The sequence below is a fragment of the Massilia mucilaginosa genome (assembly GCF_011682145.1).
Taxonomy (GTDB): domain Bacteria; phylum Pseudomonadota; class Gammaproteobacteria; order Burkholderiales; family Burkholderiaceae_D; genus Telluria_A; species Telluria_A mucilaginosa.
Genome location: NZ_WHJH01000009.1, coordinates 1 through 57178, shown reverse-complemented (window position 1 = coordinate 57178; position 57178 = coordinate 1). Strand labels below are relative to the sequence as shown.

Sequence of the window (57178 nt, the reverse complement as noted above, 5' to 3'; positions counted from 1 at the left end):
CACGCTCACCGCGCTTGCCGAGGGCAGGGCAAAGCCGATATCGATCTCGGTCGCAGGTTCCGGAATCGGCGTGATGGTGATGTCGGCCTGCGCCAGCAGCTCGGCGCCGGCCATGGCGGCTGCGGCGACCAGCAGCGCCCTGAGGGCCATGGTTCGGGTTCGCTCTTGCATGCATTCTCCTGCGCCGCCGGGGCGCTGACAGTCGATAGGGGCCGGCAGCCGGCAAGGCGCACAGCATGCCACAACAGCCGCCGCGGCGCTACGCGAGTGGACACGGGGAGCGGCCCGGATGGCGACTGCGATTATAATGGCCGCAGTTTTGGTGCCCGCCCGCGTCTTCACGCCGGCAGTTAAACGGGAAACACAGGATTCGATCCAGGTGTGCTGCCCCCGCAACGGTACTGCAAGCGCCTCACGGCCTTGCCAGCCCGGATACCGGCCAAAACAGGTGGACACGATGCCGCGCAGCGCGCACCGGTCCGTGCAATCCGGCTTGCGGGGACGCAGGCCAGGACTCATTTTCTGAAGACGACATCATGATTTTTGCAGTATCGCCGCGCCGCGCGCTCTCCGCCAGGCCGCTCGCGCTGGTTTCCGCCCTGTCCCTGTGTTTCGCCTCAGGTTTCGCGTCAAGCGCCGAGCTGGCGGCCCAGGCCCTTCCTGAAGTGACCATCACCGGCGCGCGTTTCGCCAGCGACCCGGCGCTCGCTCCGATCGGCGCCACCGTCATCAGCGCCGACGAGATCCGCCGCGCCGGCGCGGCCGACGTCAACCAGGCGATCCGCAAGGTCGGCGGCGTGTACGGCCGCCAGAGCCTGGACGGCTCGCCCGATTTCAGCCTCGACATGCGCGGCTTCGGCACCAACAGCAGCCAGAACATGGTTGTCACGCTCGACGGCGTGCGCATTTCCGAGAGTGAATTGAGCAATGCGGCGCTGTCGTCGATTCCAATCGAGACGGTCGAACGCATCGAGATCATTCGCGGCGGCGCCAGCGTGCTGTATGGCGAAGGCGCCACCGGCGGCGTGATCCACATCGTCACCAAACGTCCGCAAGCGAACGGCCGGCGCGGCATGCTGCGCGCCGAAGCCGGCCAGTTCGGCCTGCGCGACCTGCGCGCCGCGCTGGCGCAGTCGTGGAACGGCTTCGCACTCGACGCTTCGGTCGGCAGCGCGCGCACCGACAACTACCGCGACCACAACGCTTTCGAACTCGATACCTTCAGCGGCGGCGCCCAGTGGGCTTACCAGGGCGGCCGCATCGGCGTGCGTTACGACCGTGCGCGCCAGGAGTCCGAGCTGCCGGGCGCCCTGAGCGCCTGGCAGTTCCGCCACACTCCGCGCGATGAAAGCACCTCGGAAGATGTCGGCGCGCTCGACTCGGAGCGCGTGACCGCGTTTGCCGAGCAGCGCATCGGTGCGGTCGACCTGGCCGCCGAGCTGTCGCGCCGCGAGCGCAGCGCCCGGTCGACCTATGTCTACTACACGCCCGACATGGGGCGCGTGGTATCGAAGTCCAGCTACGAGAGCGTGCAGACGCAGTTTTCTCCGCGTGTGCGCTATCTGGCGCCGATGGGCGGCATGCTCAACGAACTGGTGGCCGGCGTCGACCTGGTCAAATGGACGCGCGTGACCGATTCGGATTACTCGAACGCCGATGCGGCGCAAAAATCGAAAGCGCTGTACCTGCGCGACGAACTCACCTTCGGCGGCGCCAACAAGGCGCGCGTGGCGGTCGGTGCGCGCCGCGAGCGCTTCGAGAAAGACGCGACCGATACGCTCGCCTTCGCCGCGCCCTACGACAGCAAGCAGACCCTCAACGCATGGGAAGTGCAGGGCAGTGTCGATGTCATGCCGGGCGTGAACCTGTACGCCAAGGCCGGACGCAGCTACCGCGTGGCCAACGTCGACGAAAACGGCTACCGTTCCTCGCCCGGCCTGCTGGCGCCGCAAACCTCGCGCGACCTGGAGCTGGGCCTGGTCTACGGCACCCCGAGCCTGGGCGCGACCGCGCGCATGTTCCGCCACCAGCTGCGCAACGAGATCTTCTACGATCCGGGCGCGAACGGCGGTTACGGCGCCAACACCAACCTCGATCCGACCCAGCGCAAGGGCGTGGAAGTCGACCTGCATGCCAGCATCGCGCGCGACTGGCGTGTGAGCGGCAACTGGCAGTACGTGCGGGCGCGCTTTACCGAAGGGCGCAACGCCGGCAGCGAGATGGTGCTGGTGCCGAAGAACGTGGTCTCGGCGCGCCTGGCCTGGGTGCCGGGCAATGGCCACAGCGCCGACATTGGCGCCCAGTGGGCCGGCAAGCAGCGCTTCGGCGCCGATTTCGCCAACACCTGCGGCGTGCGCATCTCGTCGGCCACCACCTTCGATGCGCGTTATGCGCGCCAGATGGGTGCCTGGGAATTCGCGGTGGCCGGCCTGAACCTGGCCGACAAGCGCTACACCAGCAACGCTTTCGGCTGCAACAGCGGTATCTATCCGGCCGACGGACGCCAGGTGAAGGTCTCGGCGCGCTACGACTTCTGATGCGCCAGCGCCTGTTACTGGCCTCGCTGGCCGCGCTGGCCCTGTGGGCCGGCCTTGCCGGCGCCGCCCCGGTGATGGTGGTCGACGACGCCGGGCGCCGCGTGGCGCTCGCGGCGCCGGCCAGGCGCATCGTCTCGATGGCGCCGCACGTCACCGAGCTGCTGTTCGCGGCCGGGGGCGGTGCGCGCATCGTCGGGGCGATGAGCTACAGCGATTATCCGCCTGCCGCCAAGACGATTCCTCTGGTCGGCGACAACAGCCAGATCGATATCGAACGCCTGCTGGCGCTGAAACCCGACCTGCTGGTGGTCTGGCAGAGCGGGAACACGGCGCGCCAGCTGGAGCAGTTGCGCCAGCTCGGCATCCCGATGTTCTACAGCGAACCGGCGCGCATGGACCAGGTGGCCGACAGCCTGCTGCGTTTCGGCCAGCTGCTCGGCACCGAGGCGCAAGCGCGGGCGGCGGCGGCCGCGTTCCGGGCCGATATCGCGGCGCTGGGCGCGCGCTACGGCAAGCGCTCCCCGGTCAAGGTGTTCTATCAGGTCTGGGACAAGCCGCTGTACACGCTCAACGGCCAGCAGGTGGCGAGCGACGCGATCCGCCTGTGCGGCGGCGAGAATATTTTCGCCGCGCTGGCGGTCAAGGCGCCCTCGGTCGGCATCGAGGCGGTGTTGCAGGCCAATCCGGAAGCGATCGTCGGGAGCGTGCCGTACGACCCGTCGGACGCCGGGCTGGCGATGTGGGCGTCGTACAAGACCCTGTTGGCGGTGCGCAATGGCAATTTGTTCACGCTCGATGGCGAATTGCTGACCCGGCCCGGGCCACGCCTGGCGCAGGGCGCCGCCATCCTGTGCGAAAAACTCGAGCTGGCGCGTCAACGCCGCAGGTAGGCGCGCGTTTACGGGGGTATGAGCTGTGTCGGCGGCATGGCTAACCCGGACGGCATTTGCAACGCAATGTAAAATGCTGGACCTTGGCCCGGGACCTGCCGCAAAAAGTGGTAATCTCGCGAACGTCGTCTCAACTTAAACATGAAGGATATTTATGCGTTTCCTGCGTATTGCTCTCGCTGTCGCCAGCCTGGTCGCCACCACGGCGTTCGCGTCGCCCGCCGATCCTAAAGATGGCGCCGAATATGTCACGCTGGCGAGCCCGCAGCCGACCAAAACCGTCGGTAAAAAAGTGGAAGTCATCGAATTTTTCATGTATCACTGCCCGGCCTGCAACGCGCTCGAGCCGCACCTGGCCGACTGGGTGAAAAAGCAGGGCGACAACATCGTGTTCCGCCGCGTGCACTTCCCGGTCTCCGGTCCGAGCGATCCCGAGGCGCACCTGCACCTGACGCTCGAAGCGATGGGCAAGTCCGAAGAAATGAATCCGAAAGTGTTCCGTGCCTTCCACGTCGAGCGCCTGCGCCTGAACAAGGATGACGCCATTCTCGAGTGGGTGCCGAAGCAGGGCATCGACAAGGCCAAGTTCATGGAATACTGGAACTCGTTCGGGGTGCTGACCAAACTCAAAGGCGCCGAGCAGGTCATGCGCAACTACAAGATCGACGGCGCCCCTTCGCTGGTGATCGACGGTCGTTTCCTGACTTCGCCATCGGCCATCGGCGGCGCCAATCCTGGCCTGAACAATGCGACGGTATACCCGGCGGTCCAGCAAACGCTTGACGCGCTGGTGGCCAAGGCGCAAAAAGACAAGGCTGGCGCCGCTGCGCCCGCTCCCGCAAAACCCGTTGCCAAACCTGCCGGCAAATGAGCGATCCTGAAGAAAAACTCATCAAAATCTACGACGGCTCGCGCCCGGTAGAGGAGGATTTGTTCGAGCGCAGCTGGATCAACCAGCTGGCATGGAGCCTGGTCGTGGTGCTGTGCAGCGTGGTGGTGTGGTTCGCCATCGCCATCGTCAATGCCGAAAACCAGCGCCACGCCCTGATGACCAAGCAGTGCGCCGATCCGGTGTTCAAGGGCGAGATCGACATGCGCTGCCTGCAGGTGGTCAGCTCGCGCGAGCATTGGTGGCAGCATCTCTGGTATGGGATCACCCATCTGAGGCCGGAGCAGAAGTAATCCCGCGCCGCCGGGTCCGTCATTGACGGTGCCGGCGGCGTCGACGTTTGGAGCGTAGAGCCTACCGAGATAGGCTCTTAGACCGGCAAGGCGATCACAAAGCGCGCGCCACCCATCTCCGACTGCTCCACCGCAATGGTGCCGCCATGCAGCGCCACGGCCTTCTGCGCAATCGACAAGCCCAGTCCGAAGCCGCCCGTGCTGCGGTCGCGGCTGCGGTCGATCCGGTAGAACGGCTCGAACACCTTGCCGCGTTCCCCCTCGGGAATGCCGGGCCCGTCGTCTTCCACCACGATTTCCACCCCGTCCGTGCGGCGCGCCGACAGCGCGATGCGGCCGTTGCCGTACTTTTGCGCATTCCTGAGCAGGTTGCCGACCGCCCGCACCAGCAGGCGCCGGTCGCCGCTCATGCTGCCCAGCGCGCCGTCGAGCCGCACCTGCGGCTGGGCCGCGAGCGGGTCGAGCGCGTCCACGCAGCCCAGCAGCGCGGGCGCCAGTTCAAAGTCGGCCTGTTGCAGCGCCTGGCGGCTGTCGAGCCGGATCATGCTGAGCAGTTCATTGACCAGGCCGTTCAGCTCGGCCACGTCGCCTTCCATCGCCGCGATGCGCGTTTCCAGCGCCGGATCGCCCGCTGCCGAGCGCAGCAGTTCGAGCGCGAATTCCAGCCGCGCAATCGGCGTGCGCAGTTCGTGCGAGACGGAATGGAGCAGGTTTTTCTGGGCGTCGAGCAAGTCTTCGATGCGCCCGGCCATGTGGTTGAAGCGCTCGGCCAGCGGATAGATGCTGGCGCGCGGCTTGAAGACGGCGCGCGCCGCCAGCTGGCCGGCGCCGACCTCGTCGGCCACGCGCGAGAGCGCCTGCAGCCCCAGCCAGTGCGAGCGCGACCACAGCGCGGCCGGCACCAGCAGGAACAGCGCCACGATCACGTAGCGCACCGCTTCCATCTCCAGCGCCAGGCCGATGTCGATCGGCAATTCCTGCGCGTGGATGACTTCTTCGGCGCTGCCGATATAGCTTTCGCCATGCAGGTCGACCCGGCGGTAGAAGGCTTTGTGGGCGGTGTCGAGCACCAGTTCGCCACGGTCGAGCGCGGCGTGCTGCTTGGCCGGCAGCGCGGCACGGGCGCTGGCCAGCGGCACCAGGTCGAGCTTGACGTCGGACACTTCGCGCACCTTGTTCAGGCGCACCAGCCACTCGTCGGCCGGGGCTTTGTCGATATATTGTTCTAGCAGGAAAATCTGGGCCGCCGCCTGGCGCCGCGCGATATCGTCCAGCGGGTCGCCAAACAGGCGGCTGATGGCGACATAGATGAAGAAGGTCGCGACCGTGATCGACAGCATCACCAGCACGAAGAAGCGGAAAAAGATGCGGTTCACGCGCGCGTCCCGCCACGATGAAGGGCAACGCTCGCCAGCGTGATCGACGGCATTGCCGGCACGAAGAAGCAGCGGTTCATGCGCGTTTCCCGCAATGATGGAGGGCAACGTTCGCCATTGTGATCGACGGCAGTGCCGGTACGAAGAAGCAGCGGTTCATGGGCGTCTCCCGCCACAACGGTGTTCAAGAACTGTTGCCATAGCTATCGCTTCTCCTTGCGCAGCATTGTATAAGAGCGGCGCGGATCGCGGTATTACAAAAAAGTGACAAATGGGGGACAGATGTTGGCGGAATTGTGGCGCGCTTGTCGCTATTATGTGCTTACTCGTATTCGGTCTGCCCGTCGTGTTCGACCTGGCGGGTCTCGCAAACTTCTTCGAAAGGATTCGCCATGTCTGTTTTGATTCGCGTTTTATCCTGTCTCCCGCTGGCCGGCGCCATGGCGCTCGGTGGCTGCGGCGGCGGTGGCGACAGCACGCCCACCCCACCGCAAACCCAGCCGGATATCGTCGTGACCCCGACGCCGACGCCGACGCCGACGCCAACGCCAACGCCAACGCCGACGCCAACGCCAACGCCGACGCCAACGCCAACGCCGACGCCGACGCCGGAACCGGTGCCCGGGATAGCGCAGTTCATCAAGCGCGCCCAGACCGCCACGTGCGCCAACGTGTCCAATCAGCTCTTCCTGATCGACAAGAAGAATGTGTTGTCGTACCAGTGGGGCGATTGCCCGGACAATACTTGCCGCATGGAACTGTCCAGCCTGGCTTCCAACACGAAACTTTGCAGCATGACGTCGACCATTGCCGGCCCCAAGACGGAATGCGCGGACCCGGCCATGCTGCCCTTGTTCCAACAGATGGTCGGCAAGGCCGATAACAGGCAACTTGCCGGTGGCCTCGGCCCCGACCATGTGGCTGAAGAAATTCAATTCCTCCCAGCGAATGGAAATGCCGTGGATTTCAAGACCATCGCCAGCGACCGCTTCTCCGGCATCGCCACTGCGCGCAACGTGGTCGTGCGCGACCAGGCCGCGTTCGATGCCCTGTGGGCCGAGCACAGCGCGATCCGTATTCCGGCCCCAGCCGCTCCCAAGGTCGACTTCACGACCGAGATGGTGATCGCTTTGTTCGGCGGCAATGACTCGGCCTGCGCCAGCTTCGGCGTGCGCAGCGCCACCGCCGTCAACGACCGCCTGGTGATCGCTTACGAGCGCAAGGACCCTGATCCGGCCATGCCGTGCATCGCCGTCGTCGCCAACCCGATGCAGATGATTGTGGTGCCGCGCGTCGATAACCCGGTCGACTTCATCAAGATCACGACCCAGGAAGTGCCGTTTACCGAGGTCTACGTGACGGACTATTCCAACTCCGTGGCTCTGCGCAACGTCGTGATCAAGGATGCCGCCACCCTGGCCAGTGTATGGAAGACAGCGAATGGACCTGAAGCACCGCCGGCGATCGATTTCAACAAGGACATGGTGGTCGCCGTCTTCGGCAGGGGTGGCTACAACGGCTGCCACTACGCCAGGATCGAGAGCGTCTACCGCGCGGGCGGCAAGCTGCATGTGGCCAGCGTGAACTGGTCGCCGGGGCCGACATTCGCGGCCGCGTGTTCGCAGGCGTTTACCCATCCCGCGCACCTGGTCAAGCTGGCGCGTACCGATGACACGGTCGAGTTTTCGTCCCAATCCAAGTACCTGGAAAAGTAAGGCGGTTTCCGCACCCTGGCGGCGCGCGCAAGCGTGCCGCCGGCATCGGGCCATGTATGAAAATCCTGTTGACCATCCTGCTCGGCGCCGCTTGCGCGCCCGTCCATGCCCGCACCCCGGCAGTCAATCCGATGCCGGACGGCAGCCGCGACATGTACGTCGGGCTCGGCTTCGTCTCGGCCCCGGCCTACGACGGCGCGCGCCGCCCGCGCCGCATGGCGGTGCCGGTGCTGCAGGGCGAGTGGAGCAATGGTGTCTTTGTTTCTGGCATGAATGCCGGAATTCATCTGTCGGACCAGCCCTCGCTCGAATTCGGGCCGCTGCTGGCGGTCCAGGCCCGGCGCAGCGAATCGGGCAATGGCGCGTCGCTGGGCGGCGCATCGCTCAATTCGATGATCGTGAACACCTCGTCGCTGTCGCCGGAGGGCGGCGAGCCGCTGAACCAGCCCGGCAAGAACACGCGTAGCGCCGGTCCCAACCGCCTGTCCGGCATGGATGTGATCGACACGCGCCTGCAGATGGGCGCTTTCGTCAATGTCTATCTCAGTCCGAATGTGCGACTGACCAACAACGTGCTTGCCGGGGCCGGCAAGGGCTCCGACGGCGTCATCTGGAACCTGGGCATCCAGCGCGTGATGGAGCAGTCGTCGCCGCATCACCGGGTGGCGCTGGCGGCCGGCGTGAGCGTGGTCAACCGCAGCTACAACAGCAGTTTTTTCGGCGTCACGCAAGACGAGTCGGTGCGTAGCGGCAACCGCGCGTATGCGCCCGGTGCCGGCCTGAACGGCGCCAGCGCCGGGGTGCGCTGGCACTGGTCACTGACGCCGTCCTGGCTGCTGATCAATAACGTGCAAGCAACCCGCGTGCTTGGCGACGCGCGCAAAAGCCCGCTGGTGGAGCGTCCCACCGGTTTTCTCGTGTCCACCGCGCTCGCTTACCGGTTCTGATGATGAACGCGCCACGCCACCTCGCCTTGCTGCTCGCGCTGCTGTCCGCGGCCGGTAGCGCCAGCACGCGCGCCGCCGGCACGGAATGGCTCAGTTACCGCGATGCCTACCGGGCCATGATCGTCTTCGAAAAATATGGCCGTCCGAAAAACTATTTGCAGAACCAGATCCAGTTGGTGCCGGCGCGCAAGGGCGCGCTGCCCGACACGATACAGCTGAGCTTGCAGCTCAAGGGGAGCACCGTGCGCCTGCCGCTCGATGCCATCGGGCGCGCGGTGTTTCCGGTGCTCAAGGCCGCCTTCGACGAGAACGCGCCGCTGCTGATCGATGGCGGAGCCGGGCCGGTCAGTTTCCGCGCGCGCGTCTCGATTGTGCCGCACACCGATGGCGTGTACGACAGCGCCGAGCTGCGCGCCGCCTGCGCCCAGGCGCTCGACTACCAGCGCTACATCGGCACCAGCGCGCGCGGCAGCGCCTGTGTCGGCGTGCGCTTCGTGTATCCGGCCGAGGGGCCGGCGCCTCAGTTGCGCGTGCGCGGCAACGGGCAGCCGGCGCTGTTGCCGGTGGCGCTGGGCGCGGCCTTTCCCGGCGACGAGCATGGCGCTTACCGCGTCGTCAATTATCGCTTCGACGACCACGCCAGCGCCGGCCAGCTGCTCGCGGCCAGCTCGCCGCTGGCGATCGCGCCGCTCATCGAGTAGCGGGCCGGACGGCGCGGCCGGATGGCGCGACGATGTCGAATACACATTTACGACAATTGCCAGACATGTCGAGGCGGAAAGGGAAACCGTTAGCATCTAAGCTATGCGCATCGGGTTTTCCGTTCGCCCTCGATGCTCCGGTGTCGTGGGCTTTTTTTATTCCCAGAGTCTGTCTCAGTAGATCGGGGGAAGCTGATGGTGATGCATGGCAAGCGCGGGCAAGGCGTGCGGAGGCCGCATGGCTCCCCATGCAACGACGAACAACGCCGCCCCCGCTTTCCAGGCGCGCCAGCAGCGACTCCGATCTGCTGAGACAGGCTCTTAGTACCAGCATGATGGCGATGCAGCGGGCCGCGCGAAGGCGCCCGCCATCGGCGCATCGTGGGATGCCGCCACGCGCACGCAGGCGCGTGCGGCCTTGACGAAAACTCAGCAATTTCGGCGATGTTGGCGGCAGGCCGTAAAATGGCGGCTGATCATCTTTTCGGCGATATTCATGAGAACCCTTTTTGCCCTTGCCCTGGCCGGCGCAGTTCCCGCCGCCTGGGCCCAGACTCCCGCCAGCAATCCGATGCCGGATGGCAGCAGCGACATGTATGTCGGGCTCGGCGCCGTCTCGGCCCCGCGCTACCAGGGGTCGGGCGAGCACCGGGTCACCGCCTTGCCGCTGGTGCAAGTTCAGTGGAGCAACGGGGTATTCATCTCGGGCATGAGTGCGGGACTGCATCTGTCGTCCAATCCCGTGCTCGAATACGGTCCGATGCTGGCCGTGCTGGCGCGCCGCAGCCATGAGGGCAGCTACGACGCGATAGGCGTGCCGCTCGGCAGCCTGGACCTGTCGGGTACGCAGAACAAGCCGGCCACCCCGGCCGGTGGCACGCCGACCCGTCCGAGCGTGGCGCCGCCCGCGGTCGATGAGAAGGCGCCGCTGGCCGGGCAGCGCAGCGGCAACCGCCTGGCCGGCACCGAAGCCATCGGTGCGCGCCTGCAGGGTGGGGTGTTTTTCAACTATTATCTGACGCCGACTTTGCGTGTGACCAACAACTTGCTGGCAGGCTCGGGGCGCGACCGCCATGGCGCCAGCTGGACCGTGGGCTTGCAGCATGTGACCCGCTCGCTCGCGCCGCACCATAGTGTGTCGCTGGCGGCCGACTTGACCATGGTCAACCGCAGCTACAACCAAAGTTATTTCGGGGTAAGCTTGCGTGACACCATGAACAGCGGCAACATGCCGTACGCACCCGGCGGCGGGCTGCGCGACGTGGCCGTCAGCGCGCGCTGGAACTGGGCGCTGTCGCCGGGATGGATGATCAGCAGCGGCGCGCGCGCGGCGCGCCTGCAGGGCGACGCGCGGCGCAGCCCGCTGGTCGAGCGCGCCAACAATATCACTGTGTCCACCGGACTTGCTTACCGATTCTGATCATGCCATTCGTTCGCCACGTTTCCGCTCTGCTTGCCTTGCTGTTGACGGCAGGCGGCGCCACGGCCGATGATGCGGCCGGGGAGTGGCTCAGCTATCGCGATGCCTACCGCGCGATGGTGGTGTTCGAAAAATACGGCAGGCCCAAGAATTTCTTGCAGAACCATCTACAGGTGATGTTGAAAGAGAAGGGCGTGCTGGGCACCGGGCTGCAACTGAGCTTGCTCAGCAAGGCCAGCAGCCTGAGCCTGCCGCTGGACCCGACCGGGCGCGCCGTCTTTCCCCTGCTCAAAGCCGCCTACGACGATAACGCCACCCTGACCTTGACCAGCAACGTGAGCCAGTACGTGTTCCGCGCGCGCGTCTCGATCGTGGTGCGCTCGGACGGCGTGTACGAAACGAGCGACCTGCGCGCCGCCTGCGAGCAGGCGCTGATTTACCTGCGCCACGTCGATTCCTCGGCGCGCACCAAGCGCTGCAGCGGCGTGCGCCTGAGCTACCAGCGCAAGGGCACCGATCCGGTGGTCAGGCTGCGCAACGGCAGCGGCGACGTGGCCCTGCTGGCGGTGGCCGACGGCGCCACCTTCGGCGACGACAACAATGACGGCTTCCGGGTCGTCAACTATCGCTTCGGCGACCACGCCGACAAGGGTCAGCTGGTGACGCAGAGCGCGCCGCTGGTGATCGCGCCGCTGCTCGAGTAAGGCCCACGCGACGCGCCCGCGCCTTGCTACATCTGGAGACAATTTCCCCACAGGCCGGGCACACATGGTCCATTGTGGAAGGGTTACTATTAATTTAGGCAACATTTTAAATTAATCAATCTTTCCATCATGGGGCGTTCGACGCGCCCGCTATCTTGAGACAATTCCATGACCCAAGCAAACTACCTGCGTTTCGCCGTCCCTCTGGCCAGTGCCATGCTGCTCGCCGCCTGCGGCGGCGGCAGCGATCCGGCACCGGCCGCCACGCCGGCGCCGCCGCCAGTCGAGGCCCCGCTGCCGCAGCCCGGCAACCCGGCCCCGCTGCCGCCGGTCATGTCGCAGCCGGTCGAGATAGTCATTTCGCCGCCGATGCCCGACATCGTGATATCGCTGCCTGGCGAGGCACTCAAGCCCGAACGCGTGGTGGCGGGGATCACCGTCGAGCCTTTCGTGCAGCGCGCCCGTCAAAGCGCGTGCGGCCAGTATGCGAACCGCCTGTTTGTGGCCGACAAAAAATACGTGTTCTCGGCGGCGGAAGGGGATTGCGCCAGCACCACCGAGCAATACGTCCTGTATGGCGCAACGGCCGATGTGAAGCTGTGTTCGCTTACCATGGACGACATGCGCAGCCACATCAAGCGCGGCTGTACCGATCCGGCCTTGCAGCCGCTGGTGGAAAAAATGGTGTACATGCAGCGGCGCGGCACAGTCGCGTATGAAGGCACGCTACTGGAGGAAATCCGTTTCCTGCCGAAGGAGGGCAGCCGCCTGCCGTTCTACTCGCTGGCGCAGAACCCCAACTCCGGGGTCCAGGGCGCGCGCCAGCAAGTGATCCGCGACGCCACGACGCTGGCCTCGGTCTGGACCGGGCCGGTCGGCATGGACAGCAGTCCGGTCAATTTCGAGACCGAGATGGTCATCGCCGTGTTCGGCGGCGGCACCAGCGCCTGCGGCCAGTTCGGCATCCGCGCCGTGCGCAGCGCCGGCGCCGGGCTGGTGGTCGAATATGGACAAGACACTGTCCCGGCCGGCACTGCCTGCACCCTCGCCATCAATACCCCGATGCAGCTGGTCGTGGTCGACCGCATCGACGTGCCGGTGACGTTCACCCAGGTCGCGCCGCAAGCCGTGGCGTTCCGCACGCTGGAGCAGGACGACGCCCAGACCTACGGGAACCGGCAGCGGCTGGTGATCAAGGATGCGCAAGCCTGGGCGGCCTTGTGGAAGCAGCACATCCAGGCCGCCGCCCTGCCGGAGATCGACTTCAGCAAGCAGATGGTGGTGGCCGCTTTTGCAGGCGGCAAGCCGTCCGGCGGCTACGGCCTGGAGATCGGCGGCGTCGACAGCGTCGGCGGCAAGCTGCGCGTGACCGTGATCGAATCCGCCCCGGGCCGGTATAGCCGCGGCATCACGACGGCCAGCCTGACCAACCCGGTGCGCTTCGTGGTGCTTGCGCGCAGCGACGAGCCGGTCGAGTTTGTCGAACAGATGTCGCTGTACCGCTGACATGGCAGGCCGGGGCGCGCGGGCGTGGACGGCTGCAGGGTAAGCGTTTACTATTCGCGTACGCAATATTTGTTTTAGATTAATGTTTCCATGTGAGGGCTTGCGGCTCGCGCGTGTTCTTGAGAGATTGTCCATGACCCGAGCTAAACGCTTGCACCTTGTTCTTCCGATGGCCGGTTTGCTGTTGCTGGGCGCCTGCGGTGGCGGCAGCGATTCGGCGCCAACCCCGACCCCGACCCCGACCCCGACCCCGACCCCGACCCCGACGCCGACGCCAACCCCGACCCCGACGCCAACCCCGACGCCGACGCCGACACCGCCAGACTTCGGCATCGAGATGACCCCGTTCGTCCAGCGGGCGCGTGAAGTTGATTGCGGGCAGTATTTCAACCGTCTGCTGGTGCTCGATCGGAAGTATGTGTTCTCGGCCGTCAGCGGCACCTGCGCCAAACTCGGGCCATACCCGGTGTATGGCAACAATCCCGAACAATACACGCTGTATGGCGCCAGGCCCGATATCGTCCTGTGCTCAGGCACGCGGGTGACCGATCAGGTGGAGTGCACGGATCCTGCGCTGTACCCGCTGTACAGAAGAATGCTCACGGCTCAACAGTTTGTACCCGGTTCCGTCGACGCCATGAGCCTGCGGGAAGTCCTGTTCCCGCCCAGGGACGGCAGTCGCATGCCCCTTAATCCGCTCGAGAAGGAAAGCGCCTCGGGCATCCAGGCGCCGCGCCAGCTCGTGATCCGCGACGCCGCCACGTTTGCCGCCGTATGGGCCGAACATCAGGCTGGCAGGGCCACGCCGGCCCCGCTGCCCAAAGTCGTCTTCAAAAACGAAATGGTGATTGCCTTGTTCGGCGGCGCGGGCGGTTCCTGCCACCGGGTCGGCCTGCACTCGGTGATGGTCAGCGGCGACAAGCTGGTGGCCGCGTACGAGCAAGGCACTGCGACCACGCCCGGTGCGGTGTGCGGCGGCCTGCCTGCGACGCCGATGGAAATGGTGGTGATCGACCGCAGCGATGCCCCGGTCGAGTTCCAGGCCGTTTCGCCCGACCGTGTGGTGTTTCGCGCGATCGAGATGTCGCCGATGTCGGCAATTGCCGAAGCGCGCCACGTGGTCATCAAGGATGCCGCCACCCTGGCGGCGCTGTGGAAAGAGCATGGCCAGTCGGACCTGCCGAGCGTTGACTTCAGCAAGCAGATGGTCGTGGCCGCATTCCTCGGCCGTCGCAGCGTTGGCGCGCACTGGCTCCACATCGGCGCTATCGAGCGGGTTGGCGGCAAGTTGCGCGTCATCACGGTCGAGAACGCCCTGGGGCGCTACAGCCTGGGTATTCCGGTCGCCGCTGGCGTGTCGCCGGCGGCGATGGCGGTACTGGACAAGTCCGACGCACCGGTCGAGTTCGTTGCTCAGCTAGTGTATCAGCGCTGATCCGCGGCTTGCGCGTCGCGGCGCGCAAGCGCAAGCCGTCAAGCCCAGGCCGAGGGCGAAAACAGGTAGCCTTCGCCCCACACGGTCTTGATCTTTTCGGAGTCGACGTCGTCGAACTTGCGGCGCAGCTTGGAGATGCAGTTGTCGATGCTTCGGTCGAGCCCGTCGAATTCGATGCCGCGCATTTTTTTCAGCAGGGCGTCGCGCGAGAGCACGCGCCCGGCCGATTCGGCCAGCACCAGCAGCAGCTTGTATTCGGTATTGCTGAGCAGGCAATGCTCGCCGCGCCACGTCACCACGCGGTCGCTGGCGATGATCGACAGGGCGCCGAATTCGAGCGCCGCCGGATCGGCGTTGCCGACCTTGCCCTGGGCCCGCCGCAGCAGGGCGCGCAGGCGCGCCAGCAGCACGCGCGGCTGGACCGGCTTGTTGACGAAATCGTCCGCGCCCTGTTCCAGCACCGACACTTCGTCGTAGGAATCTTCGCGCGCGGTGAGGATCAGGATCGGGGTTTCGCTCAGTTCGCGGATCTGGCGGCACACCACCATGCCGTCGAGGCCCGGCAGCATCAGGTCGAGAATGACCACATCCGGCGTGAGCGCCTTGAAACGTTCGAGCGCGGCATCGCCACGCGTGACCAGGTCGACCGTAAATTCGTACCCGGCCAGGTACTCCATGACCAATTGCGCCAGGCGCGCATCGTCCTCCACCAGCATGACTCGAAACATGAATTTTCTCCTAGCCGCCCATTGTATAAGAGCTACTACGAAAAATGGCAGTTGCAGGCCGCTGCGGACAATTTGCTACACTTTGACGACACTTGGCTGGCTTACTGCTGGGGAACGCAGACTTCCAGTACCTTTTCGATGCGTTCGTTGAGGATCGTGCGCGCGGCCGGCGCATCCAGCACTTTATTGGTCACCAGTTTTTCACCCGCCGAACTGGTGCGGAACTGTTCGTAGTCCACCATTTCATCTTCGGTAAAGCGCGGCAGCGCTTCCGGCAGCGGCTCGCCGGCGGCGGCGAACACGCCCAGATAACCGTGCTTGGCGAATTTCTTGCCGACCGACTTGGCCATGAAGGATTGGGTGCGCATCAATTCCTTGCTGTCGAGATTCGACACCAGCAATTGTTTGAATACCTCGTCAAAACTGGCCGGATCGAGTCCCTGCACGCATTTCAACTGTTCCGGCGTGACTTTGCCCTGTTTGGCGCCGGCCTTGATCGACAATTGCAAGCCGATCATGGCCGGTTTCGAGAAGACGGCGGCAGTCGCCGCATTGACCGCCTGGGCCTGCACCGCGCCGCTCAGCATCAAGGCGGCGGGGAAGGCCAGCATGGCCATGGAACGTCCGGACAATGCAGGAAAACCCGGGCGTGAACGACGCGTGCGCAACAAGCAGGCTTTGTGTGGGGTATTCATGTCACCGTCCATTCTTCTCAAGTCACTTTCCTATCAAAAGCGCGGGTACGCCGTCATCGTTCGGAAGGGCTAAGTCAGCCGTGTTGCCGAACATTATGACTGATCTACGGACATTTGTGTGCATGAAAAGCAACACTGGTAAACAGGGGTAACATTCGTCATTTTAAGAAAAATGCCTTGGATGATGCGGTCAAATTCAATGATCGCCTGACGAAAGCCTGGTGAAGTGTCCTAAATGCAATCAGTCATTAAATTCCGCGCGGACACTATTTAATCGAACTGTTGCTTCTTGGAGAGTTTCATCATGGTCCATCACCGCCGTGGTGAATCCGCGGTCCATTCTGGTGCGTTCGAGTATGCCGGATCGTTCGATGCGCACCAAAACGCGGCACACGCAGCGCATTAACTGTTCAACATAGGCGTTGGCCTCGTCGATATCAATATCGTCATCGGTCAGATAATCGCTGATCGCCTCGCGGTACGTATCCCAGCCCGGATCCCAGTGCGGCTGCTCCTGGTTGAAATCCTGGTATTTCCAGTCGCCGAAATTGGTTTTCAATTCCGCCAGCTGGGCCGCGCTGTACTGGAAGCGCTCGATATATTCCCTGGCGGTGCCGGCAAAGGCAGCCTCGCTGTTAAAGCACAGCAGGAACATGCCCATGTCGGCCATGCAGTCGATGCCGAAGCCATAGAAACTCTCGTCCTGGTGTTCCGCGGCGAATTGGCGGATCGATTCCACCGACAGGGCAAACAGCTGGTCTTCGATGGGGAGCAAGTCGGGTGCCTGCATGGAAAGTCCTTGTGATCGTTGGCATAAAAAAAGAAGCCTGTGCTGGCGCAGAGGCTTCTTTTCGGAAGGGGCGGCAGGCGCGCGCTGGGCGCGCCTGCCTTCAATCAGGCCGCGTTTTGCGCGACGAAGTCCCAGTTGACCAGGCCCCAGAAGGACTCGACATACTTGGCGCGGGCGTTGCGGTAGTCGATGTAGTAGGCGTGCTCCCAGACGTCGCAGGTCAGCAGCGGCTTGTCGCCGGTGCACAACGGGCAGGCGGCGTTCGAGGTGTTGACGATGTCGACGCCGCCGTCGGCTTTTTGCACCAGCCAGGTCCAGCCCGAACCGAAGTTGCCGAGGCAGGACTTGGTGAATTCTTCCTTGAATTTGTCGAACGAACCCCATTTGGCGTCGATCGCGTCGGCCACTTTGCCGCTTGGCGCGCCGCCACCGTTCGGCTTCATGCCGTTCCAGTAGAAGGTGTGGTTCCACACCTGGGCTGCGTTGTTGAACACGCCGCCGGAGGACGTCTTGATGATCTCTTCGAGCGACAGGTTCTCGAACTCGGTACCCTTGATCAGGTTGTTCAGGTTGGTCACATAGGTCTGATGATGCTTGCCGTAGTGGTATTCCAGCGTTTCTTTCGAAATGTGGGGAGCCAGGGCGTCCATTTCATACGGCAGAGGCGGCAGTGTGTGTTCCATGATGTGTCCTTTTTGTTTGGAAAAGCGTCAATGATTCTGAACCGGTGCTTATTGTAATTCGGATGCGCGTTCGTTGCTTATTTGCTTCGCGCCGGCAAGCCGGCTTGCCCTGCGGACCGCGCGGCCTGTGGTGTTCACTCCAGCCGGGGCTGGACGCTGGCCACGCCGAGCTCGGCGCTGCCCTCGGCCAGGCGCACCGTGAGCGGCTGGCCCGGCTTGATTTGCGCCGGCGAACGCAGCACCGCGCCCTTGGCGTCGCGCACGATGGCGTAGCCGCGTTCGAGCGTGCGCTGCGGGTTCAATAGTTCGAGTTGAAACGCCAGCGCGCCGAGCGCATCGCGTTTCTGGCCGAGCTGGTTGGCCAGGGCGCTGGCGTACCGGCGCTGCTGCGAGGAAATCTCGCTGCGCAGGGCGCGCACATCGGGCCGATGGCTGGCCCAGCGCGCGCGCAACTGCGCCAGCAAATAGCCCTGGCGCTGCACCGGGGCGCGCAGCGCGTGCGTCATCGCGGTCGACAGCGCCACCAGTGCGAGGCGCTGATGGCCGATGCGCGCCGACGGGCTGAGCAGGCGGCGCTGCCAGTTGTCCAGGCTCTGGTGCGCTTCGTTCAGGGTGTGGCGCATGGCGCGCCGCAGGTCGCCGGCATCGGCCGACAGCGAGGCGAGCCAGTCCGCGCGCGGGGTGGCCGCCAGTTCGGCGGCGGCGGTCGGGGTGGCCGCGCGCAGGTCGGCGGCAAAGTCGGCAATGGTGAAATCGGTCTCGTGGCCGACCCCGGCGATGACCGGCATGCCGCAGTTGGCGATCGCGTGCGCCACCACTTCTTCGTTAAAACTCCACAAGTCTTCGATCGAGCCGCCGCCCCGGCATACCAGCAGCACATCGACCTCGGCGCGGCGCGAAGCTGTCTGAATCGCACCGGCAATCCGTTCGGCCGCGCCCTGGCCCTGCACCGGAGCCGGGTAGAGCACGATGCGCACATGCGGTGCGCGGCGCTTGAGCGCCGACAGGATATCGCGCAGCGCCGCCGCCTGCGGGCTGGTGACGATACCGACGCTGCGCGTGAACAAGGGCAGGGGACGCTTGCGCTCCTGGTCGAACAGGCCCTGCGCGCCGAGCTTGTCTTTCAGGCGCAGGAAAGCTTCGTACAGCGCCCCCACGCCGGCGCGCCGGATCGCCTCGACATTGATCTGGTAGTCGCCGCGCGCGCCGTACAGGGTCACCAGGGCGCGCACCTCGACCTTGTCGCCTTCGCGCGGGATGAAGCCGGCGTACTGGGCGCGGCCGCGGAACATCACCGCGCGCACCTGGGCCGCGTCGTCCTTGAGCGTGAAATACCAGTGGCCGGAACTGGCCTTGGTGAAATTGGACACTTCACCGCTGATCCAGGTCAGCGGAAAGGAGCGCTCCAGCAGGCGCGCCACCTGGGCATTGAGCGCGGTGACGGTCAGCACCGGCGGCGCCTGCGGCGGCGCAAAAAACGGCGGATCTTGGTCGAAATCGTTTTGCATGGGAAGAGTTCCGGAATAACTGTCCACAGAAGGTTGAGGCGGTCATGCTTATGTCACATTTCGCCAAAAACAACAAGAGTTTTTTCTAAGTCGATGATTTTAAAAGAAAAAGCCGAGCTGCCGGTTTTCAGTGCAATGCCCGAAAAGCCTGTTAAATCAAGCACTTTGACGATCCCGGCGGGAGTTGCTCACAAAGTTATCCACAGAAATTGTGTGGAAGTTTTGCCGTACCGACAGAAAGCGGCCTGCCTCAAACTTGCGCACCGGGTTGTAATCCTTTTGTAATCAAGTACTTGCGCGCTTGCAAACGACATTGCACACAATCTTGTCCACAGAAGCTGTGCAGAACTGCCGGGTTTGTCCGGCGCGCAGCCTCCGCGCCGACCCTGCCTGCAATTTAAGCACGACCGTTTTACTATTTGAAATCAATGACTTAATGCCGAGTTAAGCGGCTTGCTCACAATGTTGTCCACAAAAGGTGTGCAGAACGCCTGGACTTGTCCACCGCATCCCGCAAACCCGAAAATGGGCACCCGCAAGCCCGTTTTGGGCGCCCGCAACGGGCTTTATCCCCGCTTGCATCATTATTGTGCACAGTCATTTTCTTCAATGAAAGCAAAGAGTTAGTGCGAAAACGGCGGCTTTGCTCACAATCTTATCCACAAAAGATGTGCAGAAGATTGTAGTCCCAGCCTGCCTTGTTTTTACGCTTGAATCTTTTTCCCTTTCGAATCAGGCACTTGACTACCCACCCCCGGTATTGCTAACAATCTTATCCACAGTTTTTGTTCAGAACATCGATGCAATTTTTAATTTTCCACATGCTTAGTTTTTACGCATGGCAAACTTTACCTTTAAAATCAAGGACATCAGGACGCTTGGGCCTGCTTGCGCACAATCTTATCCACAGAAGGTGTGCAGAAGTGGACTTGCCGAGTGACGGGCAACACGTTACATTGCCGGGGTTCGTTCTTATCAAGAATTATCATTCACTCAGGAGTTTGTTTTGCTGCCCATTCTTCAAGCTGCAGGTTTGCCTGTCATACCATTGCTGATCGCCTCCCTGGTGGCCTTGGCCTTGATCGTCGAGCGCATTATTTATCTGCGCCGCGCCAAAATCCTGCCACCGCAATTGCTCGATGAAGTGGTGCGCGTCTATCACAACGGCAAAATCACCAAGGACGTGGTCGACTCGCTGGAAAAGAACTCCCCGCTCGGCGTCGTGCTTGCCGCCGCCCTGCGCAATGTCGATGCGCCGCGCGAGGTGATGAAAGAATCGATCGAAGAAGCCGGCCGCGGCGTGGCCCACGTGCTGGAACGCTTCCTGACCACGCTTGGTACCATCGCTTCGCTGGCCCCGCTGATGGGTCTGTTCGGCACGGTGATCGGCATGATCGAGATTTTCGGCTCGACCAACTCGACCGGCGCCAATCCGGCCCAGCTGGCTCACGGTATTTCGGTCGCGCTCTACAACACCGCCTTCGGTATCGCCATTGCCATGCCGGCCCTGATTGCCTATCGCCACTTCCGCGCCCTGGTCGACAGCTTCATCATCGACATGGAAATGCAGGCAGTCAAATTCGTCGACATCGTGCACGGTGCCCGCAAATGATGAATTTTCGCCGCGGCCAGAAACGTGAAGATCCAGAGATCAACCTGATCCCCTTCATCGATGTGCTGCTGGTGGTGCTGATTTTCCTGATGGTCACGACCACCTACAGCAAGTTTACCGAGTTGAAGATTACCTTGCCGACCGCCGACGCCGAAAAGGCGCTGGAAAAGCCGTTCGAACTGAACGTCACGGTCGATGCCAAGGGTAACTACACGATCAACAACCAGCCGGTCTCGTTTTCCAACGTGGCCAACCTGGCGTCCGACCTGAAAGCGGCTGCCACAGCCGGCCAGGCGGCGGCCAGCGGCGACAAGAGCCCGGTCGTGGTCATCAACGCCGACCAGTTCGCGATGCACCAGATGGTCATCAACGTGATGGAAGCGGCGCGCATGGCAGGCTACGACAAGCTGACCTTCGCCGCCCAGACCGGCGAGAAGAAGTAAGCTCACACAGCGCAGGCGAAGCGATTCGCCTGCCGCCCCCTGCCTGCCACCTCGTGTCCTCCTCCTCCTCCCTCGAAACGACCCTCACGCGCGCCTGGCTGCGGCGCGGCGCGCTTGCGTGCGCGCTGTGGCCGCTCTCCCTGCTGTTTCGCGCCCTCAGCGGCCTGCGTGCGCTGCTGTTCCGGGCCGGGCTTCTGAAGTCGACCCGGCTGCCGGTGCCGGTTATCGTGGTCGGCAATATTTTTATCGGCGGCACCGGCAAGACGCCGCTCACGATCTGGCTGGCCGAGGCTTTGCGCGCGGCCGGTTTCAATCCCGGCATCATCTCGCGCGGGCACGGCGGCAGCGACAGCGCTGCGCGCCAGGTCACGCCCGACGCCCCCGCGCGCGAGGTCGGCGACGAGCCGCTGCTGATCGCGCGCCGCACCGGCTGCCCGGTGGTGGTGGGGCGCGACCGTGGCGCCGCCGGACGCGCCTTGCTGGCCGCTCACCCGCAGGTCGACGTGATCCTCACCGACGACGGCTTGCAGCACTACGCCTTGCAGCGAGATATCGAAATCATGCTGTTCGACGGACGCGGTGCCGGCAACGGCTGGCTGCTGCCGGCCGGCCCCCTGCGCGAAGCGCCCTCGCGCCGGCGCGACTTCACCATCGTCAACGCGCCCGAACTGACGCCGGCCTTGCGCCAGGCGGTCGGCGGCGCGCCGTTCCGCATGCAGCTGGCCGGCGAGTTCGCCGAACCGCTGGCGCGTCCGGGCGAGCGCGTGCCGCTCTCAAGCCTGCGCGGCCGGCGCATCGTCGCCGCCTGCGGCATCGGCAATCCGCAGCGCTTCTTCACCTTGTTGCGCGGCGCCGGCCTGGAGCTCGTCGAACTGCCGCTTCCGGACCATCACGATTTCCTCGACCTGCCTTTTGCCGCTGTCGACGCGGACATCATCCTGATCACCGAGAAGGATGCAGTAAAATGTGCGCAAATTGAAAATCTCAAAAACGACCCGAGACTGTGGGTCGTACCGGTGACGGCGCAGCTTGATAGCGTGCTGGCCCAACAAATTGTGGAGAAATGTCGTGGATGCTCGACTGCTTGATATCCTGGTCTGCCCCGTATGCAAGGGCCCGCTCGAACTGGACAAAAAGGCCCAGGAACTGATCTGCCGCGGCGACCGCCTGGCGTTTCCGATCCGCGACGGCATTCCGATCATGTGGGCCGACCAGGCGCGCAAGATCGAAGCGCTGTAAGCGATGGGTTTCATCGTCATCATCCCGGCGCGCATGGCGTCGACCCGGCTGCCGGACAAACCGCTGGCCGACCTGGGCGGCAAACCGATGGTGGTGCGCGTGGCCGAACGCGCGGCCGCCTCGGGTGCCGCGCGCATTATCGTGGCCACCGACCATGAGGCCATCGCCGCCGCCTGCCGCGCGCACGGGGTGGAGGTGTGCATGACCTCAGCCGACCATCCGTCCGGCACCGACCGCATCGCCGAAGTGGCGCGCACCCTGAACCTGGCGCCGGACGCGGTGGTGGTCAACCTGCAGGGCGACGAGCCGCTGATCGACCCGGCCCTGCTGGCCGCCAGCGCGGCCCTGGTCGGGCCTGAGGTGCCGATGGCCACCTGCGCCCATCCGCTGCACGAGGCCGCCGACGCCTTCAATCCGAACGTGGTCAAGGTGGTGCTCGACAAGCTTGGCCGCGCCATGTATTTTTCGCGTGCCACCATTCCGTGGCACCGCGACGGCTTTGCGCAGTCGAAGGACAGTCTGCCGGCGGCCTATGTTGCGCTGCGCCATATCGGCCTGTACGCGTACACGAATGCCTTCCTGCAAACCTATCCGACCCTGGAACCGGCGCCGCTCGAAGCGGTCGAAGCACTTGAGCAGTTGCGCGTGCTGTGGCACGGTTTCCCCATCGCCGTGCATGTCACAAGCAGCGCACCGGCGGCCGGCGTCGACACCCCCGATGATCTTGAACGGGTGCGCCGGCATTATGCGAGTTAGCTTTGCTACGGCGCAGCATGCATGCCGGTTCTCATCCGTAACCGACGCATAGCTTGCGCCAGATCAAGCAAAAAAATGGCGAATACGCCCTCTGATTGGCGTTTTCCGCGACTTTTGTGGTAAGTTTCGTACCAAGGTAGTCAAGTATGCATCGCCACCAATTTTAAAATCTGTTTTAGGAATGTTCATGCGTCTGATTCTGTTAGGAGCTCCTGGAGCCGGCAAAGGCACCCAAGCTAACTTCATCAAGGAAAAATACAATATTCCGCAAATCTCGACCGGCGACATGCTGCGCGCCGCGATCAAGGCCGGCACCGAGCTGGGCATTGCGGCGAAAAAAGTGATGGATGCGGGCGGTTTGGTGTCGGATGACATCATGATCGGCCTGGTCAAGAATCGCCTCAAGGAATCCGACTGCCAGAACGGTTACCTGTTCGACGGCTTCCCGCGCACCATCGCGCAGGCCGACGCCATGAAGGACGCCGGCATCAATGTCGATTACGTACTCGAAATTAACGTGCCAGACGAATTCATCGTCGAGCGCATGAGCGGGCGCCGTTCCCATCCGGGTTCGGGGCGCGTGTACCACATCACGAACAATCCGCCAAAAGTGGACAACGTGGACGATCTCACCGGCGAGCCGCTGATCCAGCGCGACGACGACAAGGAAGAAATCGTCAAGCAGCGCCTGTCGGTCTACCATAACCAGACCGAAGTGCTGCTGGGCTACTACAACCAGTGGGCGCAATCGGGCTTGCCCGGCGCGCCGAAGTACCGCCGCATCTCCGGCATCGGCCCAGTCGAGCAAATCCGCGAGGCGGCGTTCGCGGCACTGTCGGAATAAATGTAGCGAGAACACAAGAGCGGACTTCGGTCCGCTTTTTTGATGGCCGCGCCCTGCGGCCGTCGAAGCACCCATGGTTTGTCCTGCCTGGCCGCGCTCCGCGGCCGGCGTTCCCGGATTTTTTTGTACTCAAGGTTTTGCAGTACGCAGTAAGGTTGGCCCATCTCTTTCACACATGTGGTTGGAGCGGTCTTTCGAATGTGTTGTTGTGTTACTTGATAAAAAAGCGAGGGGACGATATGACAGCAAGATTTCTTGTCTTTGCAGTTGTGTGCGGCGTCATTGCCGTGGTTTACGGATTGGTCACGCGCAGCTGGATTCTGCGCCAGGACCCGGGCAACGCCCGCATGCAGGGCATCGCCCAGGCCATCCAGGAAGGCGCCGCCGCCTATCTCGGGCGCCAGTACCGCACCATCGCCATGGTCGGCGTGGTGCTGCTCATCGCCATCGGCGTCCTGCTCGACCTCAACACCGCGCTCGGCTTCCTGATCGGCGCGGTGCTCTCCGGCGCGTGCGGCTTCATCGGCATGAACGTCTCGGTGCGCGCCAATGTGCGCACCGCGCAGGCCGCCACAAAAGGCATGAACGAAGCGCTCGACGTCGCCTTCAAGGGCGGCGCGATCACCGGCATGCTGGTGGTTGGCCTCGGCCTGCTCGGCGTGACCCTGTTCTACTGGATGCTCACTGCCCAGGCGGCCGGTGGCAGCGCCACCCAGCATGACGTCATCAAGCCGCTCATCGGGCTGGCCTTCGGCGCTTCGCTCATTTCCATTTTCGCGCGCCTCGGCGGCGGCATCTTCACCAAGGGCGCCGACGTCGGCGCCGACCTGGTCGGCAAGGTCGAAGCCGGCATTCCCGAAGACGATCCGCGCAACCCGGCCGTGATCGCCGATAACGTCGGCGACAACGTCGGCGACTGCGCCGGCATGGCCGCCGACCTGTTCGAAACCTACGTCGTCACCCTGATCGCCACCATGCTGCTGGGCGCGCTCATGATGGCCACCCCGGGCGGCGAAGCGGTGATCTATCCGCTGCTGCTGGGGGCGGTGTCGATCATTGGCTCGATTGTCGGCTGCTCGCTGGTCAAGGCCAAGCCGGGCAAGAAAATCATGTCGGCACTGTACACCGGCCTGTGGTGGGCCGCCGGCCTGTCGCTGATCGGCTTCGCCGGCGTGACCTGGATGGTCTGGGGCGACGACGCCATGCGCATGAAGATGATGGGCTGCGCCCTGGTCGGCATCGTCCTCACCGGCCTGATGGTCTACATCACCGAGTACTACACCGGCACCGACTTCAAGCCGGTCAAGCACATCGCCGAAGCCTCCACCACCGGGCACGGCACCAACATCATCGCCGGCCTCGGGGTGTCGATGAAATCGACCGCCTACCCGGTGCTGGCCGTGTGCGCGGCAATCCTGGCCTCCTACCAGATGGGGCAGCTGTACGGCATCGCGATTGCCGCCACCTCCATGCTGTCGATGGCCGGCATCATCGTCGCGCTCGACGCCTACGGGCCGATTACCGATAACGCCGGCGGCATCGCCGAAATGTCGGGCATGCCCGAATCGGTGCGCGCCATTACCGACCCGCTGGACGCGGTCGGCAACACCACCAAGGCCGTCACCAAGGGTTACGCCATCGGTTCGGCCGGGCTGGCCGCGCTGGTGCTGTTCGCCGACTACACCCACGCCCTCGAATCGGTCGGCAAGCAGGTCTCGTTCGACCTGTCGAACCCGATGGTGATCGTCGGCCTGTTCATCGGCGGCCTGATTCCCTACCTGTTCGGGGCCATGGCGATGGAAGCGGTGGGGCGCGCCGCCGGCGCCGTGGTGGTCGAGGTGCGGCGCCAGTTCCGCGACATCAAGGGCATCATGGACGGCACCGGCAAGCCGGAATACGACAAGGCGGTCGACATGCTGACCGCCTCGGCCATCCGCGAAATGATCCTGCCCTCGCTGCTGCCGGTGGTGGTGCCGGTGGTGGTCGGCATGCTGCTGGGGCCGGCCGCGCTGGGCGGGCTGCTGATGGGCACCATCGTCACCGGCCTGTTCGTCGCCATTTCCATGACCACCGGCGGCGGCGCCTGGGACAACGCCAAGAAATACATCGAAGACGGCCACTTCGGCGGCAAGGGGTCGGAAGCGCACAAGGCCGCCGTCACCGGCGACACCGTGGGCGACCCGTACAAGGACACCGCCGGTCCCGCCGTCAATCCTTTGATCAAGATCATCAACATCGTCGCGCTGCTGCTGGTGCCGCTGCTGCCGGTGACCGGCTGGATCGCGGTGACGGTGCCGCCGGCCCATCCGCCCGTCAATACGGTGGTGCCGGGTCCGGTGGTTCAGGCCATGCCGGCCACCCTGCTTGCGGCACCCGCCCGCTGAGCGCTTGGCATGTGTTCACATGTAATTTTTCTGTGACAATTGATTACTGGTTTCAAATTTGTAAACATCGTAATGTTCCTTCTTTACCAATATTTCCAAGTCTGAAGGAACGAAGCGATGAAAAATTTGACAACCCGTTTCATCCGCGGCGGCGCCCTTGCCAGCGGCTTGCTTTGCCTGGCTGGCATCAGCGCCTGCGGCGGCGGCGACGACAGCACGACGCCGGTCAAGCAGCCCGACCCGATGCTCGCGTCACTGCCGGCGACGGCGGCGGCGATCAGTGTCCAGCCGAAGACGCAATCGGTGCAGGCCGGCGAGCCAGCCACCTTTTCGGTGGCGGCCAGCGGCTCGGGCACGCTGAGTTACCAATGGTGGCGCAACGGCGTCGAGATTGCGGGCGCCACCAGCGCCACCTACACCACGACGGCGGCCACCCTGGCCGACAGCGGCGACGTGTTCAGCGTCGCCGTGCGTAACCAGGCCGCCACCGTCACCAGCGATGCCGTGGCCCTGCAGGTCGAAGGCATCGGCGCGCGCGTGCTGGCCGGCGGCGCGATTGTCCCGGGCCGCGCCCAGCTTGATGGCGTCGGCAAGCAAGCTTACTTTCTCTCGGCTGGTGCGATTGCCGGCGATGGCGCTGGCAACCTGCTGCTGGTCGATACCCAGAACAAGTCGGTGCGCAAGATCACGCCTGCCGGCGTGGTCAGCACCCCGATCGCCGGCCCGAAAACCACCCCGGCGCTGCAGTTCCCGCGCGACATCGCGGCCGGCCCGAACGGCATTACCTACGTCACCGACAGTGACACCGAGGCGGCCTCCATCTTCGTGCTGAAGATTGCTGCCGATAACGTGATCAGTCCGCTTGTGCTCGGGGCCACGCGGGGCGACCCGGAAGGTCCTGGCATCGCGCCGCCGGTATATACCGCCATGACCAGCGACGCTGGCGGCAACCTGTACGTCGCCAGCGAAGTGACGCGTCCCGGCGAGCCGGAGTGCAGCTCCTGTTTCAAACGCGCCATCGTGCGTAAAATTGCTCCGGATGGCAAGGTGACGATCGTGTTTGAAAGTACGGGCGGCCACTCCGTCAGCCCCGCCATCACCGGCATCGCGGTCGACAAGAATGGCAATCTGTACGTGCTGGACCGGGGCATCCGCAAGGTCGATGCCAACGGCGTCGCCACCACCCTGGTGGGTACCGACCAGGCCTTCATCAAAGCCATCGCGCTCGACGCCGGCGGCAATCTGTATTTCGCCACCGAGCCGTTCAGCGGCCGCCCGAGCACCTGGCCTGTCCATGCCATCGGCAAGATCGCGCCGGACGGCAAGGTCACCGTCGCGGCCGATCCGAACGGCAGCGATGCCCGCTTCAAGAGCGCCGCCTGGGTCACCCAGCCGGCCGGCCTGGCGACGGACGCCGCCGGCGCGCTGTACGTGAGCGGCAACGGCCGCGTGCTCAAGCTGGTGCTGCAATAACACGGCCAGGCCGTCCGCTCGCCCGAGTGGACGGCCTGGCTGTCGTGGTGGCGCAAAGCCGACGCTTTAGCGCCACGCTTGCAAAAAATCATCGGCAAAACGATGTTTGTTTTGCAAGCTCAACGTACTATTTCTGTTCGTCGTCCTTGACGCTCATTCATTCCTTTTCCGCCAGGACGATGCGTCCCGGCCAGTTGTCAGGCCGCTTCCCACTGACCCGAAGGATGAACGATGAACATGACGACACGGCTGCTCATGCTGGCAGCGCTTGCTCTTTCCGCCGTTTCCGCCAGTGCGCAAACCCCGGCGCGCATCGATACCGCCGCCTTTTCCATAGTGAACCAATGGGGCGATGCGGCCGATATGCTGCTGTCGGACGCCAATGGCGTTACCCGCATCGGCCTCGTTGCCGCCGCCAGCGACCTGTTCGTCACCACCTCGCGCTATTCGGAAGGAAATTTCTACGGCGGCCTGTTCGAAGTCACCGTGCACAGCGGCTACCGGGTCACCGGATTGTCGTTTTCCGGCACCTTCGAAGGCACGCTCAAGGTAGCGCCCAACCCGGATGGCACGCCCGGCAATGGCTTCGCCTACAACTCCGGCAATATCGAGTTCAGCGCCGGTTCGCGCCCGTACGGCATTCTGTATGGCGAGCATACCCAGCGCGTCGACATGCTCGACGGCGCCGTCCCGCTCACCATGTCGAGCGAAGGCTTGTCCCTGACCACCGATTTCAACCTGTCGCTGCAAGGCATGGTCCTGGTCTCGGCCTACCCGTCAGAGACGCCGCAGGATCCGTCCGGCATCGATTCCTTCGCCAGCCTGCGCGTCGTCAACCCGGTGTTCACGATCTACACCATGGCGGTGCCCGAAGCGGAGGCGTGGGCCATGCTGGTGGCGGGGCTAGGTGTGGTGGGATCGGTCGCGCTGCGCAAAAGCTTGGGCAATATGCAAGATTGCCAGTATGATAGGCCTTGTCAATACGTTAATGTAGCGCTCACCGAAAGAACCTGATGACTTTTTACTTGCCCCATGCCGCACTGTTCGCACTCGCGCTTGCCAGCGCTCCCGTACTTGCCCAAGGGCCGATCAAGCTCGACGCTTCCCGTTTTTCGATACAAAATGAATGGGCCTACGCGTCCGATGTCATCGCATCGGACGTCAACGGCGTTACCCGGATCAGCCTGACCGATGCCGCAACAACGCTCAAGACCTCCAGCACCTTCGGCGATAACGGCGATGGCTACGGCGGCAATTTTACCGTCACCTTGCGTCCCGGCTACCGGATGACCGGGTTTTCGGTGTCCGGCACCGCTTTCGGCGATCTCGGCGCGATCACCGAGCCGGGTGGCCAGCCTGCCGACGGCCATACCGAGAACGCGATGGAAGTGGACCTGATCGCCTACACGCCGGCCACCGGCACGGTCGCCAGCACGCACGTCAAGTACGACATGCTCCACGGCAAGATCCCGTTTGTGCTGGCCAGCACGCCGCTGTCGCTGACGGGCGAGGTCAGTTTGTCGATGTGGAATATGGTGACCGTTTCTGCCTGGCCCTACTACCTGCCCGGGCATCCGGATGGCGGTATGGGCGCGCAAATCAACCCCCTGGCCACGATGCAATTTCTGAACCCGACCCTGACCATCTATACCTCGGCCGTGCCGGAGCCGGAAACCTACGCCATGCTGCTGGCCGGCCTGGCGGTCATCGGCCTGGCGCGCCGCCGCCGCCGGCCTGCCTGAGCCGGCCGGTCCCTTACAGCACGCACATCCGGTCCGCTTCCTCGCGCAGCGACGCGCGGAAGTCCGGATGGGCGATCGCGATCAGCGCCTGCGCGCGCTGCTTGGCCGACTTGCCGCGCAACTGCGCCACGCCATACTCGGTCACCACATAATTGATGTCGTTCTTGCTGGTGGTGGCGTGCGTGCCCGGCGTGAGCGTGGACACGATGCGCGAGATGGTGTTGTCCTTGGCCGTCGACGGCAGCACGATGAACGACTTGCCGCCGCGCGAACGGTTCCCGGCGCGCACGAAGTCGACCTGGCCGCCGGTGCCGGAATAGGGCAGGTGGGCGATGCTCTCCGAGCCGCACTGGCCCAGCAGGTCGATCTGCAAGGTCGCGTTGATCGTCATCAGCTTGTCGTTTTGCGCCGCCAGGTAAGGGTCGTTGGTGAAGTTCGACGGATGCATCTCGATCATCGGATTGTGGTGCAGGAACTTGTACAGTTTTTGCGAGCCGAGCGCGAAGGTCGCCACCATCTTGCCCGGCATGAAGGTCTTCTTGCGGTTGGTGACCGCGCCCGCCTCGATCAGGGTCAGGATGCCGTCGCCGATCATCTCCGTGTGGATGCCCAGGTCGTGCTTGGAGGTCAGCTGCATCACCACCGCGTCCGGAATGCCGCCGTAGCCGATCTGCAGGGTCGAACCGTCGTCGATCATGTCGGCCACGTACTTGCCGATCGCTTCCTGCACCGCGCCAATCTTCGGCAGGCCCACTTCCAGGATCGGATCGAAGCTTTCGACCAGCGCCGTCACCTGCGACACATGCACGTGGCACTGGCCGTGCGCGAACGGCACGTTGGGATTGACTTCGAGGACCACCGCGCGCGCCTTGGCGATGGCCGCCATGGTGTAGTCGACCGCCAGGCTCAGTGAAAAGAAGCCATGTTCATTCATCGGCGAGGCCATGGCGAAGACCACGTCGGCGGGCGTGAGGCCCTGTTCGAACAGGCCCGGGAGCTCGGAAAAGTAGTTCGGGATGAAGTCGCACCAGCCGCCCTGGCCGGACGCACGCGAGGCGCCGCCGAAAAACAGCGAGGCATGGCGCACGTGATGCGCCGTGTCCTGGTCGAAGTAGCCGAATTTGCGCATGGCCAGGATCTGCGCCACTTTCACGTCGTGGAATTGCTGGCGCTGGTCTGACAGAGCGGTCAGCAGGGCGGGTGGCTCGCCCACGCCGGTCGGCACGACGATCATGTCGCCGTCGCGCACGAGGCGCAGGGCATCAAAGGGCGTGGTGAGTTTTTGCTGGTAAAGCTGGTGCGGGGTTTGCATGGCTGTCTCCTTTTTATGCGTGAATAGTACCGCAGGAAACTGACCAAGCGCTTACTCCAGGCGCGCGCGCCAGCGCTCGGCCTCGCCGTCGCGGCCGAGCGCGAGCAGGGCGTCGACCACACGTCCGATATAGCCGGCCGGGCGGTGATCGGGCGAGGGATGGCTGCCGGCGAAGTCCCACAGGCGCTGCGCCGCGTCGACGATGCCGGCGCTGTCGGCGGCGTCGAGACGGTATTGCAGCAGGCCCTCGTGCTGCTCCCCGAACGGGATCACCGCCAGTCCTTTTTCGTGCAGCACCGGGATGCGCGCATCAAACGGGTCGAGCGCCCGGTAACGGTTCGCCAGCTTGCAGCACAGGATGGCGTACAGACGGATGTGCGCATCGCGGAACATGCCGCTGCCGGTCTCGAAGAAGCGCTCGAACAGCACCAGCGCCTGTTCGTCGTAGCGCGTGGCCAGCGCCGCGACGGCGTCGCCCGGCCAGCTCTCGTGCTCAGGCAACTGCTGCCGCGTCGCTTCCATCAGCGCCATGGCGATGCCGTAGCACCAGGCGGCGCTGGGCGAGTCGATGAAGGGCATGGCCAGCGCCTGCGCCACGCCGTGCACGCGCATGCGGCACAGCCAGAGCTTCGGCACCACATCCGAATTGGCCAGCGCCGGGTCGCGCACCGCCGCTTCCAGCAAGGGCAGGGCGCGCGCGGTATCCTGCTGCGACAACAGCCGCAGGCCTTGCGCCGCGTCGATGGCGCGGTGGCCGGGAGCGCGTTCGCGCGCCAGTTGCAGGTACCCGTCCTGCGTGTCGGGGCCGGCGGCATAGGCCAGCGTCAGCGGCCAGTACGGGTTGCGCGAGCTGCCGAGATCAAGCTGCTCCCGCGCCAGCGCACAGGCGCGCCCGGACGAGACAGGGCGTTCGTTGAAGGCCGACTCGAACGCCAGCGCCGCCGCGTCGTCGGTAAGACCGGCTTCCATCAGCCAGTCGAGCAGCACGGCGCTGGCATTGTCGTCGCTGTCGGTATAGGTGCCGTAGCGGCCTTCGCGTGCCCGGGCGATGGCAAGATCGAGCCGGCCGAGCCGGAACTGCGCGTTCGCTTCGAGCCGCGCGATGCGGATCTCGAGATCGCGCCGGTTGGCCGGCGCCATGCCGGCCGGCCGCAGCGCGCGGATATGCGCGGCCACGAAGCCCATGCGCTCCGGTACCAGGCGCGCCAGGTCGCGCGCCAGCGCCAGGCAGTCGTTGAAGGATAGCGTGCCGCCGTCATCGAGCATCCGGTGCAGCGCCGTGGTCCCCTCGGCATGCGCCTGCCCGCTGTCGCCCTCGCGCAGATGGCTGCGCCCGCGCAGGATGGCCAGTTGCGCCTGGTCCCAGGCGCGATAGCCGGCGCGCTCCGGGTCGGCCAGGCGCAGCGCGTACTGCGCGTCCAGGCAGCGGCGCTGCAGCGCAAACGCGCCGGCGTCGCCGCTTCGGTCGATCAACTGCTGCCAGCGCGCGTCCACGCCGGGCTGCCGGGGCGTGCGCGTGAGCGCATCGACGGCTGCTTCGAGCGCGGCGTCGGTCTGGTCGAGGAAAGCGTCAGGCTGGCTGGCGCTGCTCGCATCGGGATGACTGGTCATGGTGTCGGAATCAGCTTGGATGATAAAAGGTGCGGTTCGCCACGCTAAAGTCGTCTTGCGCATAGAAGTCGTCGCACTCGTACTGGCCGCCCATGGCGCGGGCTTCGCCGAACAACTGGCGTGCGCGCGGAATGTCCTGGGCGACGCCTGGCGCACCGGTGGCGTACAGGGACGCCAGGTTGTGCGCCGCGCAGGCGTCGCCGAGGGATTTGGCTTTTTCCAGCAAGGCTGCCGCCTCAAGGCCGCTGTGCGCTACGCCGTCACCCACGTAATGCAGCGCGCCCAGCAGCCCCAAGGCGGCGGGGCTGTTCGCCGCAACCAGCGGCGCCAGCATCGCCAGCGCTTCGTCAGTGGCCCAATTGGTGATCAGGCCAATGAGGGCAGCAAGCGCGGCGTGATCGGGATCCTGGCGCCTGGCGTGCAACATCGCGTGAAGCCGGCCCGTGAAAAGATCGTGCATACATAGTTCAGCCCATACGACATTACCCTCGGCATCGTGGAACAAACCTGCGTAGGAGCGCCTTCCGGCACGCACCCCACCGCTGCCGATCGAGAAGCCGCAAAACTCGATCGGGCTGTTCCAGCATGCCTCGTGCACAATGGACGTTTCGCGCTGCCCGGCGTCGATCGCGGTAAAGCGGGTGCTGGCGCACACCAGGCATTTGGGGGGCGCCTTGCGATGCCGCAGATGGTCGTACAGCCAGCGAAAATCGGCCTCCTCGATCTCCAGCAGGTCGTCAACGATGCCCTCGCAGGCGATGCGTCCGGGCATGCGCCGTAAGCCGGCGGCCGTATCGAACTCGCGAACGCCGGGAATGCGCTCGACCCATGACGCACCCTCGCATGCATGGCACCACACCGGCAGCAGCAGCATCTGGCTGAAATGAGCGCCGCCGCATCCGCCCGCATCCGGCAAATCGGTGTACGAGCGCGCTATCGCCGGAAACGCAAACTCCTGCGCGCAGCCGGTGCATTTCATCGGGTTGTAACGGATGTTCATGGCGTGGCCGGCGCCGCGAACAATACCTGGCCGTGCCACGCCATGCTGCGCCACGGGTGGCCGCGGGTGCCCAGCCACTGCGCGAGCCTGGCCTCGTCGAAAGCCACGCCAAGGCTGTCGGCGCGCGCGCCGGCGATCCATTGCTGGCGCCCGCGCGCGAGCGCCGCGCCGAACTCGCGCCAACTGCCGAAGCAATCGCTGGCGCGCTGCGCGTTCTGGTACAGCACCTCCCATTGCAGCGCTGGATCGAGCCAGCCGAGCAAGGTCGCGCTGCGCACCGCAAAGGCCACCCGCGCCGAGGCGAACGCCATCGCCGCGCGCGCATCGTCCTCGGGGCGCAGGCGCTCAAGGTCGATGCGGAACCACTGCCGCCGCAACAGGTCGGGCAGTGCGGCGCGGATGGCGTCGTCGTCGATGTTGGCGCGCAGGCCGAGGATATGCAGCAGGCTGGCGCGCAGGGCTTGCGCCTGTTGCGGCGTGAGCCCCGGCGCTTTGGGATTGGCGAAGGCGGCCAAGTCGCGTGCCTGCGCAACCGGGTGTGCCAGCGCCAGCGCGCGGTTCTGGCGCGCGTCGAACTTGTAGCGCAGCTTGGCGCTGCCGGGTTTTTTGGGCGGACGGCTTTTGAGCAGACGTTCGACTCCGGCGTAGATCATCCACCCGAACACGCCGATGATGGCCAGCGTGATCATTGCGCGCTCCTTACCGCGTGCGCCACACCCGGATCCAGCGCGAGACCCTGCAACTGCTCGGGCGCGCGCGCGGCGGCGATCCACTGGGCCAGCACCGACGGCGCTTGCAGGCGCGCGAACAGGGCGGGGAAGTGCCGGGCCACGAACAGCTGGTCGGCCTCCCCGCTGGCATCGTCCACCATGGCCCAGCCCGAGGGCAGGCGCACCATGCCCATCGCGAGCGCGTCCGGCGGCGTGTGGACGTCGCTGTCGACACTGCGCAAAAACGCCAGCAGCTCACTGTGAAAACGCTCCACCGGCGGACGATTGAGCTTGCCCTTGATCTGGTCGAAGCGCAGGCGGCCGTCGTCGGCCACGTGGGCGCTGATGGTGATATGCGCATGGCCGTTGCCGCCGCGGTAGCTGAACAGGCGCATCCGGCCCGCTTCGCAGGCCGCCGCGTAATGCTCGCCGTAGCCGCCGCTCAGGGCGCGCCGGTCGCTGAACTGGCCCAGGCAATGGCGCATCGCCTGGCTTTCGAACGCCATCTCCGCGCGTAGCAGCGGGCTTGATGGCAGCAGTTCGAGCACGCTGCCGGCCTCGCCCTGCCAGCGCGTGGCGACCGCCCCCGGCTGATGTTCGCGCCAGCCGGCCGCGCTCTTCGCTTCGAACGCGGCGTGTTCGGCGCTCCACAGCGCCAGCGCCTGGCGGCAGTTGATGCGCTGTAGCTTGCCGTCGAGCGCGGTGCCCTGGCGCGCACCCAAGAATTCGACCAGCTTCGCTTCCGTCGCGAGCAGTTCGGGGCCGGCGGGCGCGACCCACCACATGGCCCCGCCCGCGTCCTTGCCCAGGCGCGCTGTCACCCATGGCGGCACGGCGGCGGGTGCGAACAGGGCGCGCGCCTGCTCGCTCGACGCAATGCGCACCAGCGCCGGTTCGGGCGCGTCCAGGTTGCCGACCGCGTAGCGGAAGAAGTGGTTGGCCAGCCACTCGGCCACGTCGGGCGCGTCGCCGCGCTGCGCGCTGCGGCGGACGATGGCGTCCTTGAGCGCCGGGGCATTGACCACGTCGCGCGCGCCGTAAGCGCTTTTGCCGGACTGGATTGCCGCCATTGTCAGCGCTTCCGCCACAGCGGGGCCACGTCCCGCAGGCGCTGGCATTCTTCCAGGCCCTCGCGGATCGCCTTGTGCTGCAACGCATGCCAGGGCTGGCCCGGCTTGACGTAACGCAGTCCATCCTCGTACATCGCTTGCGCGCGTTCGACCTGGCCTGCGCTGAGCAAGGTGCCGGCGGCCATGCGGCGCGACAGGCGGCGTACGCCCTCCATGGTGTCGGCATGGAAGTGCTGGCTTTCCAGCGACGTTTTCAGGGAGGCGGCGATCAGCTCCCTGTCGATGCCGGCCTCGATCCGCTGCTGGAAGGCGGCTTCGGCCTGGTCGAGCCAGGCGTCGAGCCGGCTGCCGCTGACGATAACGGGTGCGCTATTCATGCTACCAGAGCTTCCACCACGGCTTGGCCTCGCGCTGCAGGCGCTTGCAATCCTCGAGGTTCGCGAGGATCGCCGTGCGCTGCGACTCATGCCAGGCGTCGCCCGACTCGATATAGCGCAGGCCATCCCGGTACATCGCTTGCGCGCGTTCGAACTGGCCCAGTTTGCACAGCGCGTCGGCCGCGATGCGGCTGGTATAGGGAGAACCGGCCTCCGGCACCGACGGCAGCACGCTTTCCAGGCGCAGGCTGGCGTCGTCCGGCTGCGTCTGCGCCATGTAGTACAGCACCGATACCAGCGCGCGCGTGTAGCGGCTCCGGTACTGCGCGCGCTCGCCGTCGTCGACGCTGGTCCACCAGTCGTCCAGGCGCTGCAGCCAGATGGCGATGTCGGTGTCGCGTCCGAGGCGGTGCAGGGCGGCGGCGGTATCGTCGATGTAGTTGGCCGGATCGTGCCGGCTGTAGCCGTGGTCCGCCGAGAAGTGCCACAGCTGCTCGGCGCTGTCGACCACGGCGCTGTCGTTGCCTAGCTTCCGGTGGCAATTCAGCACGCCCTGATAGTGTTCCGAGAACGGGCTCGAGACGATGCCTTTGTGGTGCAGGGCCAGCGCGGCGGCGGCATCGGATTTGTCGTAGCGGTAGTAGATGGCCAGGTTATTGCACAGCATCGAGTAGGAGTGTGCGTCGCCGTCGCCCGGATGGCCCCTGCCGCTGGCGACAAACGCTTCGAAGCAGGCCAGGCCGGTCTCGTAGTAGCGCGCGGAGAGCGCCTTGACCGGTTCTTCCGGCGCCGCCATGTCCTTGGGCAGCACTTCGTCGAGTTGGGATGCGAGCCGCACGGCGACGTTGTAGCAGGACAGGCCGTTCGACGCCGGCATGAATGGCATGGCCAGCGCCGCCTCGGGGCCGTGCACGCGCATGCGCGCCACGATCAGCTTGAAGACGACTTGCGATTGCATCAGCGACGGGTCGCGCGCCGCGGATTCCAGCAATGGCAAGGCGCGCTGGTAGTCTTGCGCCGATGCGATCAGCCACAGTGCTTCGACCGCGTCGGCGGCCGGGTGCGCGCCGCCCTGGGCGCGCGCCAGCGCCAGATGGCGGCCGATGAAGCTGGCCTCGTCTTCGTTGCCGCGCACCTCGGCGGTGGCGTCGGCCATGGCGGCGCAGGCCAGCGCCAGATGCCAGTATGGCTGGTGCGTCGTGCCGTCGGCGGCGGCGCGCATCGCCGCGCCGGCCGCATGCGGCGCCGACACCTGGCGTTCGTGCAAGACCGATTCGAAGGCCAGGCGCGCCGCCGCGTCGTGCCGTCCCGCTTCCAGCAGCCAGTCGAGCATTTGCACGCCGACGTGGTCGCCGTCGTCGGCGAGCAGGGCGACACGGCCCAGGGCCAGTTTTTCCAGCGCCTGGTCGAGCGCGCCTTGCTGGTGCAGGGCGCGTGCCTCGAGGCGGGCGATGCGCACATCGATATCGCGGCGCGCGAAAAACACGGTGGTCGCCGGGATGTGCGCGCGCACCTGCGCCGCGATGCCGTCGATCGCGTCGGGCATGACCCACGCCAGCGCATGGCCGGCGCGCAGCCAGTCGTTGTGGTCGAGATCCTGGTCCGCCGCCGCCCCGGCCAGGATGCCGATGGCGCGTTCGCCCGCCTGTCGCGCCAGCGCCGCGTCGCCCTCCATCGCGAAGCTTTGCGCCTGGCGGATCGCCAGATGCGCATCGTCCCAGGCGCGGTACGCTGCGCGCTCAGGGTCGGCGCGCTGCAAGGCGTTGCGCGCTTCGGCGCAGCGGCGCGTGGCGCCGTGCGCCGCGTTCAGCGCGCTCTCTTCGTCCAGATACGCCCAGGCCCGGTTGTAAGCGAGGCAGTCCGGTAACGACACCAGCAGCGCCAGCGCGGCGTCGAAGGCGGCCTGCATGGCGCCGGCATCGCCCTGCGCGATGCGCGCTTCTACGCGCCAGAGGGCCACGCTGACCTCCCATGCATCCCGTTCGGCATCCGGCAGAGCGGCCAGCGCCGCGCGGCCGTCGCCGTCGAGCAGGCGTAGCGCGGCCGCCGGGTCGACCGCGTTCATCCACAGGCGGAACAGGCGGTGCACGCCGTTCATGGTGTCGGCATGGAAGTGCTGGCTTTCCAGCGCGGTTTTCAGGCCGGCCCCGATCAATTCGGGGTCGAGCTCGGCCTCGATCTGCTGTTCGAGGGCGGCTTCGGTCTGGTCGAGGTAGGCGTCGAGCTGGCTGGCGCTTAAAATATTCATGGGTGGGATGCTGGTTGTGCGCTCAAAAATGAACTGTCAATTATCGTCTTAATAACACTTTTGAGCAATAGGAAAGATTGCTTTGATGTACATAGGCGCTGTTTTTCCGGGCGCGCCGGCGTGCCGCCATGACCAGATTTTCCACCAGGGCTTGACTGCGCGCCGCAGGTCCTCGCATTCGCCGATGCGTTCCAGGATCGCCGCGCGCTGCGCGCCAGCGGACGCCGCTGTCGATCAGGGCCGGGTAGTCGCGGCTGTCGCGGTGGCAGTTCACCACGCCCTGATAATGCTCGGTGAATGCGCTGGCGGCGAGGCCCTTGCGATGCAGCGACAAGATGGTTGCAGGGTCGGCCTTGATCTGGCGGTAGTGGATGGCCAGGCCGTTGCACAGGTGCGAAGTTGCCTTTAGTCTACAATTAAACTTGTATATATGTAAATAGATGATTCTATTTCATCCAGATCGGTAGGTCCCGCTGGCGGCATGATCCTGTCAAAAATGGTAGGCTGGCCGTATCAATCAACCTCATGCGAGGTGACATCATGATCATGCTGAAAATTGCCGTGTTGCTGGCGGCGTCCCTGGCCGCAGGCGACGCGGTGGCGCACAAGGATGGTGTGCCGGCCGCGCCTGACGCGCCAGCCAAACATGCCCGGGCCAGGCCCGAACCGGCCAAGCCCGTGCCGCCCAAAAAACCGCCGCCCAAACGCCGCGCCGTGCAGCAGATCGTCGACGGCATGCCCGCCTACGGCCCGCGCCTGAGCGCGCAGCCGGCGCTGCCGGTGAGCCCGCAGCCGGCGCCATCCATGGCCGTCCCGGCGCCGATCGCGCCGCCGCCGGCCGTGATCAGCCGCTGCGACGCCGGCGGCTGCACCGACGTCAACGGCACCCGCTACAACGGCGCGGCCGGCAACAGTGTGATCGGCCCGCAAGGGCGCTCATGCACCAACAACGGCGGTGTAATTCAGTGCTTTTAATGCGGCGCGACTGGTGTTTTCCTGGAAAAGTTCGCTACAATCCGGTTAATTGACGTTTACGTAAACGTCAAAAGAACCGATAAGAGAAAGAGGACACCATGCAAATTCAGGACAATGTATTCATCATCACGGGCGGCGCATCGGGCTTGGGCGCGGCGACGGCGCGCATGATCACCGAAGCGGGCGGCAAAGTGGTGCTGGCCGACGTGCAGGTCGAGGCGGGCGAAGCGCTGGCTGCTGAACTGAAGGGCAAGTTCGTCAAGTGCGACGTCACTTCCGAGGCCGACGGCCAGGCCGTCGTCGCCGCCGCGCTCGCCATGGGCACCCTGCGTGGCCTGGTCAACTGCGCCGGCGTCGCGCCCGCGGTCAAGACCGTGGGCAAGGACGGCCCGCATCCGCTGGAAGTGTTCCAGCGCACCGTCAACATCAACCTGGTCGGCACCTTCAATATGGCGCGCCTGGCCGCTGACGCCATGGGCAAGACCGAAGCGATGGATTCGGGCGAACGCGGCATCATCATCAATACCGCCTCGGTCGCGGCCTTCGACGGCCAGATCGGCCAGGCGGCGTACGGCTCGTCCAAGGCGGCGGTGGCCGGCATGACCCTGCCGATGGCGCGCGACCTGGCCCGCAGCGGCGTGCGCGTGATGACCATCGCCCCGGGCATTTTCGAAACCCCGATGCTGATGGGGATGCCGGAAGAAGTGCGCGGCGCCCTCGGCAACATGGTACCTTTCCCGCAGCGTCTCGGCCGTCCCGCCGAATACGCGCACCTGGCCCGTGCGATCATCGAAAACACCATGCTCAATGGCGAAACCATCCGTCTTGACGGGGCGATCCGCATGCAACCCAAGTAAGTCATTTACTGTACGATAGCGGGATCGGACGCGCGGCTCCAGTGCAGGAGTCGCGCGTTTCTCATTGGAGAATCCATGCTCAGGTTGAAGTGCCTTCCTTTCGCGCTGCTCGTGTTCAGCGCCCCCGTGTTCGCCCAGGATGCCGCCGTGCGCCCGGCCGACGCCCCCGAAATCCACACCGGCTACGCCGACAAATCCGGCTGGGCCGCCAAGAAATTCATGGTCGCCGCCGCCAATCCGCTGGCGGTGGACGCCGGCTACCAGATTTTGCGCAAGGGCGGCAGCGCGATCGACGCGGCGATCGCCACCCAGTTGATGCTGACCCTGGTCGAGCCGCAATCGTCCGGCATTGGCGGCGGCGCCTTTTTGATGCATTACGACGGCAAGAACGTGCAAGCCTTCGATGGCCGCGAAACCGCGCCCGCCGCCGCCGACGAGCACCTGTTCCAGAACAAGGACGGCACGCCGGTCTCGCGCAGCGCCGGCGTGGTGGGCGGCCGCTCGGTCGGCGCGCCGGGCGTGCTGCGCATGCTCGAAATGGCGCACCGCCAGCACGGCAAGCTGCCCTGGAAGGCCCTGTTCGCGCCGGCCATTGCCATGGCCGACCAGGGTTTCGCGGTCAGCCAGCGCCTGAACGGCATGCTGATGTTCGACCAGCACCTGCGCAAGGACCCGGTGGCCGCCGCCTACTTCTATGACAAGGATGGCAAGCCCTGGCCGATCGGCCATGTGCTGCGCAACCCGGCGCTGGCGAGCACCCTGCGCGCCATCGCCGCCGGCGGCGCCGACGCCTTCTACAAGGGCCGCATCGCCAGGGACATCGCGGCCAAGGTGGCGGGCCATCCGACCAATCCGGGCCTGTTGACGGCGGCGGACATCGCCGGCTACCAGCCCAAGGTGCGCGTGCCGGTCTGCAGCGACTACCGCGCCTACACGGTGTGCGGCATGCCGCCGCCATCGTCGGGCGGGATCGCCGTGGCGCAGATGCTCGGCATGCTCGAAACGAAGGACATGCGCGCCTACGCGCCGGTGAACGGCGTGCTGGGGCTTGAAGCGGTGCACCTGTTTACCGAAGCGGGCCGCCTGGCCTACGCCGACCGTAACCGCTACGCGGCCGACACCGATTTCGTGCCGCTGCCGGGGCGCGGCATTCCGAGCCTGATCGACAAGACCTATCTGCGCCAGCGCGCCGCCCTGATCGGCGACAAGTCGATGGGCACGGCCAAAGCCGGCACGCCGCCGGGCATGGAAGTGGCATGGGGGCTGGACAACGCCATCGAAACCGCGTCCACCTCGCACTTCGTGGTGGTTGACGGCAAGGGCGCCGGCCTGTCCATGACGACCACGGTGGAAGACGCGTTCGGGTCGCGCCAGATGGTGGGCGGCTTCATCCTCAACAACCAGCTCACCGATTTCTCCTTCGATTCGGCCGATGCCAGCGGCCCGGTGGCGAACCGGGTGCAGGCCGGCAAACGCCCGCGCAGCGCCATGTCGCCGACGGTGGTGTTCGACCGCCAGAGCGGCAAACTGGTGCTGGCGGTCGGTTCGCCCGGCGGGCCGGCCATCATCAACTACGTGGCCAAGACCCTGGTCGGCACGCTCGACTGGGGCCTGAACGTGCAGCAGGCCATCAGCCTGCCCAACTTCGGCAGCCGCAATGGCCCGACCGAACTGGAAGCCGGGCGTTTCAGCCCGGCCGTGCAAGAGGAACTCAAGGCGCGCGGCCACACCCTGCGCAGCTACGAGATGACCTCCGGCCTGCATGGCGTGCAGCGCATCCTGATCCACGGCGAGCCGTGGTGGTTCGGCGGGGCCGATCCGCGCCGCGAAGGCGTGGCCAAGGGCGACTGAGAGGGAAAGTCAAGCTATTGTAAAAAGTGTACAGGCCTTAAGTTTCTCCCGCAAGGCGGGCAGACCCTGATACGCTTGGCGGATGGAAACGGAACCAAAAACGGGCTTGATCCTCACCGGCGGTGGCGCGCGCGCCGCCTATCAGGTGGGGGTGCTGCAGGCGATCTCGCAAATATTGTGGGAGGCCGGCTGGCGCCCTGCGCGCAATCCCTTCGATATCATCTGCGGCACCTCGGCCGGCGCGATCAACGCCGTGGCCCTGGCCTGCCGCGCCGATAACTTCGGCGAGGGCGTGCAAAAGCTGCTCGACGTGTGGGAGAACTTCCGCGTCGAACAGGTCTACCGGGCCGATTCGCTGGGCGTGCTGCGCTCGGGCGCGCGCTGGCTCTCGCTGCTCTCGTTCGGCTGGCTGCTGCGCAAATGGCGCGCCGCGCCGCCGGCCTCGCTGCTCGACAACACCCCGCTGGTAGGGCTCTTGCACCGCATGCTGGACCTGCCGCGCTTGGACGCGGCCATGTCCGACGGCCTGCTGCATGCGCTGGCGGTGACCGCCTCGTCCTACACCGCCGGCAACCACATCACCTTTTACCAGACCGCCGCCGACATCGCGCCGTGGGTGCGCATGCAGCGCATCGCCCTGCAGGACCAGATCGGGGTCGAACATTTGCTGGCCTCGTCGGCGATCCCCTTCATCTTCCCGGCCGTGCCGCTGTACCTGGGCAGTCACCGCGAGTTTTGCGGCGACGGCTCGATGCGCCAGCTGGCGCCGATCTCGCCGGCGATCCACCTGGGGGCCTCGAAGGTGCTGGTGGTGGGCGCCGGGCGCCTGACCGAGCCGACCCGCGACACGCCCGGCCAGGCGCGCTATCCGAGCCTGGCGCAGATCGCCGGCCACGCCATGTCCTCGATTTTTCTCGACAGCCTGGCGGTCGACATCGAGCGCCTGAACCGCATCAACCTGACCCTGTCGCTGCTGCCGGAGGAGTACCGCAGCAAGATGCCTTTGAAGCCGGTGGAACTGCTGGTGATCGCGCCCTCCGAACGGCTCGACGTGATCGCCAGCCGCCACACGGCCAGCCTGCCGGCTCCGATCCGCACCATGCTCTCGGGGATCGGCGCGACCGAAGCGCGCGGCTCGGCGCTGGCCTCGTACCTGCTGTTCGAATCGAGCTACACCTGCGAACTGATCCAGCTCGGCCAGCGCGACACGCACGCGCGCCGCGCCGACGTACTGGCCTTTTTTGGCTCCTGAGCCTTGTCGATGCAGCCCACCGCCATGGAGAACCTCATGAAAGCACTGATTGTCGACGACGACGTCGTCTCGCGCATAGCGCTGATGGACCTGCTGTCGGTGTACGGCATTTTCGACCTGGTCGAAGCCGAAGACGGCGCCGCCGCCTGGGACCTGCTGGCAGCGGGCCTGCATCCGGTGATCGTGTTTTGCGACGTGCGCATGCCGAAAATGTCGGGCATCGCGCTGCTCGAACGCATGAAGGCCGAGCCGGCGCTGGCCCAGGTGCCGTTCGTGCTGGTGTCGTCGGCCTCCGACCGCGACACCGTGCTGCAGGCGGTGACCCTGGGCGCGGTCGGCTACATCCTCAAACCGCTGCACGCGGCCGAAGCGCGCGCGCACCTGGAGAAAATCTTCCGCATCACGCTCGACAAGCTGGCCGAAGACCCGGCCACCACCATGCGCCGCCTGAACATCGGGCCGGACCGGCTGGCCGCCTACCTGGCCGCGTTTGGCGAGCAGTTGCTGGCCGGACGGCCCGCCATCGTCGCGCTGCTCGACGCCGGGGAGGGCGCCGACGCCCGCCTGCGCATCGATTCGGTGCACACCGGCTGCATGACGCTGGGCCTGTGGCACGTGGCCTCGCAGCTCGATAGCGCGCGCCGCGGCCTGCCCGACGCGCGCACCGTGGCCATGGTGCTCGGCGAAGTGAGCGAGTCGGTGCGGCGCCAGCTGAACCGCCTGCGCGCCGGCATGCCCGACGAAGGAGCGCTTGCCTGAACCCGATCCGCCGCCTGCGCGCGCTGTGCGCGGTGCTTCTCGTGCTGTGCTGCCTGCCGTTCGCGGGCAGCCAGGCCGCGCCCGCGCGCACCCTGCGTTTCGAGCACCTGAGCGTGGAACAGGGCCTGGCCCAGGAATCGGTGCTGGCGGTGGCGCAGGACGCCGACGGCTTCATGTGGTTCGGCAGCCAGGCCGGCCTGTCGCGCTTCGACGGCTACCGCGTCACCACCTACCGCAATGTGGTCAGCAATCCGCGCAGCCTGGTCAACAACTGGGTGCGCGTGCTGCACGTGGACCAGAGCGGGCGCCTGTGGATCGGCACCGACGGCGGGCTTGACCGCTTCGACCCGGCCACCCAGACCTTCATCCATTACGCGCCGGACGAACCGGTCAAGCGCGGCAACGGCAACCGGCACGTGCGCGCCATCGCCGGCGACGGCCGCCAGGGCCTGTGGGTGGGCACCAGCGACGGCCTGCAGCATGTCGACATGGTCAGCGGCCGCTTCAAGGTCTGGCACCACGTGCCCGGCGACGAGGGCAGCCTGGCCGACGACCAGGTCAACGCGCTGGCGGTCGACAAGGGCGGGCGCGTGTGGGTCGGCACTTCGTCCGGGGTGGACAGCCTGGCGGTAGGCGCGCGCGCCTTCGAGCACCATCCGGCCCCTGGCCTGGACCACAAGAACAATATGGTGCAGGCCTTGCTGGTCGACGCCGGCCAGACCCTGTGGATCGGCAGCCTGGGTGGGCTGGAAAGCTGGAAGATCGGCAGTCCCGCCGCGCAACGGCGCCGCCTGGGCGCGCCGGACGGCCTGCGCTCGGGCTACATCACCACCCTGTATCAGGACCAGGACCGCAACCTGTGGGTCGGCAGCCATACCGACGGCCTGTATCGCTGGCAGCCGGACACGCGCCGCTTCGCCAACTACCGCCATCTGCCGGGCGACAAGCACAGTGTGGCCGACAACCAGATTTCGGCCATGTACCGCGACCGCGTCGGCACCTTCTGGGTCGGCACCTGGTACGCCGGCGTGAGCCGGGTCGACTTGAACAGCGGCGGCTTCGCGCGCATTGCGCGGCATGCCGAAATTCCCGATACCCTGTCCGACAACAAGGTGCGCGCGATCGCCGCCGCCCCCGAAGGCGACCTGTGGCTGGGCGCGAACAGCGGCTTGAACCGGCTCGACCCCGAGAGCGGCCAGGCGCGCCTGTACCGGCACGACCCGGATAATCCGAACAGCCTGGCCGGCATTCCGGCCAGCGCGCTGGCGCACGACAAGGATGGCATGCTGTGGATAGGCAGCCATTCGGGCGTGGCGCAGTTTGATCCGGCCAGCGGCAATTTCACGCGCCAGTCGTTCGCCGAGGGCGACCCGGACCGCAACCATATCCGCGGCATGCTGTCCGACCGCGCCGGCATCATGTGGATCGCTTCGCGCGGCGGCCTGCACCGGCTCGACCCGGCCACGCGCGCCGTCGTCACCTACCGCCACGACGCGGCCGACAGTTCCAGCCTGGCCGACAACGTGGTGCGCCCGCTGCTCGAAGACCGCCGCGGCCAGCTCTGGATCGGCACCTTCGACGGTCTCGACATGCTCGACCGCGCCACCGGAAAATTCCGCCACTTCCGGCACGACCCGGCCAACCCGGCCAGCCTCAGTCACGACGAAGTGCACTATCTGCACCAGGACAAGAAGGGCGCGCTGTGGGTCGGCACGGCGGCCGGCTTGAACAAGATGACGATCAGCCCGGGCGCCGGCGGCGCGGTCACCTTCCGCCGCTACACGGTGGCCGATGGCCTGGCCGACGACGCGATTGCCGCCATCCTGGAGGATGAAGACGGCAAGCTGTGGATCAGCACCAATACCGGCATCTCGCGTTTCGATCCGCTCACCGGCATTTTCCGCAACTACAGCGCCGGCGACGGCACAATCGAAGGCGCCTATTTCGACGGCGCGGCCCTGCGCGCGCCGGACGGCACCATGTATTTCGGCGGTTTCAATGGCGTCACCGCCTTCAATCCCAAGGCCATCAGCGACAACCTGATCGCCCCGCGCGCGGTCATCACGGGTTTTCAGATCTTCAACAAGCCGGCCGCACTGGCGCGTCCCGGCCTGTTCAAGGGACCGATCGAGTCGACCCGCGCGGTCACCCTGGGCGCGGCCGACTCGGTGTTCTCGCTCGAATTCTCGGCCCTGCATTACGCCGCGCCGCAGCGCAACCTGTTTTCGTACCGGCTGGAGGGCTTCGACCAGAACTGGGTCAACACCGACGCGACGCGCCGCTTCGCCACCTACACCAACCTCGATCCGGGCACCTACACCTTCCGCGTGCGCGCCGCCAACAAGGATGGCGTGTGGAGCGACGACAGCGCCAGCATGGTCATCACGATCCTGCCGCCGCTGTGGAAGACCTGGTGGTTCCGCACCCTGTCGGTGCTGCTGGTGCTGGGCAGCGCCTACTGGGCCTACCGCGCGCGCCTGTCGGGACTGCGGCGCCAGAAGGACCTGCTGGAAACCCAGGTCGGCGCGCGCACGGTCGAAGTCGAGCAGCAGAACCGCCTGCTGGAACGGCAGAAGCGCGAACTGGAAGCGCAGCGGCTGGACGCCGACAACCAGCGCGCCGAGGCCGAGCAGCGCCGCTTCGACGCCGAACGCCAGAAGGAAGAAGTCGAGCGCCAGAAAGAGAACGTGGAGCTGGCGCACCGGAACATCTCGGTGCTGTCGGAAATCGGGCGCGAGCTGACCGCCACGCTCGACATGGAAACCATCATGAGCACCGTGTACCGCCACGTGCACCATCTGATGGATGCGCGCATCTTCGGCATCGGCTTTTATCGCGAGGACGCCGGCGTGATCGAATTCCCGTTCGCGATGGACCAGGGCGTGCGCAGCCAGTTCTATACGCGCCCGCTGGACGACCCGCACCAGTTCGCGGTGTGGTGCCTGAAGCACCGGCGCGAAGTGTTCATCAACAACCTCGATGTCGAATACGTGCGCTACCTGGACGCCGAGCAGAGCGCGGTGCCGATCCCGCCGCTGCGGGTCGACGGCAGCCCGCGCTCGCTGCCGGTGGCGATGATGTACGTGCCCTTGATCGTCAAGGAACGCATGATGGGCGTGCTGTGCGTGCAGAGCGTGGAAGTGAACGCGTATCACCGCGTGCACCTCGACATGCTCAAGACACTGGCCGCGCACGCGGCGGTGGCGCTCGATAATGCGCGCGCCTACCGCGAACTGGAAGAAACCCAGGCCCGCCTGGTCGAGCAGGAACGCCAGGTGCGCCTGAACACAGTCGAACTGGCGCAGGCCAACGAAGCGCTCAAGGAAAACGACGAGCGCCTGCGCCTGGCCAAGCAGAAGGCCGAAGACGCCACGCGCCAGAAGTCGGAATTCCTGGCCAATATGAGCCACGAAATGCGCACGCCGCTGGCCGGCGTGATCGGCATGCTGGGGTTTGCGCTGCGCGACGGCCAACTGCAGGAAAGCACGCGCGAGCAGATCCTGCGCGGGCAGGCCAACGCCCAGTCGCTGCTGACCATCATCAACGACCTGCTCGATTTTTCAAAGATCGAGGCGGGTAAACTCACCATCGAGAACATCGACTTCGCGCTCACCGCCGCCGTCGAAAACGTGGTCAGCCTGTTCGAGGAGCAGGCCGCCGCGCAGAGCGTGGGCTTCAACGTGGCGCTGGCCGACGACCTGCCGCGCTTCGTGGTGGGCGACCCGACCCGCCTGCGCCAGGTGCTGGTCAACCTGGTCGGCAATGCCTTCAAGTTCACCAACAACGGCGCGGTGCGGCTCGCGGTCGAACGGGTGGCGCCGGGCGCCGGCAGCGCCGCGGGCGTCAACACCATCCGTTTTTCGGTCAGCGACAGCGGCATCGGCATCGCGCCGGACGCGCTGGAGCGGCTGTTCCAGAAGTTCGAACAGGCCGACAGCACCACCACGCGGCGCTACGGCGGCACCGGGCTGGGACTGGCGATCTGCCGCCAGCTGGTCGATCTGATGGGCGGCTCGATCAGCGTCGACAGCACCGAAGGCGTGGGCAGCACCTTCAGCGTGCTGCTGCCGCTGGCCGACGGCGTGGCGCCGCCGATGGTGCCGCACGTGCCGCGCGAGCCGCACAGCCACCGCCTGAAAGTGCTGTGCGCGGAAGACTTCCCGACCAACCAGATCATCATCCGCATGATGCTCGAAGACCTGGGGCACAAGGTCGATATCGCCGACAATGGCCTGCTGGCGGTGGCGGCGTGCGCGCGCACCCGCTACGACCTGATTCTGATGGACGGGCGCATGCCCGAGATGGACGGCGCGTCCGCCACGCGCCTGATCCGCGCCGGCGGCCCGCCGGAAGCGCCGGTGCGCGACCAGGAGCTGATGATCGTGGCACTGACCGCCAACGCCAGCGAGGAAGACCGCAGCCGCTACCTCGCCTGCGGCATGGACGATTTCCTGACCAAGCCGATCGACGAAGCGGCCCTGCATCATCACCTGAGCCGCGCCATCGAACGCCAGCTCCAGCGCGGCATCAGTCTGGCGCCGATGCCGCAGCCGCGCGTGGAACGCCCGCCGAGCACCTCGGAGCTGGACGCCATGTTCGGCGTCGACACCGGTCCGGCGCCGCTGGCGGGACCGGCCGCGCACAACGCCGGGCGCCGCGCCAGCGACCTGAAGGCGCGCATGCGGGCCGCCTTTGCCAGCGACCTGCCGGGCCGCCGCGCCGAGCTGGAAGAGGCCATCGTGATGCACGATGCCGAGACGGCGGGGCGCCTGCTGCACGGTTTCAAGGGCAGCTCGTCGTACCTGGAAGCGACCGAACTGCACCAGTTGTCGGGCGAGATGGAAGAAGCGGCCGACGCGCGCCGCTGGGACGCCATCGCCGCGGCCATGCCGCGTCTGCGCGAACTGCTGTCCGCATATGACCATGCCTGACCGGCCGTGCCTGACCGGCCGTGCCTGACCGGCCAGGAGCTAACCCGCTATGCATATGCTGTAGTATTGGCGTATAAGCTATTGGGATAGGCTGGAGAAGGATGTTTTGCGGCGTTGCTGCGTACGGAGGTGGCCAAATGAAGGTTCTGGTGGTGGATGACGACATCGTATCGCGCATGGTGCTGATGCACCTGATCGACTCCTGCGGTAAGTTCGAAATCCTCGAAGCGGAAGACGGCGCCGACGCCTGGGACCAGCTTGAGAACGGCTTGCGCCCGGCGATCTGCTTCTGCGACCTGCGCATGCCGCGCCTGTCGGGCATGGACCTGCTGCAGCGCGTGCGCGCCGACGGCGCCCTGGGCACCATGCCGTTCGTGCTGGTCTCGTCGGCCACCGACCGCGATACGGTCGACCAGGCCAGCGGCCTTGGCGTGTCGGGCTACATCGTCAAGCCGTTCCAGGGCGAGCAGGTGCGCGAGCACATGGCCGGCCTGACCGGGCGTGATCCGATCGCGGTGGCGCCGCGCGCCGAAAAACCGCAGGCGACCCTGCTGCGCCTCGGGATCGGGGCCGAACGCCTGATGGTCTACCTGGGTGGACTGCAGTCGCAGGTGGCGCTGGCTGGCACCGACATCGCCGACCTGCTCGAACGCGGCGACGACGGCGCGGTCCATGTGCGCATCGAACGCCTGCACGCCGGCTGCCTCACCCTTGGGCTGAACGGCGCGGCCGAAACGCTCAAATCGCTGCCGCCGGGCGCGCTCGACGCGGCCCAGGTCAAGCTGGCGCTGGCCGAAGTGGTGCGCTCGGCGATGCACCAGAGCGAAGCACTCAAACGCACCGGCGGAGCTTCCTGACGCCGATGCGCGAAAGCGCTTGATGTTGCGATAGTTTAGGTCTAAAGTATCTCTCGGTGAACGACGGATATTTTCTCGGGACGACCATGACACAATCGAATACATCGCCATTGAGCGCTTCGGCCTACCAGGACGGCTTTGCGCGCGAACATTTGCCGCCGCCGGGCCAATGGCCCGCGTTTGTATTCGACCTGCCCGAACTCCACTACCCATCGCAGCTGAACTGCGCCGCCGAACTGCTCGACGCTGCCGTCGAAGGCGGGGCGGGGGAGCGTATCGCCATCGTCGGCGAGCACGAAAGCTGGACCTACGCGGAACTGCAGCGCCGGGTCGACCGCATCGCCTACGTGCTGCGCGCCGACCTGGGACTGGTCACCGGCAACCGCGTGCTGCTGCGCGGGGCGAACAACCCGATGATGGCGGCCTGCCTGCTGGCGGTGTTGAAAGCCGGCCTGATCGCCGTGCCCACCATGCCGCTGCTGCGCGCGCGCGAACTGACCGCCATTGTCGACAAGGCCAATGTGGACGCGGTGCTGTGCGCGGCCAGCCTGCGCGGCGAGATCGACGCCGTCTCCGCCTTGCCGCGCCATGTGGTGATGTTCAACGATCCCGATAACCCGGCCTCGGTCGAGGCCATGATGGCGCGCCACCCGGTGCCATTCGCCGCGCACGCCAGCGCCGCCGACGATGTGTGCCTGATCAGTTTTACATCGGGCACCACCGGCATCCCCAAGGGCACGATGCATTTTCACCGCGACGTGCTGGCCATTTGCGACTGCTTCCCGCGCCATACGCTGCAAGCGCGCGAAGACGATATTTTCATCGGCACGCCGCCGCTGGCGTTCACGTTCGGCCTGGGCGGACTGCTGCTGTTTCCGATGCGCGTTGGCGCGGCCGGCGTGCTGCTCGAAAAGCTGACGCCCGACACGCTCCTGGCGGCCATCGAAAAATACCGCGCCACGGTGTGCTTTACCGCGCCGACCTTTTACCGCCAGATGGTGCCGCTGGCCGCCAACTACAATTTGTCGAGCCTGACCCGCACGGTGTCGGCCGGCGAAGCGCTGCCGCTGGCCACGCGCGAAGCGTGGCAGGGCGCGACCGGGCTGCGCATGATCGACGGCATCGGCGCGACCGAACTGCTGCACATCTTCATATCGGCCGCGGGCGACGCGATCCGGCCCGGCGCGACCGGCAAACCGGTGCCGGGCTACCAGGCCTGCATTCTCGACGCGAACGGCCAGCAGGTGGGGCCGGGCGTGATCGGCAGGCTGGCGGTGAAAGGCCCGACCGGCTGCCGCTACCTGGCCGACGAGCGCCAGAAGGAGTATGTGAGCGATGGCTGGAACCTCACCGGCGACGCCTACGAAATGGACGCCGACGGCTATTTTTACTACCGCTCGCGCACCGACGACATGATCATCTCGGCCGGCTACAACATCGCCGGCGCCGAAGTCGAAGAGGTGCTGCTGCGCCATGAAGCGGTGGCCGAATGCGGCGTGGTCGGGCGCCCGTGCGAAGAACGCGGCCAGGTGGTGGAGGCGCATGTGGTGCTCAAACCCGGGTTCGATCCGACCGAGGCGCTGGCCACCCAGTTGCAGGATTTCGTCAAGCTGCAGATCGCGCCGTACAAATATCCCCGTTCGCTCAGGTTCATCGACAAACTGCCGCGTACCGAAACCGGCAAACTGCAGCGCTTCAAGCTGCGCCTCGCCTAGCGCCTCGCCTAGCGCGCTATCTAAACCCAAGACGAATCCCATGAATATTGTGTGTATCGGCGGCGGCCCCGCCGGACTGTATTTCAGCCTGCTCATGAAAAAGCAGGACCCGTCCCACCAGATCACCGTGGTCGAGCGCAACCGCCCGTACGACACCTTCGGCTGGGGCGTGGTGTTTTCCGACCAGACGCTGGGCAACCTGGTGAACGCCGACCAACTGACCGCGCGCGCAATCCTGCAGTCGTTCAATCACTGGGACGATATCGACATCTTCTTCAAGGGCGAAAAAGTCACTTCTGGCGGGCATGGCTTTTGCGGGATCGGGCGCAAGCGCCTGCTCAACATCTTGCAGCAGCGCTGCGAGGAACTCGGCGTGCGGCTGGTGTTCGAGAGCGACGTCGAGGACGACCAGGCGCTGGCCGCCCAGTATGGCGCCGACCTGGTGATCGCCTCGGACGGCTTGAACAGCCGTACCCGCAAACGCTACGCCGACACCTACCAGCCCGAGATCGAGGCGCGCCGCTGCCGCTTTGTGTGGCTCGGCACGCGCAAGAAGTTCGATGCGTTCACCTTCGCCTTCACCGAGACGGAGCATGGCTGGTTCCAGGCGCATATCTATCAGTACGATGGCGATACCTCGACCTTCATCGTCGAGACGCCTGAAGAGGTGTGGCGCCGCGCCGGCCTTGACCGGATGACGCAGGAAGAGAGCATTGCCTACTGCGAACGCCTGTTCGCCGACCAGCTGGACGGACATGCGTTGATGTCCAATTCGCCGCACCTGCGCGGGTCAAGCATGTGGATCACCTTCCCGCGCGTGGTGTGCGGGCAGTGGGTGCATTGGAATGGGGCTGTACCTGTGGTGCTGATGGGCGACGCCGCCCACTCGGCGCATTACTCGATCGGCTCGGGCACCAAGCTGGCGCTGGAAGACGCGATCGAACTGGCGCGCTGCTTCGGCGCGCACGCCGGCGCGGCGCAGGCGCTGGCCACCTATCAGGAAGTGCGCGCGGTCGAGGTGCTCAAGCTGCAAAGCGCGGCGCGCAATTCGATGGAATGGTTCGAGAACGTGGAGCGCTACACCGCCATGGAAGCGCCGCAGTTCGCGTACTCGATGCTGACCCGCAGCCAGCGCCTGTCGCACGAAAAACTGCGCCTGCGCGACCCGGAATACGTCGCCGGTTTCGAAGCCTGGATCGCGCGCCGCGCCTGCGAGCAGGCGGGCATCGAGGCGCCGCTTGGCGCGCGCGTGCTGCCGATGCTCACGCCCTTCAAGCTGCGCGGCGTCACGCTGAAAAACCGCATTGTGGTTTCGCCCATGGCGCAGTATTCGGCGCTTGACGGCGTGGCGGGCGACTATCACCTGGTGCACCTGGGCGCGCGCGCCCTGGGTGGCGCAGGGCTGGTGTTTGCCGAGATGACCTGCGTGTCGGCCGATGCGCGCATTACCCCGGCCTGTCCGGGCATGTACGCGCCGGAGCACACGGCGGCGTGGAAGCGCATCGTCGATTTCGTGCATGCCAGTTCGGACGCGAAGATCGCGCTGCAACTGGGCCACGCGGGACCGAAAGGATCGACCCGTGCCATGTGGGATGGAATCGATCAGCCGCTGGAAAACGGCAACTGGCCGCTGGTGGCAGCCTCCGATGAGCAGTACCTGGAGGGCGTGTCGCAGACCGCGCGCGCCGCCACGATGGCGGACATGGACCGCATCGAAGCCGATTTTGTGCGGGCCACGCGGGCGGCGTTTGAGGCCGGTTTCGACTGGCTGGAGCTGCACTGCGCGCACGGCTACCTGCTGTCGTCGTTCATTTCGCCGCTGACCAACCGGCGCGACGACGACTTTGGCGGCACGCTGGAAAACCGCTGCCGCTATCCGCTGCGGGTGTTCCGCGCGATGCGCGCCGCCTGGCCGGTGGACAAGCCGATCAGCGTGCGCATTTCGGCGCACGACTGGGTCGAAGGCGGCATCACCCCCGACGACGCGGTGCACATCGCGCGCCTGTTCAAGGACGCCGGCGCCGACATGATCGACTGCTCGTCGGGCCAGGTCAGCAAGCGCGAAAAGCCGGTGTACGGACGCATGTTCCAGACCCCGTTCGCGGACCGCGTGCGCAACGAGGCGAAGATTCCGACGATTGCGGTCGGCTCGATTTTCGAGGCCGATCACGCCAACAGCATCATCGCCGCCGGCCGCGCCGACTTGTGCGCGGTGGGGCGGCCGCACCTGGCCAACCCGGCGTGGACGCTGGCCGAGACGGCCAAAATCGGCTTTTCGGCGATCGCGTGGCCCAAGCCGTACCGGCCGGCCAAGCAGCAGCTGGAACGTAACCTGGAACGCGAACGCCAGCTGGCCGCCCTAGGTGCCGGCCTGACCCCGCAGCAGGTCGCGGCCAAGCTGCTGGAGGGCTGATGGACGAGATCAATCAAGACAACGGCAAGGAGAAGGACAATGCGGGTCTGGACCTGGCAAGCCGCCTGACGCAAGACCATCACCAGTCGCTCAAACTGTGGCTGCGCATGCTCTCGTGCACGGTGCGCATCGAGAACGAAATCCGCAGCCGCCTGCGCACGACCTTCGACATCACCCTGCCGCGCTTCGACTTGATGGCGCAGCTGGAGCGCCATCCGGACGGATTGCGCATGGGCGAACTGTCCAAGCGCATGATGGTCACCGGCGGGAACATCACCGGCATCACCGACCAGCTGGAGCAGGAGGCGCTGGTGGTGCGCGTGCCCGACCCGAAGGACCGGCGCGCCTACAGCGTCAAGCTCACGCGCGAGGGCCACATTGCGTTTGCCAAAATGGCGGTGGTGCACGAGGAGTGGATCGCCGACCTGCTCAAGGATATGTCGCCCGACGACAAAGGGCAGCTGATCGCGCTGCTCTCGCAAATGAAACAGCATCTTCAATAAGGAATACCATGCGTTACCTCCCAGGCCAGGCGCAGCAACTGCCCGGCAACCGCAGCGCGCTGGCGTCGTACCAGGCCAGTCATTTTCGTTTCGAGGTCGAGGGCGCGGTGGCGACCCTGACCCTGAACCGCCCCGAACGCAAAAATCCGCTCACCTTCGACTCCTACGCCGAACTGCGCGACCTGTTTCGCGCACTGGCCTATGCCGACGATGTGAAGGCGGTTGTGATCACCGGCGCGGGCGAGAATTTTTGTTCGGGCGGCGATGTGCACGACATCATCGGGCCGTTGACGCAGCTCGACATGCCGGGCCTGCTGGCATTCACGCGCATGACGGGCGACCTGGTGAAGGCGATGCGGGCCTGTCCGCAGCCGGTGATCAGCGCGGTCGATGGCATCTGCGCGGGCGCCGGCGCGATCCTGGCGCTGTCGTCGGACATGCGGCTCGGGACTGCGCGCAGCAAGACGGCGTTTTTGTTCACGCGGGTCGGTTTGGCCGGTTGCGACATGGGCGCCTGCGCGCTGCTGCCGCGCGTGATCGGGCAGGGACGCGCCGCCGAACTGCTGTACACGGGCCGCTCGATGTCGGGCGTGGAAGCCGAACGCTGGGGCTTCTTCAACAGCGTCAGCGAACCAGATACGCTGCTGGCCGACGCACAGGCGCTGGCCGCATCGCTCGCTACCGGGCCGACCTTCGCGCATGGCATGACCAAGAAAATGCTGCAGCAGGAATGGAATATGGGCGTGGACGAAGCCATCGAGGCCGAAGCGCAGGCCCAGGCCATCTGCATGGCGACCAACGACTTTCACCGCGCCTATCACGCCTTCGTGGCCAAGCAGCGCCCTGTGTTCGAGGGAGATTGAGATGGCTGACAAAACGTATCTGGACTGGCCCTTTTTCGACGCCAGGCACGCCGCGCTGGAGCAAAAGCTCGATGCGTGGGCCAGCGCCACTCTGGCGCCGACGCATGGACGCGATGTCGATGGCGCCTGCCGCACGCTGGTACGCCAGCTGGGCGACGGCGGCTGGCTCGATCATGCCGTGGGGACGATCGACACGCGCGCCATTTGCCTGATCCGCGAAACGCTGGCGCGCCACGATGGCCTGGCCGACTTTGCATTCGCCATGCAGGGCCTCGGATCGGGCGCCATTTCGCTGTTCGGCAGCGCCGCCAACAAGGATCGCTACCTGGCGCGCGTGGCGCGGGGGGAGGCGATTGCGGCGTTTGCGCTGTCCGAGCCGCAGGCCGGGTCGGACGTGGCGGCGATGCAGTGTGCGGCCGTGCTGGACGGCGACGCGTATGTGCTCGATGGCGAGAAGACCTGGATTTCAAATGGCGGCATCGCCGACTTCTACGTGGTGTTTGCTCGCACCGGCGAGGCGCCCGGCGCGCGCGGCATCAGCGCGTTCATCGTCGATGCCGATACGCCGGGATTCTCCGTGGCCGAACGGATCGAGGTGATCGCGCCGCATCCGCTGGCGCGCCTGCGTTTCGATGGCTGCCGTGTGCCGGCGTCGCAGCGCCTGGGCGAGGCGGGGCAGGGCTTCAAGGTGGCGATGGCCACGCTTGATGTGTTTCGCACCTCGGTCGCGGCGGCGGCGCTGGGTTTTGCGCGGCGCGCTTTCGACGAGGCGATCGCGCATGCCAGCACGCGCAAGATGTTCGGGCAGACCTTGGCCGACTTCCAGCTCACGCAGGCCAGGCTGGCCGAGATGGCGACCGGGATCGACGCGGCGGCGCTGCTGACGTATCGGGCGGCGTGGCAGCGCGACCAGGGCCGCAAGGTCACCAAGGAAGCGGCGATGGCCAAGATGACGGCCACCGAAACGGCGCAGAAAGTCATCGACGCGGCGCTGCAAATGTTTGGTGGGATGGGCGTGGTCAGCGAACATCCGGTGGAGCGGCTGTACCGCGAAATCCGGGCGCTGCGCATTTACGAGGGCGCCACCGAGGTGCAGCAATTGATCATCGCGCGCGAGCTGCTGCGCGAAGCCGCTCCGGCGCCGGAAGGGAAGGCATAGCATGGAATTTCTACAACCGCCGGGCTGGGCGCGCGCGCGCGGCTATTCGAACGGGGTGGCGGCCAGCGGACGCACGGTGTGCGTGAGCGGCATGATCGGCTGGGACGGGCAGGGCGTGTTCCACACGGATGACTTCGCCGGACAGGTGCGGCAGGCGCTGCAGAATGTGGTCGATGTGCTGTCCGAGGCCGGCGCACGGCCGGAGCATATCGTGCGCATGACGTGGTACGTGCTCGACAAGCATGAATATCTGGGCGCGCACAAGGAGGTCGGAGCCGCGTATCGCGATGTGATCGGCAGGCATTTTCCGGCGATGACGGCGGTGCAGGTGGCCGGCTTGATCGAGGACCGGGCGCGGGTGGAAATCGAGGTGACCGCCATCGTGCCGGACTGAGCCTGGTGGCGCGACGCATGCCGCGCGTGCGGGAACGGCAGGCGCGGAGAACGCGCATCCCATGCCAATCGTGCGCCCGTTGCGGGTGGATGCCGGGCGCCGTAATATGGCAGCATGGATCCGCATCCGACACCGTTTGAACGATGTAAGTGCAGCTCTTCGGCGCCCATAGCCGACCAGGACCGATCGCGCTTCGACCCGGTGGGGATCCTGATGAAAGGGCTGACGGCCATCATGGTCATCGGATTGATCGGGATATTTCTTTTTGGCGATATGTACCTTGATCAACCGCATGAGCTTGCCGAAGCGCGCGTCCAATTGGCCAATGAGCGTGCGGCGCATCAACAACTACCACAGCAACTACAACAGCAACTACAACGGTCACCTGCCACTTTGCCGCCCCGCGCAGCGCTGAGCTTCCTGTTTTTCGATTTGGTTCCCTTTGTTCGTCCCTTGTCTGATTCACGACAAAGCGCCTGTGAAAAGCGTCATGACGGCAATCGCACACGCCTACACTTGATGGCGCGGCGTGTGCCGAACCAACCGGGGAAGGTCGATGGCCATGAATGCCGTACCAAGCGGGCCGCCGGAGCCCGATAACAAACGTGCGCCCGGTGCGGGCGGTGGCGGACCGCCGCATGATGGCGGCACCGAACGCCGCCTCACCGCGCTGGAAACGCGTTTCGATACCATCTTGCCGACTTTGGCGACCAAGGCCGACCTGGGCGAGTTGCGCCTGGATATGGGAAAAATGCGATCCGAGCTGGTTGAGAGAATTGGTGCATCGAGCACCGAAATGCGTGGACAAACCAGCGCATTGGGCACCAGGCTGCATGAAAAAATCAACGGGCTGGGCACTGAATTGCGTGGGGAAATCAGCGCGTTGGGCACCGGGCTGCACGAAAAAATCAACGAGCAAGGCAGTGAATTGCGTGGAGAAATCAGCGCGTTGGGCACCGGGCTGCACGAAAAGATCAACGAGCAAGGCAGTGAATTGCGTGGAGAAATCAG

At 65.6% G+C, this 57178-nt stretch carries 52 protein-coding genes and 1 riboswitch (1 of these 53 cut by a window edge); of the genes, 36 read left to right on the top strand and 16 right to left on the bottom strand.

Features of this window, described 5'->3' with window-relative positions:
• A protein-coding gene (locus F2P45_RS10540) for a M1 family metallopeptidase (RefSeq protein WP_166873943.1) crosses the window boundary here: on the bottom strand, positions 1-171 show its 5' portion. It extends 1893 nt beyond the left edge of the window; only the first 171 of its 2064 coding nucleotides appear in the window; it begins with the start codon at positions 169-171; the stop codon falls past the left edge of the window.
• A gap of 132 nt (positions 172-303) precedes the next feature.
• A riboswitch (cobalamin riboswitch) is annotated at positions 304-458 on the top strand.
• 78 nt (positions 459-536) lie between these two features.
• Between F2P45_RS10540 and F2P45_RS10535 the strand changes: the two genes are divergently transcribed.
• The 4 genes from F2P45_RS10535 (at position 537) to F2P45_RS10520 (ending at position 4609) form a co-directional block, all read left to right on the top strand.
• Positions 537-2537 (top strand): TonB-dependent receptor, encoded by a 2001-nt coding sequence (locus tag F2P45_RS10535; protein WP_166873940.1) that lies wholly within the window; start codon positions 537-539, stop codon positions 2535-2537.
• Positions 2537-3427 (top strand): cobalamin-binding protein, encoded by an 891-nt coding sequence (locus tag F2P45_RS10530; RefSeq protein WP_166873937.1) that lies wholly within the window; start codon positions 2537-2539, stop codon positions 3425-3427. The genes F2P45_RS10535 and F2P45_RS10530 overlap by 1 nt, the downstream gene beginning before the upstream one ends.
• Before the next feature lie 154 nt (positions 3428-3581).
• Positions 3582-4298: a thiol:disulfide interchange protein DsbA/DsbL gene (locus F2P45_RS10525; RefSeq protein ID WP_166873934.1), complete on the top strand. Its 717-nt coding sequence runs from the start codon at positions 3582-3584 to the stop codon at positions 4296-4298.
• A complete protein-coding gene (locus F2P45_RS10520; protein ID WP_166873931.1) occupies positions 4295-4609 on the top strand; it encodes a hypothetical protein in 315 nt (104 codons plus the stop codon). Before F2P45_RS10525 ends, F2P45_RS10520 begins: the two co-directional genes overlap by 4 nt.
• Positions 4610-4686: 77 nt before the next feature.
• Here the strand turns inward: F2P45_RS10520 and F2P45_RS10515 are convergent, their stop codons facing one another.
• A complete protein-coding gene (locus F2P45_RS10515) occupies positions 4687-5985 on the bottom strand; it encodes an ATP-binding protein (RefSeq protein WP_166873927.1) in 1299 nt (432 codons plus the stop codon).
• Positions 5982-6173 carry a hypothetical protein gene (locus F2P45_RS10510; RefSeq protein ID WP_166873925.1) on the bottom strand — a complete coding sequence of 64 codons (192 nt, stop codon included), beginning with the start codon at positions 6171-6173 and terminating at the stop codon, positions 5982-5984. Before F2P45_RS10510 ends, F2P45_RS10515 begins: the two co-directional genes overlap by 4 nt.
• 204 nt (positions 6174-6377) lie before the next feature.
• Between F2P45_RS10510 and F2P45_RS36130 the strand changes: the two genes are divergently transcribed.
• From F2P45_RS36130 to F2P45_RS35625, 7 genes are all read left to right on the top strand, one after another.
• On the top strand, positions 6378-7700 hold the full coding sequence (locus F2P45_RS36130) for a hypothetical protein (RefSeq protein ID WP_229505017.1): 1323 nt from the start codon (positions 6378-6380) through the stop codon (positions 7698-7700).
• A gap of 56 nt (positions 7701-7756) precedes the next feature.
• Positions 7757-8647 (top strand): MipA/OmpV family protein, encoded by an 891-nt coding sequence (locus F2P45_RS10500; RefSeq protein WP_166873922.1) that lies wholly within the window; start codon positions 7757-7759, stop codon positions 8645-8647.
• A gap of 2 nt (positions 8648-8649) precedes the next feature.
• Positions 8650-9348 carry a hypothetical protein gene (locus F2P45_RS10495; RefSeq protein ID WP_229505016.1) on the top strand — a complete coding sequence of 233 codons (699 nt, stop codon included), beginning with the start codon at positions 8650-8652 and terminating at the stop codon, positions 9346-9348.
• A 496-nt stretch (positions 9349-9844) separates the two neighbouring features.
• Positions 9845-10768, top strand: coding sequence for a MipA/OmpV family protein (locus F2P45_RS10490; RefSeq protein WP_166873920.1), 924 nt, complete (start codon positions 9845-9847; stop codon positions 10766-10768).
• 2 nt (positions 10769-10770) lie between these two features.
• Positions 10771-11472, top strand: coding sequence for a hypothetical protein (locus tag F2P45_RS10485; protein WP_166873917.1), 702 nt, complete (start codon positions 10771-10773; stop codon positions 11470-11472).
• Positions 11473-11640: 168 nt separating this feature from the next.
• Positions 11641-12978, top strand: a complete 1338-nt coding sequence (locus tag F2P45_RS10480; protein ID WP_166873914.1) for a protease complex subunit PrcB family protein — start codon at positions 11641-11643, stop codon at positions 12976-12978.
• A gap of 133 nt (positions 12979-13111) precedes the next feature.
• Positions 13112-14413: a hypothetical protein gene (locus F2P45_RS35625; protein WP_166873911.1), complete on the top strand. Its 1302-nt coding sequence runs from the start codon at positions 13112-13114 to the stop codon at positions 14411-14413.
• A gap of 38 nt (positions 14414-14451) precedes the next feature.
• Here F2P45_RS35625 and F2P45_RS10470 read toward each other — a convergent pair whose 3' ends face one another.
• The 5 genes from F2P45_RS10470 to xseA form a co-directional block, all read right to left on the bottom strand.
• Entirely contained in the window at positions 14452-15141 is a 690-nt protein-coding gene (locus F2P45_RS10470; RefSeq protein WP_166873908.1) for a response regulator, read from the bottom strand.
• Positions 15142-15242: 101 nt separating this feature from the next.
• Positions 15243-15758, bottom strand: a complete 516-nt coding sequence (locus F2P45_RS10465) for a hypothetical protein (RefSeq protein WP_166873904.1) — start codon at positions 15756-15758, stop codon at positions 15243-15245.
• Between the two features lie 319 nt (positions 15759-16077).
• Complete coding sequence (locus F2P45_RS10460) at positions 16078-16626, bottom strand: DUF4303 domain-containing protein (protein ID WP_166873901.1); 549 nt, start codon at positions 16624-16626, stop codon at positions 16078-16080.
• A 104-nt stretch (positions 16627-16730) separates the two neighbouring features.
• Complete coding sequence (gene sodB / locus F2P45_RS10455; protein WP_166873897.1) at positions 16731-17309, bottom strand: superoxide dismutase [Fe]; 579 nt, start codon at positions 17307-17309, stop codon at positions 16731-16733.
• 134 nt (positions 17310-17443) lie between these two features.
• Positions 17444-18817, bottom strand: coding sequence for an exodeoxyribonuclease VII large subunit (xseA, locus tag F2P45_RS10450; protein WP_166873894.1), 1374 nt, complete (start codon positions 18815-18817; stop codon positions 17444-17446).
• 1006 nt (positions 18818-19823) lie between these two features.
• Between xseA and F2P45_RS10445 the strand changes: the two genes are divergently transcribed.
• The 10 genes from F2P45_RS10445 to F2P45_RS36125 all read left to right on the top strand — a co-directional run bounded on the left by F2P45_RS10445 (position 19824) and on the right by F2P45_RS36125 (position 29310).
• Positions 19824-20429 carry a MotA/TolQ/ExbB proton channel family protein gene (locus F2P45_RS10445; protein ID WP_166873892.1) on the top strand — a complete coding sequence of 202 codons (606 nt, stop codon included), beginning with the start codon at positions 19824-19826 and terminating at the stop codon, positions 20427-20429.
• The gene (locus F2P45_RS10440; protein ID WP_166874242.1) at positions 20429-20872 is read left to right on the top strand and encodes an ExbD/TolR family protein; all 444 of its coding nucleotides are present in this window, start codon (positions 20429-20431) and stop codon (positions 20870-20872) included. The genes F2P45_RS10445 and F2P45_RS10440 overlap by 1 nt, the downstream gene beginning before the upstream one ends.
• Before the next feature lie 53 nt (positions 20873-20925).
• A complete protein-coding gene (gene lpxK, locus F2P45_RS10435) occupies positions 20926-21960 on the top strand; it encodes a tetraacyldisaccharide 4'-kinase (protein ID WP_166873889.1) in 1035 nt (344 codons plus the stop codon).
• Positions 21941-22111, top strand: a complete 171-nt coding sequence (locus tag F2P45_RS10430) for a Trm112 family protein (protein WP_099881687.1) — start codon at positions 21941-21943, stop codon at positions 22109-22111. The genes lpxK and F2P45_RS10430 overlap by 20 nt, the downstream gene beginning before the upstream one ends.
• Before the next feature lie 3 nt (positions 22112-22114).
• On the top strand, positions 22115-22867 hold the full coding sequence (gene kdsB, locus F2P45_RS10425; protein WP_166873886.1) for a 3-deoxy-manno-octulosonate cytidylyltransferase: 753 nt from the start codon (positions 22115-22117) through the stop codon (positions 22865-22867).
• Between the two features lie 187 nt (positions 22868-23054).
• Positions 23055-23711 (top strand): adenylate kinase, encoded by a 657-nt coding sequence (gene adk / locus F2P45_RS10420; protein WP_166873883.1) that lies wholly within the window; start codon positions 23055-23057, stop codon positions 23709-23711.
• Positions 23712-23950: 239 nt separating this feature from the next.
• Positions 23951-26095 (top strand): sodium-translocating pyrophosphatase, encoded by a 2145-nt coding sequence (locus F2P45_RS10415; RefSeq protein WP_229505015.1) that lies wholly within the window; start codon positions 23951-23953, stop codon positions 26093-26095.
• Between the two features lie 117 nt (positions 26096-26212).
• Positions 26213-27568 carry a hypothetical protein gene (locus tag F2P45_RS10410; protein ID WP_166873880.1) on the top strand — a complete coding sequence of 452 codons (1356 nt, stop codon included), beginning with the start codon at positions 26213-26215 and terminating at the stop codon, positions 27566-27568.
• Positions 27569-27799: 231 nt separating this feature from the next.
• Positions 27800-28582 carry a hypothetical protein gene (locus F2P45_RS35450; protein WP_187367160.1) on the top strand — a complete coding sequence of 261 codons (783 nt, stop codon included), beginning with the start codon at positions 27800-27802 and terminating at the stop codon, positions 28580-28582.
• Complete coding sequence (locus F2P45_RS36125; protein ID WP_229505014.1) at positions 28582-29310, top strand: PEP-CTERM sorting domain-containing protein; 729 nt, start codon at positions 28582-28584, stop codon at positions 29308-29310. The genes F2P45_RS35450 and F2P45_RS36125 overlap by 1 nt, the downstream gene beginning before the upstream one ends.
• A gap of 13 nt (positions 29311-29323) precedes the next feature.
• Here the strand turns inward: F2P45_RS36125 and F2P45_RS10395 are convergent, their stop codons facing one another.
• The 8 genes from F2P45_RS10395 to F2P45_RS10360 are packed head-to-tail and all read right to left on the bottom strand — an operon-like array spanning position 29324 to position 37972.
• Positions 29324-30622 carry an acetyl-CoA hydrolase/transferase family protein gene (locus tag F2P45_RS10395; RefSeq protein WP_166873877.1) on the bottom strand — a complete coding sequence of 433 codons (1299 nt, stop codon included), beginning with the start codon at positions 30620-30622 and terminating at the stop codon, positions 29324-29326.
• A gap of 51 nt (positions 30623-30673) precedes the next feature.
• Positions 30674-32233: a hypothetical protein gene (locus F2P45_RS10390; protein ID WP_166873875.1), complete on the bottom strand. Its 1560-nt coding sequence runs from the start codon at positions 32231-32233 to the stop codon at positions 30674-30676.
• A 10-nt stretch (positions 32234-32243) separates the two neighbouring features.
• The gene (locus F2P45_RS10385; protein ID WP_166873872.1) at positions 32244-33233 is read right to left on the bottom strand and encodes a tetratricopeptide repeat protein; all 990 of its coding nucleotides are present in this window, start codon (positions 33231-33233) and stop codon (positions 32244-32246) included.
• Positions 33230-33922, bottom strand: a complete 693-nt coding sequence (locus tag F2P45_RS10380) for a DUF1266 domain-containing protein (protein ID WP_166873869.1) — start codon at positions 33920-33922, stop codon at positions 33230-33232. Before F2P45_RS10380 ends, F2P45_RS10385 begins: the two co-directional genes overlap by 4 nt.
• Positions 33919-35013, bottom strand: coding sequence for a hypothetical protein (locus tag F2P45_RS10375; RefSeq protein ID WP_166873866.1), 1095 nt, complete (start codon positions 35011-35013; stop codon positions 33919-33921). Before F2P45_RS10375 ends, F2P45_RS10380 begins: the two co-directional genes overlap by 4 nt.
• Positions 35014-35015: 2 nt before the next feature.
• Positions 35016-35390, bottom strand: coding sequence for a hypothetical protein (locus F2P45_RS10370; RefSeq protein WP_166873863.1), 375 nt, complete (start codon positions 35388-35390; stop codon positions 35016-35018).
• Position 35391: 1 nt separating this feature from the next.
• A complete protein-coding gene (locus tag F2P45_RS10365) occupies positions 35392-37638 on the bottom strand; it encodes a hypothetical protein (protein WP_166873860.1) in 2247 nt (748 codons plus the stop codon).
• 40 nt (positions 37639-37678) lie between these two features.
• On the bottom strand, positions 37679-37972 hold the full coding sequence (locus tag F2P45_RS10360; protein ID WP_166873858.1) for a hypothetical protein: 294 nt from the start codon (positions 37970-37972) through the stop codon (positions 37679-37681).
• Between the two features lie 206 nt (positions 37973-38178).
• Between F2P45_RS10360 and F2P45_RS10355 the strand changes: the two genes are divergently transcribed.
• The 15 genes from F2P45_RS10355 to F2P45_RS10285 form a co-directional block, all read left to right on the top strand.
• Positions 38179-38613 carry a hypothetical protein gene (locus tag F2P45_RS10355; RefSeq protein WP_166873855.1) on the top strand — a complete coding sequence of 145 codons (435 nt, stop codon included), beginning with the start codon at positions 38179-38181 and terminating at the stop codon, positions 38611-38613.
• Between the two features lie 98 nt (positions 38614-38711).
• Positions 38712-39470, top strand: coding sequence for a 3-hydroxyacyl-CoA dehydrogenase (locus tag F2P45_RS10350; protein WP_166873852.1), 759 nt, complete (start codon positions 38712-38714; stop codon positions 39468-39470).
• Between the two features lie 75 nt (positions 39471-39545).
• A complete protein-coding gene (gene ggt / locus F2P45_RS10345) occupies positions 39546-41321 on the top strand; it encodes a gamma-glutamyltransferase (RefSeq protein ID WP_166873849.1) in 1776 nt (591 codons plus the stop codon).
• A gap of 82 nt (positions 41322-41403) precedes the next feature.
• A complete protein-coding gene (locus tag F2P45_RS10340) occupies positions 41404-42573 on the top strand; it encodes a patatin-like phospholipase family protein (protein WP_166873846.1) in 1170 nt (389 codons plus the stop codon).
• A 36-nt stretch (positions 42574-42609) separates the two neighbouring features.
• A complete protein-coding gene (locus tag F2P45_RS10335) occupies positions 42610-43332 on the top strand; it encodes a response regulator (RefSeq protein WP_166873843.1) in 723 nt (240 codons plus the stop codon).
• 32 nt (positions 43333-43364) lie between these two features.
• Positions 43365-48263: a two-component regulator propeller domain-containing protein gene (locus tag F2P45_RS10330; RefSeq protein ID WP_370663232.1), complete on the top strand. Its 4899-nt coding sequence runs from the start codon at positions 43365-43367 to the stop codon at positions 48261-48263.
• A gap of 137 nt (positions 48264-48400) precedes the next feature.
• Positions 48401-49120 carry a response regulator gene (locus F2P45_RS10325; protein ID WP_166873841.1) on the top strand — a complete coding sequence of 240 codons (720 nt, stop codon included), beginning with the start codon at positions 48401-48403 and terminating at the stop codon, positions 49118-49120.
• 86 nt (positions 49121-49206) lie between these two features.
• Positions 49207-50835 carry an AMP-binding protein gene (locus tag F2P45_RS10320; RefSeq protein WP_229505013.1) on the top strand — a complete coding sequence of 543 codons (1629 nt, stop codon included), beginning with the start codon at positions 49207-49209 and terminating at the stop codon, positions 50833-50835.
• A gap of 40 nt (positions 50836-50875) precedes the next feature.
• Positions 50876-53248, top strand: coding sequence for a bifunctional salicylyl-CoA 5-hydroxylase/oxidoreductase (locus tag F2P45_RS10315; protein ID WP_166873838.1), 2373 nt, complete (start codon positions 50876-50878; stop codon positions 53246-53248).
• Positions 53248-53751, top strand: a complete 504-nt coding sequence (locus F2P45_RS10310) for a MarR family winged helix-turn-helix transcriptional regulator (RefSeq protein WP_166873835.1) — start codon at positions 53248-53250, stop codon at positions 53749-53751. The genes F2P45_RS10315 and F2P45_RS10310 overlap by 1 nt, the downstream gene beginning before the upstream one ends.
• An 8-nt stretch (positions 53752-53759) precedes the next feature.
• Positions 53760-54614, top strand: a complete 855-nt coding sequence (locus tag F2P45_RS10305) for an enoyl-CoA hydratase family protein (RefSeq protein WP_166873832.1) — start codon at positions 53760-53762, stop codon at positions 54612-54614.
• Between the two features lies 1 nt (position 54615).
• Complete coding sequence (locus tag F2P45_RS10300) at positions 54616-55773, top strand: acyl-CoA dehydrogenase family protein (protein WP_166873829.1); 1158 nt, start codon at positions 54616-54618, stop codon at positions 55771-55773.
• 1 nt (position 55774) lies between these two features.
• Complete coding sequence (locus tag F2P45_RS10295) at positions 55775-56167, top strand: RidA family protein (protein ID WP_166873826.1); 393 nt, start codon at positions 55775-55777, stop codon at positions 56165-56167.
• Between the two features lie 213 nt (positions 56168-56380).
• A complete protein-coding gene (locus tag F2P45_RS10290; RefSeq protein WP_166873823.1) occupies positions 56381-56767 on the top strand; it encodes a hypothetical protein in 387 nt (128 codons plus the stop codon).
• The coding region (locus tag F2P45_RS10285) for an apolipoprotein A1/A4/E family protein (RefSeq protein WP_223164709.1) at positions 56730-57178 on the top strand (449 nt) is incomplete at its 3' end. The genes F2P45_RS10290 and F2P45_RS10285, both read left to right, overlap by 38 nt.

Excerpts from the sequence above, each read along its gene's own strand:
- F2P45_RS10535 (WP_166873940.1), top strand. The coding sequence starts at position 537 with ATGATTTTTGCAGTATCGCCGCGCCGCGCGCTCTCCGCCAGGCCGCTC.
- F2P45_RS10530 (WP_166873937.1), top strand. The coding sequence starts at position 2,537 with ATGCGCCAGCGCCTGTTACTGGCCTCGCTGGCCGCGCTGGCCCTGTGG.
- F2P45_RS10525 (WP_166873934.1), top strand. The coding sequence starts at position 3,582 with ATGCGTTTCCTGCGTATTGCTCTCGCTGTCGCCAGCCTGGTCGCCACC.
- F2P45_RS10520 (WP_166873931.1), top strand. The coding sequence starts at position 4,295 with ATGAGCGATCCTGAAGAAAAACTCATCAAAATCTACGACGGCTCGCGC.
- F2P45_RS36130 (WP_229505017.1), top strand. The coding sequence starts at position 6,378 with ATGTCTGTTTTGATTCGCGTTTTATCCTGTCTCCCGCTGGCCGGCGCC.
- F2P45_RS10500 (WP_166873922.1), top strand. The coding sequence starts at position 7,757 with ATGAAAATCCTGTTGACCATCCTGCTCGGCGCCGCTTGCGCGCCCGTC.
- F2P45_RS10495 (WP_229505016.1), top strand. The coding sequence starts at position 8,650 with ATGAACGCGCCACGCCACCTCGCCTTGCTGCTCGCGCTGCTGTCCGCG.
- F2P45_RS10490 (WP_166873920.1), top strand. The coding sequence starts at position 9,845 with ATGAGAACCCTTTTTGCCCTTGCCCTGGCCGGCGCAGTTCCCGCCGCC.
- F2P45_RS10485 (WP_166873917.1), top strand. The coding sequence starts at position 10,771 with ATGCCATTCGTTCGCCACGTTTCCGCTCTGCTTGCCTTGCTGTTGACG.
- F2P45_RS10480 (WP_166873914.1), top strand. The coding sequence starts at position 11,641 with ATGACCCAAGCAAACTACCTGCGTTTCGCCGTCCCTCTGGCCAGTGCC.
- F2P45_RS35625 (WP_166873911.1), top strand. The coding sequence starts at position 13,112 with ATGACCCGAGCTAAACGCTTGCACCTTGTTCTTCCGATGGCCGGTTTG.
- F2P45_RS10470 (WP_166873908.1), bottom strand. The coding sequence starts at position 15,141 with ATGTTTCGAGTCATGCTGGTGGAGGACGATGCGCGCCTGGCGCAATTG.
- F2P45_RS10465 (WP_166873904.1), bottom strand. The coding sequence starts at position 15,758 with ATGGCCATGCTGGCCTTCCCCGCCGCCTTGATGCTGAGCGGCGCGGTG.
- F2P45_RS10460 (WP_166873901.1), bottom strand. The coding sequence starts at position 16,626 with ATGCAGGCACCCGACTTGCTCCCCATCGAAGACCAGCTGTTTGCCCTG.
- sodB (WP_166873897.1), bottom strand. The coding sequence starts at position 17,309 with ATGGAACACACACTGCCGCCTCTGCCGTATGAAATGGACGCCCTGGCT.
- xseA (WP_166873894.1), bottom strand. The coding sequence starts at position 18,817 with ATGCAAAACGATTTCGACCAAGATCCGCCGTTTTTTGCGCCGCCGCAG.
- F2P45_RS10440 (WP_166874242.1), top strand. The coding sequence starts at position 20,429 with ATGAATTTTCGCCGCGGCCAGAAACGTGAAGATCCAGAGATCAACCTG.
- kdsB (WP_166873886.1), top strand. The coding sequence starts at position 22,115 with ATGGGTTTCATCGTCATCATCCCGGCGCGCATGGCGTCGACCCGGCTG.
- adk (WP_166873883.1), top strand. The coding sequence starts at position 23,055 with ATGCGTCTGATTCTGTTAGGAGCTCCTGGAGCCGGCAAAGGCACCCAA.
- F2P45_RS10415 (WP_229505015.1), top strand. The coding sequence starts at position 23,951 with ATGACAGCAAGATTTCTTGTCTTTGCAGTTGTGTGCGGCGTCATTGCC.
- F2P45_RS10410 (WP_166873880.1), top strand. The coding sequence starts at position 26,213 with ATGAAAAATTTGACAACCCGTTTCATCCGCGGCGGCGCCCTTGCCAGC.
- F2P45_RS35450 (WP_187367160.1), top strand. The coding sequence starts at position 27,800 with ATGAACATGACGACACGGCTGCTCATGCTGGCAGCGCTTGCTCTTTCC.
- F2P45_RS36125 (WP_229505014.1), top strand. The coding sequence starts at position 28,582 with ATGACTTTTTACTTGCCCCATGCCGCACTGTTCGCACTCGCGCTTGCC.
- F2P45_RS10395 (WP_166873877.1), bottom strand. The coding sequence starts at position 30,622 with ATGCAAACCCCGCACCAGCTTTACCAGCAAAAACTCACCACGCCCTTT.
- F2P45_RS10390 (WP_166873875.1), bottom strand. The coding sequence starts at position 32,233 with ATGACCAGTCATCCCGATGCGAGCAGCGCCAGCCAGCCTGACGCTTTC.
- F2P45_RS10385 (WP_166873872.1), bottom strand. The coding sequence starts at position 33,233 with ATGAACATCCGTTACAACCCGATGAAATGCACCGGCTGCGCGCAGGAG.
- F2P45_RS10380 (WP_166873869.1), bottom strand. The coding sequence starts at position 33,922 with ATGATCACGCTGGCCATCATCGGCGTGTTCGGGTGGATGATCTACGCC.
- F2P45_RS10375 (WP_166873866.1), bottom strand. The coding sequence starts at position 35,013 with ATGGCGGCAATCCAGTCCGGCAAAAGCGCTTACGGCGCGCGCGACGTG.
- F2P45_RS10370 (WP_166873863.1), bottom strand. The coding sequence starts at position 35,390 with ATGAATAGCGCACCCGTTATCGTCAGCGGCAGCCGGCTCGACGCCTGG.
- F2P45_RS10365 (WP_166873860.1), bottom strand. The coding sequence starts at position 37,638 with ATGAATATTTTAAGCGCCAGCCAGCTCGACGCCTACCTCGACCAGACC.
- F2P45_RS10355 (WP_166873855.1), top strand. The coding sequence starts at position 38,179 with ATGATCATGCTGAAAATTGCCGTGTTGCTGGCGGCGTCCCTGGCCGCA.
- F2P45_RS10350 (WP_166873852.1), top strand. The coding sequence starts at position 38,712 with ATGCAAATTCAGGACAATGTATTCATCATCACGGGCGGCGCATCGGGC.
- ggt (WP_166873849.1), top strand. The coding sequence starts at position 39,546 with ATGCTCAGGTTGAAGTGCCTTCCTTTCGCGCTGCTCGTGTTCAGCGCC.
- F2P45_RS10340 (WP_166873846.1), top strand. The coding sequence starts at position 41,404 with ATGGAAACGGAACCAAAAACGGGCTTGATCCTCACCGGCGGTGGCGCG.
- F2P45_RS10335 (WP_166873843.1), top strand. The coding sequence starts at position 42,610 with ATGAAAGCACTGATTGTCGACGACGACGTCGTCTCGCGCATAGCGCTG.
- F2P45_RS10325 (WP_166873841.1), top strand. The coding sequence starts at position 48,401 with ATGAAGGTTCTGGTGGTGGATGACGACATCGTATCGCGCATGGTGCTG.
- F2P45_RS10320 (WP_229505013.1), top strand. The coding sequence starts at position 49,207 with ATGACACAATCGAATACATCGCCATTGAGCGCTTCGGCCTACCAGGAC.
- F2P45_RS10315 (WP_166873838.1), top strand. The coding sequence starts at position 50,876 with ATGAATATTGTGTGTATCGGCGGCGGCCCCGCCGGACTGTATTTCAGC.
- F2P45_RS10310 (WP_166873835.1), top strand. The coding sequence starts at position 53,248 with ATGGACGAGATCAATCAAGACAACGGCAAGGAGAAGGACAATGCGGGT.
- F2P45_RS10305 (WP_166873832.1), top strand. The coding sequence starts at position 53,760 with ATGCGTTACCTCCCAGGCCAGGCGCAGCAACTGCCCGGCAACCGCAGC.
- F2P45_RS10300 (WP_166873829.1), top strand. The coding sequence starts at position 54,616 with ATGGCTGACAAAACGTATCTGGACTGGCCCTTTTTCGACGCCAGGCAC.
- F2P45_RS10295 (WP_166873826.1), top strand. The coding sequence starts at position 55,775 with ATGGAATTTCTACAACCGCCGGGCTGGGCGCGCGCGCGCGGCTATTCG.
- F2P45_RS10290 (WP_166873823.1), top strand. The coding sequence starts at position 56,381 with ATGAAAGGGCTGACGGCCATCATGGTCATCGGATTGATCGGGATATTT.